Origin of the sequence: Alkalibacillus flavidus (assembly GCF_040545925.1) — a bacterium.
Taxonomy (GTDB): Bacteria; Bacillota; Bacilli; order Bacillales; family Alkalibacillaceae; genus Alkalibacillus; species Alkalibacillus flavidus.
The window spans coordinates 114,509-154,936 of record NZ_JBEPMX010000006.1; the positions used below are offsets into that span (position 1 = coordinate 114,509).

The 40,428-nt window shown below is 41.3% G+C and carries 41 protein-coding genes and 1 pseudogene (1 of these 42 running past the window's edge); 15 read left to right on the plus strand and 27 right to left on the minus strand.

The features are described from left to right. Positions 1-677: the 5' portion of a BsuPI-related putative proteinase inhibitor gene (locus ABID56_RS07345; RefSeq protein WP_354219976.1), read on the minus strand. 259 nt of this gene lie to the left of the window's left edge; 677 of the gene's 936 nt are visible here — the first part of the coding sequence; its start codon is at positions 675-677; the stop codon falls past the left edge of the window. 53 nt (positions 678-730) lie between these two features. Continuing rightward, entirely contained in the window at positions 731-1,585 is an 855-nt protein-coding gene (locus ABID56_RS07350) for a YitT family protein (RefSeq protein WP_354219977.1), read from the minus strand. A 90-nt stretch (positions 1,586-1,675) separates the two neighbouring features. Here ABID56_RS07350 and ABID56_RS07355 point away from each other — a divergent pair, with 90 nt between their 5' ends. Then, positions 1,676-2,539 (plus strand): DegV family protein, encoded by an 864-nt coding sequence (locus ABID56_RS07355; protein ID WP_354219978.1) that lies wholly within the window; start codon positions 1,676-1,678, stop codon positions 2,537-2,539. Positions 2,540-2,778: 239 nt separating this feature from the next. Here the strand turns inward: ABID56_RS07355 and ABID56_RS07360 are convergent, their stop codons facing one another. Next, the gene (locus tag ABID56_RS07360) at positions 2,779-4,203 is read right to left on the minus strand and encodes an alpha-amylase family glycosyl hydrolase (protein ID WP_354219979.1); all 1,425 of its coding nucleotides are present in this window, start codon (positions 4,201-4,203) and stop codon (positions 2,779-2,781) included. Positions 4,204-4,268: 65 nt separating this feature from the next. Further along, a complete protein-coding gene (locus ABID56_RS07365) occupies positions 4,269-4,661 on the minus strand; it encodes a YisL family protein (protein WP_354219980.1) in 393 nt (130 codons plus the stop codon). A 176-nt stretch (positions 4,662-4,837) separates the two neighbouring features. Here ABID56_RS07365 and ABID56_RS07370 point away from each other — a divergent pair, with 176 nt between their 5' ends. Next, positions 4,838-6,028 carry an ornithine--oxo-acid transaminase gene (locus ABID56_RS07370; protein ID WP_354219981.1) on the plus strand — a complete coding sequence of 397 codons (1,191 nt, stop codon included), beginning with the start codon at positions 4,838-4,840 and terminating at the stop codon, positions 6,026-6,028. Between the two features lie 237 nt (positions 6,029-6,265). Here ABID56_RS07370 and ABID56_RS07375 read toward each other — a convergent pair whose 3' ends face one another. The 4 genes from ABID56_RS07375 to ABID56_RS07390 are packed head-to-tail and all read right to left on the minus strand — an operon-like array spanning position 6,266 to position 9,956. Continuing rightward, positions 6,266-7,081 carry a hypothetical protein gene (locus ABID56_RS07375; protein ID WP_354219982.1) on the minus strand — a complete coding sequence of 272 codons (816 nt, stop codon included), beginning with the start codon at positions 7,079-7,081 and terminating at the stop codon, positions 6,266-6,268. Beyond that, the gene (locus ABID56_RS07380; RefSeq protein WP_354219983.1) at positions 7,053-7,886 is read right to left on the minus strand and encodes an ABC transporter ATP-binding protein; all 834 of its coding nucleotides are present in this window, start codon (positions 7,884-7,886) and stop codon (positions 7,053-7,055) included. The genes ABID56_RS07375 and ABID56_RS07380 overlap by 29 nt, the downstream gene beginning before the upstream one ends. A gap of 26 nt (positions 7,887-7,912) precedes the next feature. Then, the gene (locus ABID56_RS07385) at positions 7,913-8,965 is read right to left on the minus strand and encodes a FecCD family ABC transporter permease (RefSeq protein ID WP_354219984.1); all 1,053 of its coding nucleotides are present in this window, start codon (positions 8,963-8,965) and stop codon (positions 7,913-7,915) included. After that, positions 8,958-9,956 (minus strand): FecCD family ABC transporter permease, encoded by a 999-nt coding sequence (locus tag ABID56_RS07390; protein ID WP_354219985.1) that lies wholly within the window; start codon positions 9,954-9,956, stop codon positions 8,958-8,960. Before ABID56_RS07390 ends, ABID56_RS07385 begins: the two co-directional genes overlap by 8 nt. 186 nt (positions 9,957-10,142) lie before the next feature. Between ABID56_RS07390 and ABID56_RS07395 the strand changes: the two genes are divergently transcribed. Continuing rightward, positions 10,143-11,168: an ABC transporter substrate-binding protein gene (locus ABID56_RS07395; RefSeq protein WP_354219986.1), complete on the plus strand. Its 1,026-nt coding sequence runs from the start codon at positions 10,143-10,145 to the stop codon at positions 11,166-11,168. 239 nt (positions 11,169-11,407) lie between these two features. On the opposite strand, the gene ABID56_RS07400 is transcribed toward ABID56_RS07395, so the two are convergent. From ABID56_RS07400 to ABID56_RS07415, 4 genes are all read right to left on the minus strand, one after another. Next, entirely contained in the window at positions 11,408-11,653 is a 246-nt protein-coding gene (locus ABID56_RS07400) for a hypothetical protein (RefSeq protein WP_354219987.1), read from the minus strand. Between the two features lie 13 nt (positions 11,654-11,666). Beyond that, positions 11,667-11,945, minus strand: a complete 279-nt coding sequence (locus tag ABID56_RS07405; protein WP_354219988.1) for a hypothetical protein — start codon at positions 11,943-11,945, stop codon at positions 11,667-11,669. Positions 11,946-12,019: 74 nt separating this feature from the next. Beyond that, positions 12,020-13,174: a DUF418 domain-containing protein gene (locus ABID56_RS07410; protein WP_354219989.1), complete on the minus strand. Its 1,155-nt coding sequence runs from the start codon at positions 13,172-13,174 to the stop codon at positions 12,020-12,022. Between the two features lie 244 nt (positions 13,175-13,418). Continuing rightward, the gene (locus ABID56_RS07415; RefSeq protein ID WP_354219990.1) at positions 13,419-15,290 is read right to left on the minus strand and encodes a heavy metal translocating P-type ATPase; all 1,872 of its coding nucleotides are present in this window, start codon (positions 15,288-15,290) and stop codon (positions 13,419-13,421) included. 146 nt (positions 15,291-15,436) lie between these two features. Between ABID56_RS07415 and ABID56_RS07420 the strand changes: the two genes are divergently transcribed. Beyond that, a complete protein-coding gene (locus ABID56_RS07420; protein ID WP_354219991.1) occupies positions 15,437-15,637 on the plus strand; it encodes a hypothetical protein in 201 nt (66 codons plus the stop codon). 429 nt (positions 15,638-16,066) lie between these two features. Further along, positions 16,067-16,588 carry a hypothetical protein gene (locus ABID56_RS07425; RefSeq protein WP_354219992.1) on the plus strand — a complete coding sequence of 174 codons (522 nt, stop codon included), beginning with the start codon at positions 16,067-16,069 and terminating at the stop codon, positions 16,586-16,588. Between the two features lie 546 nt (positions 16,589-17,134). On the opposite strand, the gene addA is transcribed toward ABID56_RS07425, so the two are convergent. Genes addA through ABID56_RS07440 form a run of 3 tightly spaced genes read right to left on the minus strand, consistent with a single transcriptional unit; the run spans position 17,135 to position 25,030 of the window. Then, positions 17,135-20,872, minus strand: a complete 3,738-nt coding sequence (gene addA, locus ABID56_RS07430) for a helicase-exonuclease AddAB subunit AddA (protein WP_354219993.1) — start codon at positions 20,870-20,872, stop codon at positions 17,135-17,137. Further along, positions 20,873-24,367 carry a helicase-exonuclease AddAB subunit AddB gene (addB, locus tag ABID56_RS07435; RefSeq protein WP_354219994.1) on the minus strand — a complete coding sequence of 1,165 codons (3,495 nt, stop codon included), beginning with the start codon at positions 24,365-24,367 and terminating at the stop codon, positions 20,873-20,875. A gap of 15 nt (positions 24,368-24,382) precedes the next feature. Further along, the gene (locus tag ABID56_RS07440; RefSeq protein ID WP_354219995.1) at positions 24,383-25,030 is read right to left on the minus strand and encodes a TVP38/TMEM64 family protein; all 648 of its coding nucleotides are present in this window, start codon (positions 25,028-25,030) and stop codon (positions 24,383-24,385) included. A gap of 154 nt (positions 25,031-25,184) precedes the next feature. Between ABID56_RS07440 and ABID56_RS07445 the strand changes: the two genes are divergently transcribed. From ABID56_RS07445 to ABID56_RS07460, 4 genes are all read left to right on the plus strand, one after another. Beyond that, positions 25,185-25,574: a YhjD family protein gene (locus ABID56_RS07445; RefSeq protein ID WP_354219996.1), complete on the plus strand. Its 390-nt coding sequence runs from the start codon at positions 25,185-25,187 to the stop codon at positions 25,572-25,574. Positions 25,575-25,749: 175 nt separating this feature from the next. Continuing rightward, the gene (darT, locus tag ABID56_RS07450) at positions 25,750-26,379 is read left to right on the plus strand and encodes a type II toxin-antitoxin system toxin DNA ADP-ribosyl transferase DarT (RefSeq protein WP_354219997.1); all 630 of its coding nucleotides are present in this window, start codon (positions 25,750-25,752) and stop codon (positions 26,377-26,379) included. A 15-nt stretch (positions 26,380-26,394) separates the two neighbouring features. Next, a complete protein-coding gene (gene darG, locus ABID56_RS07455) occupies positions 26,395-27,414 on the plus strand; it encodes a type II toxin-antitoxin system antitoxin DNA ADP-ribosyl glycohydrolase DarG (protein ID WP_354219998.1) in 1,020 nt (339 codons plus the stop codon). 190 nt (positions 27,415-27,604) lie between these two features. Then, positions 27,605-27,814 (plus strand): hypothetical protein, encoded by a 210-nt coding sequence (locus tag ABID56_RS07460; protein WP_354219999.1) that lies wholly within the window; start codon positions 27,605-27,607, stop codon positions 27,812-27,814. 9 nt (positions 27,815-27,823) lie between these two features. Here the strand turns inward: ABID56_RS07460 and ABID56_RS07465 are convergent, their stop codons facing one another. From ABID56_RS07465 to ABID56_RS07495, 7 genes are all read right to left on the minus strand, one after another. Beyond that, positions 27,824-27,994, minus strand: coding sequence for a hypothetical protein (locus ABID56_RS07465; protein WP_354220000.1), 171 nt, complete (start codon positions 27,992-27,994; stop codon positions 27,824-27,826). 281 nt (positions 27,995-28,275) lie between these two features. Beyond that, entirely contained in the window at positions 28,276-28,977 is a 702-nt protein-coding gene (locus ABID56_RS07470; RefSeq protein WP_354220001.1) for a hypothetical protein, read from the minus strand. Positions 28,978-29,270: 293 nt separating this feature from the next. Next, a complete protein-coding gene (locus ABID56_RS07475; protein WP_354220002.1) occupies positions 29,271-29,720 on the minus strand; it encodes a hypothetical protein in 450 nt (149 codons plus the stop codon). A gap of 286 nt (positions 29,721-30,006) precedes the next feature. Continuing rightward, positions 30,007-30,294 carry a TIGR04104 family putative zinc finger protein gene (locus tag ABID56_RS07480; RefSeq protein ID WP_354220003.1) on the minus strand — a complete coding sequence of 96 codons (288 nt, stop codon included), beginning with the start codon at positions 30,292-30,294 and terminating at the stop codon, positions 30,007-30,009. A gap of 11 nt (positions 30,295-30,305) precedes the next feature. After that, the gene (locus ABID56_RS07485) at positions 30,306-30,608 is read right to left on the minus strand and encodes a hypothetical protein (RefSeq protein ID WP_354220004.1); all 303 of its coding nucleotides are present in this window, start codon (positions 30,606-30,608) and stop codon (positions 30,306-30,308) included. 87 nt (positions 30,609-30,695) lie between these two features. Then, entirely contained in the window at positions 30,696-31,295 is a 600-nt protein-coding gene (locus ABID56_RS07490; protein ID WP_354220005.1) for a hypothetical protein, read from the minus strand. A 321-nt stretch (positions 31,296-31,616) separates the two neighbouring features. Then, a complete protein-coding gene (locus ABID56_RS07495) occupies positions 31,617-32,492 on the minus strand; it encodes a tetratricopeptide repeat protein (protein WP_354220006.1) in 876 nt (291 codons plus the stop codon). 361 nt (positions 32,493-32,853) lie between these two features. Between ABID56_RS07495 and ABID56_RS07500 the strand changes: the two genes are divergently transcribed. The 4 genes from ABID56_RS07500 to ABID56_RS07515 all read left to right on the plus strand — a co-directional run bounded on the left by ABID56_RS07500 (position 32,854) and on the right by ABID56_RS07515 (position 36,700). After that, entirely contained in the window at positions 32,854-33,528 is a 675-nt protein-coding gene (locus tag ABID56_RS07500; protein WP_354220007.1) for a response regulator, read from the plus strand. Next, positions 33,528-34,901, plus strand: coding sequence for a HAMP domain-containing sensor histidine kinase (locus ABID56_RS07505; protein ID WP_354220008.1), 1,374 nt, complete (start codon positions 33,528-33,530; stop codon positions 34,899-34,901). Before ABID56_RS07500 ends, ABID56_RS07505 begins: the two co-directional genes overlap by 1 nt. A gap of 84 nt (positions 34,902-34,985) precedes the next feature. Then, the gene (locus ABID56_RS07510) at positions 34,986-36,014 is read left to right on the plus strand and encodes an ABC transporter permease (RefSeq protein ID WP_354220009.1); all 1,029 of its coding nucleotides are present in this window, start codon (positions 34,986-34,988) and stop codon (positions 36,012-36,014) included. Positions 36,015-36,016: 2 nt separating this feature from the next. Beyond that, the gene (locus ABID56_RS07515) at positions 36,017-36,700 is read left to right on the plus strand and encodes an ABC transporter ATP-binding protein (RefSeq protein WP_354220010.1); all 684 of its coding nucleotides are present in this window, start codon (positions 36,017-36,019) and stop codon (positions 36,698-36,700) included. A 153-nt stretch (positions 36,701-36,853) separates the two neighbouring features. Here ABID56_RS07515 and ABID56_RS07520 read toward each other — a convergent pair. From ABID56_RS07520 to ABID56_RS07540, 5 genes and pseudogenes are all read right to left on the minus strand, one after another. Continuing rightward, a pseudogene (locus tag ABID56_RS07520) lies at positions 36,854-37,102 on the minus strand (IS3 family transposase); the annotation flags it as partial. Positions 37,103-37,126: 24 nt separating this feature from the next. After that, positions 37,127-37,363: a hypothetical protein gene (locus tag ABID56_RS07525; protein ID WP_354220011.1), complete on the minus strand. Its 237-nt coding sequence runs from the start codon at positions 37,361-37,363 to the stop codon at positions 37,127-37,129. Between the two features lie 83 nt (positions 37,364-37,446). Further along, positions 37,447-38,046 carry a hypothetical protein gene (locus tag ABID56_RS07530; protein ID WP_354220012.1) on the minus strand — a complete coding sequence of 200 codons (600 nt, stop codon included), beginning with the start codon at positions 38,044-38,046 and terminating at the stop codon, positions 37,447-37,449. A gap of 55 nt (positions 38,047-38,101) precedes the next feature. Further along, complete coding sequence (locus ABID56_RS07535; protein WP_354220013.1) at positions 38,102-38,440, minus strand: hypothetical protein; 339 nt, start codon at positions 38,438-38,440, stop codon at positions 38,102-38,104. A gap of 59 nt (positions 38,441-38,499) precedes the next feature. Beyond that, positions 38,500-38,880, minus strand: a complete 381-nt coding sequence (locus ABID56_RS07540; RefSeq protein WP_354220014.1) for a DUF3221 domain-containing protein — start codon at positions 38,878-38,880, stop codon at positions 38,500-38,502. Between the two features lie 279 nt (positions 38,881-39,159). Between ABID56_RS07540 and ABID56_RS07545 the strand changes: the two genes are divergently transcribed. Further along, complete coding sequence (locus ABID56_RS07545; RefSeq protein ID WP_354220015.1) at positions 39,160-39,354, plus strand: hypothetical protein; 195 nt, start codon at positions 39,160-39,162, stop codon at positions 39,352-39,354. 491 nt (positions 39,355-39,845) lie between these two features. Beyond that, positions 39,846-40,310 (plus strand): hypothetical protein, encoded by a 465-nt coding sequence (locus ABID56_RS07550; RefSeq protein ID WP_354220016.1) that lies wholly within the window; start codon positions 39,846-39,848, stop codon positions 40,308-40,310. The last annotated feature ends 118 nt before the right edge of the window (positions 40,311-40,428 follow it).

The window sequence follows — 40,428 nt, forward strand, 5'->3', positions numbered from 1 at the left end:
CCTTCAACGTTAAAATGTCTCACGAAGCTGTCTGTCTCGCCTGTTGTTTGCTCATCACTCGCACCTGAATTCTCATTATCCTCAGATTCAAGTGGGTTCTCATCCGCTTCAACATTGGCACTTGTTAAATCAAACTGAACCGTTTGGCTAAGCGGAGTCCCGTCCAATTCCATGTCATTCACATGCGTCGGCACCAATTCGATAGTCGCCTCATACGTCCCATCCGACACTTGACTCGCGCTTTCACTCACGAGCCACGTATCTGAGAACTCTACTGTTTCGCCCGCTTCAATCGTCATCGTTTCAATAGCTTCTGTGAACATTTGGCTTGCCGAATAACGATAAACGCCTTCATTCGTTTCAGGGTTCGTCACGACGACTTCGAATTTTTGCCCAGACGAGAAGGTTAAATCCAGCGCCTCGTCCCCGTCATTTGATAAGGCCATTTCAAACTTAACACGTCCACCATCAACTGACGCACTCGCATCAAACGTCAATTGGTCTAACAACGCGTCGATATCAGCGTCACTACCGTCTTGCTCTTCTTCAGACGGTTCCTGATGATCCTCATTAGCCCCGGACGTATCATCACCTTGCGATGCCTCATTTCCACCATTACACGCAGCTAACATTAGAAACAATCCAAGCATCACCCATGTCACCATCCATTTTGTCATTGCTGTCACCTCATGTTCTTTTTAAAGATCAGACGCTCACATGATAGCTCATGTTACACTTTTTCATCTTCGCGTCTAAAGAAACCGAAAATACCAGTCGTCTGTACAATATTCGTAAACGAGTTCGGATCCGCTTCACGCACGATATTTTCTAAGTCATATAATTCATAGCGCGTGACAACAATCATGAGCATCTCGCGGTCTTCATCCGTAAACGCTCCTCGCGCTGGCAAACGCGTAATCCCGCGCACCATATTGGCATGAATCGCTTTTGTCACTTCTTGTCCCTTCGCTGTTACAATCATCGCCGTTAATTTCTCGTGACGTGTATGAATCGCATCAATCACACGTGTTGTCACATAAAGCGTCACAAGCGTATACAACGCCTTCTCAGGGTCATACACCATACCCGCTAACACAATGATCGCCCCGTTTAACGTTAAAAAGTAAATCCCAATCGGACGATCCTTCATTCGGGAGAGCACCATCGCGACGATATCCATACCGCCAGTCGACGCACCCCATTTCAACGTGATACCAACACCAAAACCGCCAAAGATACCACCAAAAACGGCATTTAGTAAAATATTATCCGATAATCCTTGAATCGGAATCGTTTCTAAAAAGATTGTCATAAAAATAACTGACAAAATACTATAAATCGTAAAACCACGACCGACTTTAATCCAGCCTAAAATCGCAACCGGAATATTGAGTAAGAATAAGAGGACACCTGTACTAATATCAATGTCGAAAAAATCCGTTGCAATACTTGCGGAAATTTGAGCGACACCTGTAAAGCCACTGGCGAATACGTTCGCTTGTTCTAAGAAAAAGTTTAGTGAAATGGCATTAAAAATCGCGCCAATAATCACAATAATGAATCGTTTTGCTTCAAATATAAACATAATAGCCTCCTGACTGACATTGACGTTTGCTCGCCGTCCTATTAAACTTAAATATAATAATGATCGTTTAGTTGAACGAGGAGGAAACCTATGAGTATGAAATTAATTGTTGATTCAGGTTCCGATCTACCCCAAAACATTTTAGAGGAATACGATATTGACCTCGTCTCGCTGACTGTACATCTTGATGGACAAGATTACTATGACCGAGACACGATTAGCTCTCAAGATGTCTATAACGCGATGCGTAGCGGTTCAGCACCTAAGACAGCGCAAGTGACACCAGATGCATTTTATGAACGATTTAAAACTTACACCGACGAAGGACGCCCGGTTATTTATTTAGCGTTTTCATCTGAATTGTCCGGAACATTTCAAAGCGCCATGATTGCCAAACAGCAGATCGATGACCAAAACCCCGATGCCGAAATTTACGTCATTGATACGAGAGCCGCTTCGATGGGACATGGCTTAATTGCGTACTATACTGCGAAAGCCATTGCTGATGGACAAAGTGTACAAGACGTGTTAGATACTGCACATTATTATGTAAATCACATCGTTCATATCTTTACCGTTGATGATTTAGAATATTTACAACGCGGTGGACGGGTCAGTAAAGCACAAGCGTTTGTCGGTGGGATGTTAAAAATTAAACCGCTTCTCCACGTTGAAGACGGGAAACTCGTGCCACTAGAAAAAATTCGTGGCGCCAAAAAAGTCATCGGTCGCATGGCTGATGTCGTGCAAGAGCGCGGACAACATTTCCATGATCAAACGATCGCCATCACACATGGTGACGATGAAAAACGCGCCCAAGAACTGGCAAACCAAATCCGCGATAAATACCAACCGAAAGAAATTATTATTTATCCGATCGGCTCAGCAATCGGAGCACACGCAGGACCAGGCACCATCGCACTCTTCTTTTTAGATGACGCGCCCAAGAGTTAATGGAGATAGTTATGTCATACCCGTTTTCGACGGTCGTTAACCGTCCGAATCGGGTATTTATTTTTATCTTAACACGCTTAACCCACACTTGCACATCTACTTTTTAAATAACTCGCTCTAGTTTTGAAATAAGTCGCCATATTTTTGAGATAACTCTAGCTAGTTATGAGATAAATATAGCGAATTATCTCATAAATCGGGCGAAAGGCAAAAAAATAACCTTCCTTAATCAAGGAAGGTTAAGCTTTCCGACGTTCTTTCGCATTTTTCATGTAAATAACAATCGCAAACACGACGAACAGTCCCATTACACCACCGAAAATCGACACGAGCAACCAATTGACGCCTTGGCTCGCTTGTACGTTATACACATTCGTCGATTCACGTTCTAAACTAACCGTATAGGTTCCATCATCGTTTTCACGAACTAAGTCATTCAAAATCAAACCACGCAGTTCCAGCCCACTATCTAAATGATCTAAATCTGCTTTTCGAAACTCAGCGCTATTATTAATCGTCACGATCACTCGGTCATCGTCTAACACGCGTTCAAACACGAGGAAATTATCATCTTGGTGTAAAACATTCATTTCACCATCGCGGACCGCCGCGAAGTTCTCATTAATATTCGCCAATTTTTCAATATGCTTCGTCACTTGATCGTCACCAGCTAAGAAATTCATCATATCATGCGTCGAGCCGTCTTCAATCTGGCCCGTCGCTGTATGCTCAGCGCCTTGATACAACCACGGCTCATTCGGCGTCATATACAAATAAGTCAGCGCCATCTTCCAACGCGTAATCGGATGAAGGCCACTTTCTTCCATCGCATTCGTAAATCGGTCTGTCGAATAGGAATCCATATAATGCACAACATCTTCACGACTACGAAGTGGATCATCTAACAATAACGACATATCCGTATTAATATCATAAAAATAATCTTTTGCATCATCGTCAAAATCACGATTCACAATGCGATCCATGCCAGCATTCATCAACCCATCTGCATCATCTGCCGACAATTCACCTGCTTCACCGATCCAAAATAAATCATCACTCGCACCAGTCACCGTCTCTAAAAACGATGTCGGCACATCCGCAACATCCTCTACATAAAAACCATCCACATTAAACTCAGACTGCCACGTCGTCACTAATTCGGAAAAATAATCCGCTGCTGAACCGCTTGTCAAATCAAGCTCGCCATCATCACTAACCCAATCTTCACTCATGAGCGGACTCGAGTCACTCACCGCATCCAATGGTAGATGAACGATAACATTCAGCCCTTCATCATGAAACGCTTCAACAGTATCTGACACATCTTCACGCGTGCCAAACGTCGCCTGAATTTGCTCGTAATTTAATACCGGCGCCCCCGTATAATTATGACTCGCAAAGAGTGGCGAGACGACGACATCCGTGATCCCTAAATCAACAAAATGATCGACTCGCTCCTGCAATCCACGCAAGTCACCACCATGAAACGCGTCCGGATCATCGCGGTCGACACCCTCTTCAGTCACTTCAGTTGAGTTTTGAAAACGGTCAACTAACACATAATAATATTGCCGGCGCTCGTCCTCATCAGCCTGTCCAACTATCGGAAAAATACTTAACATGACGATGACGAACACAGCACTTGTGATCAGTCGTTTCATCGTTGCTCCCTCTCTTCAATCAAAAATTACCTCACATAAGAAAAGCCCCAAAACGGGACTTTGTCTTACGGTAAAAATCCGAATGGCAGTCGTGCAAACCCTAAAACTAATACAAGAATAAGGGCCACGACTAATTGTAACCAACCGGAAAATTCTTTTTTGCCTTTCTTCGCTTTCGCTAACGTCATCTCAATTGCGGCAATCACCCAAATACCAGCGACCATTTTAATAATGTATTCGCTAAACTGCGTATCTTCTACATTCATTCCATAATGATTGAAAAATAAATCCGCACCCGTTGCGATAATCAGTAAATAAAAGACGCGTAAAACCATTTGTGTGATTTTAATCGGCTTCTCCGCTTTACCTTGTTTAATCATTGTGTAAGCGACGAAGAATAGAATTAATCCAACGCTCCATGAAACAATATGTATAAGTGCCATTTGTGTTGCGTCCATCACATATACCTCCTTCATAATCTGTTTCCATCTTATCATGATTTGAAATTTATGGCGATAATTTTGTTGACAACTTTGAAACAATCACAGCAAACAGGTATAATAACAGTTAGTGTAAGCCTTATCATATCCGCGGAGACGAACATCTCCCGCGTTATTTTTCTAGGAGGGATTTCATGACACGAAGCAGTGAAGAGATTATTCAACAAACCGACCATTTCGGAGCAAACAACTACAAGCCACTCCCGATCGTCGTATCGAAAGCAGAAGGGATTTGGGTGGAAGACCCAGAAGGTAATCGTTACCTTGATATGTTAAGTGCCTACTCAGCGGTTAACCAAGGCCACCGCCACCCGAAAATCATTCAGGCGTTAAAAGATCAAGCCGACCGCGTTACATTAACATCGCGCGCATTCCATAACGACCAACTCGGCCCTTGGTACGAAAAGATTTGTAAACTAACCAACAAAGACATGGCGCTTCCGATGAACACAGGCGCAGAAGCTGTGGAAACGGCCATTAAAGCGATGCGTCGCTGGGCATATGATGTGAAAGGCGTTGAAGAAGATAAAGCCGAAATCATCGCCTGCGTCGGCAACTTCCACGGCCGTACGATGTCAGCTGTATCACTATCATCTGAAGCTGACAACCAGCGCGGATTCGGCCCACTCATGCCAGGCATCAAGCTTGTCCCTTATGGTGATACGGATGCTTTACGCGAGGCCATTACAGAAAACACAGCCGGCTTTTTACTCGAACCGATCCAAGGTGAAGCAGGCATCATCATGCCACCAGAAGGTTTCCTAAAAGAAGCTTACGACATTTGCCACGACAACAACGTCTTATTTGTTGCGGACGAAATCCAAGCAGGCCTAGCCCGTACTGGTAAAATGTTCGCGTGTGACTGGGAAGATGTCGAACCAGACATTCTCATTCTCGGTAAAGCATTAGGCGGCGGCGTATTCCCGATTTCATGCGTTGTGGCGAACGAAGATATTTTAGGCGTATTCAACCCAGGCTCACACGGCTCAACATTCGGCGGTAACCCACTCGCAAGCGCCGTATCTGTCGCATCGCTTGACGTATTAGAAGAAGAAAAACTTGCCGAACGCTCACTCGAACTCGGCCAATACATGCTAGACGAGCTACGTTCAATCGATAACCCGATTATCAAAGAAGTCCGCGGTAAAGGGCTATTCATCGGCGTCGAACTAAACGAACCCGCTCGCAAATACTGTGAACAGCTCAAAGAAAAAGGCTTATTATGTAAAGAAACGCACGACAATGTCATCCGATTCGCCCCACCTCTCATTATCGAGAAAGACGACCTACGCTGGGCGATCGACAAAATCAAAGAAGTTTTATAATCATGAGAAAAACTCAATGCCAAACAGTCGGCATTGAGTTTTTTATCGTCCAAAATCACATTTCACCGTATTTTGGCTAGATTTCGCCGTATATTGTCGCAAAATCGCCGTATACGAACGCTTTTTCGCCGTATCCTTTTGAAATTTCGCCGTATCAACGCAAAATTTCGCCGTATCCCCCCTCAATCCACCTTCTAAAAAACAAAAAACTCGCTTCCATAGAAACGAGTTAGTCCATTACGTTGAGTAACTATTCGATTGTTGCCGCATCGTTTCGCGTGTTGCTCGGCATGCTTCCTTATTGACTTCTAATTTCGGACAGCCTTTGCAATACTTGCCTTCACTCGACGCTTCGTAATTAAAACAACACGTCGTACGCACGCGGCGAAAGGTTTGCTCGGGTTCAATATAATGATAGCCATTGTAAAAACGTTTAATCGGGTTAAATCGTTCGCCAAACACGTCTGGCGATAACTGGTGAATTAACACATTAAAATCATCATGGAATTGATTCACGGTCGCTTCATCATGATGCCAATTGACAACCGTTTCATACATCCAATACACATAAACCATGACGTTTTCCCACAAAATCGGTCGCGGCACGTTCGACACATTCGACACTGCCTGAACTAACGAAGCTAACTGCCGGAATAACTGATCAAAAAACGGCTCGCGACTAGCGGCTAAATCCTCTGCACAATCATAACCAACATCGTCAGCCACATATAGTTCCGGGAGCCACAGCTCGCCATTCATTTTCGAAACGAGAGCGACACGTGACCAATCAAGCGGCATCGCCACCCGCTCAGTCGAAAAAGAATACAAAGCTGGCACAATCAGCAAATAGCCGAGACGCTTCATCAGTTGCGAGCCAACGACAAAGTCGCGATCTGTCGCAAAACTCGGCTTAATCTCCGCGATTACATCCGAAAGATACGCTTCGTCTAGCAAATCATTCACAACATGTTGGCCGTCAACCGGCTCTGTCACGACACGAAAATGGTCGCGTAAAAACGCTAGATCAATTGGCTTGAACTTGTTGTGTGGCATAGCGATTGGCACCTTTCATTTGCCGTTGCTTACTGTATGGAATGCACATCGGCGCTCCACAAATCGGATCACACGTCACTTGGCATTGCAGACCAAACACCGAATGAATCAATTGTGGTGTAATAATCTCATCAGGGTCGCCTTGTTCAAAGACACTCTTGCCTTCAATTGCGACAATGTGGTCCGCATAACGACACGCTAAATTCAAATCGTGCAAGACCATCACAATCGTGCGACCTTCTTGTTCATTCAAATCACTTAACAAATCTAAAATATCAATTTGGTGAGTCAAATCTAAAAACGTCGTCGGCTCATCGAGTAAAATAATATCCGTATCTTGTGCCAACGTCATCGCAATCCACGCGCGCTGACGCTGACCGCCAGATAATGAATCAACCGTGCGATCTTCAAACTCTTTAATGCCTGTCACCTCGAGCGCATACTGAACCGCTTCTTCGTCTTTTTCCGACCATTGTCTATACCAACTCTGATACGGATAACGCCCTTGTTTCACGAGTTGCAGTACCGTTAAGCCTTCAGGAGCCGTCGGAGACTGCGGCATAATCGCGAGTTGACGCGCAATGTCTTTCGTTGATGTTTTATCGATATCTTTTCCGTCTAATTCAACCGATCCGTCTTTCGGTTTTAACAAACGCGCAAGCGACTTCAATAACGTCGACTTCCCACACCCGTTACTCCCGATGAAAACGGTAATCTCACCTTTTGGAATCGTTAAATCCAACTCCTCAATGATCAATTCATCTTTATACCCGAGTGACAGCTGTTCTGTTTGAATGGCTTTCATAAAACAAACCCCTCTCAGCAAACCAATTATTTTCGACTTTTGAACAATAAGTAAATAAAATACGGTGCCCCGATTATCGAGGTGAACACCCCGACTGGCACTTCAAGCGGCATAAACAACATCCGCGCTAAAATATCAGCTATGACGACAATCATGCCACCCACTAATGCTGACACCGGAATCAATGCGCCAAAAGCCGAACCGATAATCTTCCGTGCAATATGTGGCGCCATCAAGCCTACGAATCCAATTCCACCCGCAAACGCAACTGCACCACCTGCAAGCGATGTACTCAATAATAACAATGTAAACCGATCGCGTTGAACTAACTGCCCAGCGTTTTTCGCTAAATCTTCACCGAGCTCTTGCATGTTCAACCGTCGTGTATAGATAAATAATATAAACGTAATCCCAAACACCCACGGGGCGAGTGTGATTACTTCATTCCAATTCGTCCCGTTCACACTACCTGTCAGCCAAATCGTCGCTTTAGACGCGGAGTGAATCGGCCCTAAAATCATTAACAATGACGTTAAGGCATCTGCCGCAGCGGCAATCCCGACACCGATCAACACGAGTCGAAACGGCGTTATTCGTCCGTTTTTCCGTGCTAGAAAATAGACGAGAAATCCGATTGATACCGCGCCAACAAACGACGCGAGGGGCATCCAATGAATGCTCAGCGTGAGCGTATTACTTCGGTCTGTATAAATCGCTAAAAACATGACCGTCGTTAACGCTGCACCGCCCGTAATCCCGATAATGTCAGGTGACGCGAGTGGGTTTCGAATCAACCCTTGCAAAATCGCACCCGACATCGCAAGTGCCGCACCCGCTAACATCGACAGTAAAATACGGGGCATCCGGAACGAATTGACGACTAAGTTTTGCATGTCAGTACCTTGACCTAAAATCGCACGAATGACGTCGACCGGTGAAATAAACAACTGGCCGATGCCTAAACTAATAACCATCGTCACGATAGCCAAGACTGTTAACAAGGATATGATATAAAATGATTTTTTATCAAATAAAAAGGATACTTTTCCAAATCGAAACGGAAACTGTTGGTTATTCATTGATCCCCCTCCTTGCTATATAAATAAAGAAGGGAGCCCCAACTAACGCGATCATCACGCCAACTGGTGCTTCTTGCGGATAAATGACATAACGCGCCGCAATGTCTGCCATCAGCAGTAACATCGCACCGAGTAACGCGCTAAACGGTATGACCCAGCTGTAACTAATGCCAGCAAACCATCTCGCAATATGCGGAATGACAATACCGATAAATCCAATCGGTCCCGCAATCGCAACCGCACCACCTGCGAGTAAGACGACAACGAGCGCGCCAGCTAATTTCACTAAATATGTTTTTTGCCCTAATCCTTTCGCCATTTCCTCGCCCATCGCTAACACATTTAAATGTTTTCCTATAAATAACGCGATCAGCCAGCCGACTATTAAATAAGGCAGGACTGACATCAGAATGTCTAAGCTACGCCCTTGCACGGACCCTGTCAGCCAAAACAGCACTTGTTCAAGCGCCGTCTCATTCATCGCAAGCATCCCTTGCGTCATCGATGAGAAAAGCGCTGCAATCGCAGCCCCTGCTAGCGTGATTTTAATCGGTGTTAAGCCGTCACTGCCGAGCGATCCTAAAAAATAAACCGTGACAGCCGCAACAGCTGCACCCGCAAATGCAAACCATGCGAATGATTGAAGCGATGTGATACCGATAAATGTCACACCAAATACAACAAAGAAACTGGCACCCGCATTCACTCCGAATATCGTCGGTGACGCAAGCGGGTTATTCGTGAGTCCTTGCATAATCGCACCGGCAATGGCCAAACTAGCCCCAACAGCCGCTGCGATCAGTGAACGTGGTATTCGGTTGTCTTGAATAATATAATGTTCATTCGATTCATCGAAATTTATAAACGAGTCAATGATCATCTGTGTCGTAATATCAGTATAACCGTACAAGACACTCGCCCACATTAAGATGAGCACCATGATCAATCCAACTACAATTCCTAGCCCTTTAAGTGCGTTGTTTTTTAACATCGTTGAGATAGACCTTTCATAAACCTTCTCGTTCACCACCCATATTACGCTAATTGATAATGAATGTCAATTTAATTGAAATTCATTATCAATTATTTATTGACATTATCATTAAGTCCGTATATGATAATAACCGTAAATGATAATCATTATCATCAAAACAAACAAGATAAAGGGGTAGGATTCATGAAGAAATTATGGATTTTAGTCGCGTTCGTCGCCTTCACCCTCTTCTTAGCTGCTTGCGGTAGCGATAATAATGAAGAGACAACAGGCAATGACGGAAGCGAAGACACATCAGAAGAACAAAACAACGAATCATCTGAGGATTCATCCAACGATTCAGAAGAAAACAGCTCATACGTCGTGGAACACGCAATGGGTGAAACCGAAATCGAAGGGCAACCTGAAGATATCGTGATTTTAACGAACCACGGAACAGAAGCACTTCTATCATTAGGCATCACACCAGTTGGAGCTGTTCAATCATGGACAGGTGACCCTTGGTACGACCATATTGAAGACGACATGGAAGGCGTTAACGTTGTCGGTTTAGAAAACGACATCTCACTTGAAAGCATCGCCGAATTAGACCCAGATTTAATTATCGGTAACAAAATGCGTCAAGAAGATCAGTACGAACAGCTAAGCGCGATTGCTCCAACTGTTTTTGAAGAAACATTACGTGGTGACTGGAAAGTGAACTTCGAATTAATCGCTGAAGCAGTTGGCATGCCAGAGAAAGGCCAAGAAGTGTTAGACGAATACAACAATCGTGTTGATCAACTAGCGAGCGATCTTGAAGAGAACGGCAAACTTGACACGAAAGTCTCAATCGTCCGTTTCATGGCAGGCGATGTGCGTATTTACCATAAAGACTCATTCTCCGGCATTATTTTAGAAGAAATCGGACTTGAACGCCCAGAAGCACAAGATAAAGACGACTTCGCAGCGAAAAACGTCACGAAAGAACGTATCGACGAAATGGATGGCGACGTCATTTTCTACTTCACGTATGAAACAGGCGACGGCGAAGCATCCACAGTCGAAGAAGAATGGATTAACGACCCACTTTGGAACAACTTAAGCGCTGTTGAAGCTGGTAACGTCCACGAAGTAAGCGACACAATCTGGAATACAGCAGGTGGCGTCAGAGCTGCCAACCTCATGCTCGACGACTTAGAGCAATATTTACTAAACAGTGATTCATAATTGATATATTAGCCGTAAAAAGCCTTGAATCAGACCCCCGATTCAAGGCTTTTTTATATGATTTAGCGATTTCGCCGTATATTTAAGGATTTTCGCCGTATAATTTATGAATACCGCCGTATTAAAGCAAAATTTCGCCGTATCAACCCGCATTTCCGCCGTATAGCCGCAATATTTCGCCGTATCCCCACAAAAAAAGCGCTCAAGCTCTACCACTCAAGCGCTAAACACATTCCATTTTATACAAATTCCAATATCGCACTGAAAAACACAAACAATGCTAATACCCCGATGAACGCGGCAAGACCTTTTTTCCCATCAACAAAGCGTCGCGCCGACATTAAGCCGAGCATAACACTTCCTGTGATCAAAGCCGTTGTCATATAAGCTGAATTATTTAATACAAAATTCAAAACGATTAAAAACATCGTCCCGAATGAAAATATAATTTCTGCAATCAATAATTTTCGTCCTGTTTCGCTCATTCTTGCCTCTCCTTTATCCGATCAATAAATACGTAAAATAACTTAACATCGTGACACTACCGACAATTTGAATCGGCAGACTAAAACGAATTTTATCAACCAATTCGCCGATATACATCGCCATATACATCGTGCCACATAACAATAATAAAATAATCGTAAACTCCGTGATTTGACCAACCATGAGCGGATGAAAAACGTCTCCGTTCATGTTAAGCATCACTAATATCATCACACCCACCAATAATGTGAACAAGCGTGATAACACGTCCTTTATCGTTACTTCGTTCATAATCCACCTCTACCTTTTTTCGATCATTCCGTCCTATATTGTATCTAAATTTAGCCTAAAACACCATCAAAAACTTATGACGATTTCGACCGACGTATTGGTTGTTTCTGACCGTAAGTGAGCGTTCGATACACCCATTCAAACGGACCATATCGAAACTGCGCAACGTACAGATTGCTAAACAAGACTTGCAAACTATAAACAACCAAAACATACACCATTAATTGCGCCAATTGCAGATCACCATAAAACCCAAATCCAACCCCATAAAAGAACAGAAACGCGATCAACGATTGGGTTAAATAATTCGTTAGCGACAATTTCCCGACAGCCGCAAGCCACGCCACGTTCAACTTAGGCAATACAAACATGCCGACTAAAAAGTAAAAGAAACTCGAGAACGAACCGCCGATACTCTGCTTCGTAAAATCAAACCAAGCCGGATTGCCCACAAAATGCGGGGCTATTTTAAAGAGGAAGAAAATCACTGCAGATACGATGAGCCATTTCGTCATCACCTGCGCATGACGTTTCGGTTCATCTACCCAGCCCGCTTTCACGACAATTACACCGAGCAAAAACATCGGCATAATCGTAAGCACCATGATCAAGATTTGCACCGGATTAAACATCACTTGCCAATCTATCACATTACGCGACAAAATATCTGCATAACTACCATCATAAAGATTCATCGACTGCTGGATCGCGGCCGTGTCACGATACGAACTCAAATAATCACGCATGCCGTAATTCATAAGCGTCATCAACACCGTCACGCTACCTAACATCGACACCGCCCACGTCACCAGCGTCCGAATCGATTTATGTATGAGTGGGATCGTCAGCAACCCAACAATACTATATGTTAACAAAATATCGCCGTACCAAATCAGCAACCCATGCAACAACCCGAACAACCCGAGCGCTAACATCCGCCGCCTAAGCACTCGCTTCATATCTTCAGGTTCCCGCTCCTGCAGTCGCCTCGCCATCAACGCCAGCCCGAGCCCGAACAACATCGCAAACAACGGATAAAAACTCGCCTGGAAAAACATATCAATCATTGCCATCAGCCAGCCACTACCCGCTCCATCATAAAACGCATCCGACCCGCCGTACATAAAATGCGGCGAATGAAACGACAGCACGTTCACGACTAAAATGCCAAACAACGCAAACCCACGGATCGCATCAACCGCTTGATTTCTCTCCCTCGTTCCTTCCATTTGCTCAACCCCTTTACCTTATATTATAAGCGATATCCATACGAAGACAAACCAAAATCACGTCCAGCTGAGTTTCGCCGTATAATCGCTAGATTTCGCCGTATTTTTCCGAAATTTCGCCGTATCGCCTTAAATTTTCGCCGTATCAAAACAAAATTTCGCTGTATCCGCCCATATTTTCGCCGTATCACCATCTCTATGCAACGAAAAAACGCTAGACTTCTATAAGCCTAGCGCCGCTCCATTATTCTTTCAACAAACGTAATCCGTTCAATATCACTAAAATCGTACTGCCTTCATGCGCGACAACGCCGTATGGTAAGGTTAAGTTTTGCGAAAAGTTCGCGACAATGAGTAACAAAATAACCGCAACAGAGAATACGAGGTTTTGTTTCACAATGCGATTTAAACGCGTCGATAAATTAAAGGTCATTGAAATATTTTTCAACTCATTATTCATTAACACGATATCCGACGTTTCGATCGCGACGTCCGTACCAGAGCCCATCGCAATGCCGACGTCTGCTTTCGCCATCGCCGGTGCATCGTTCACCCCGTCACCGACCATGGCGATCGAGCCGTATGTCTCTCGCAACCGTTCGACTTCATGGACTTTCTGTTCAGGCAAGCAATCGCTCACCCATTCTCGAATGCCCGCTTCTTCGCTAATTGCTTGCGCTGTTTGATCATTATCGCCTGTGATCATCACCGTTTCCACACCACGGTCATTCAAGGTGTCGATTAAACGCTTAGCTTCTGCTCTGATCTCATCCTTCACCGCAATCATACCTGCAATCGCCGTCTCATTGGCGATAAACATAACCGTCTTACCTTCTTGTTGCCAAGCACTCTTCTTCTCAAGAAAACGACCTTTTTCAAGACCTAAACTTTCCATTAGCGCTTCATTCCCAACATACCACGTCGCATCATCCACGCCAGCTTGAATACCGTGACCCGTGATACTTTCCATATAGCTAACCTCTAGATCAGCACGAATCCCTTGCGCATCACCATAACGCACAATCGCTTCAGCAAGCGGATGACTCGATTGATGTTCAACTGCGACGATATGGCGCAACACATCAGCATCATCGTAGTCATCAGCCGTCATAAAATCCGTCACAACAGGTTCACCTTTCGTGATTGTCCCTGTTTTATCAAGTGCGACAACCGCCATTTTCGACAATTGTTCAAGATAAACGCCACCTTTCGTCAACACGCCTTTGCGCGCGCCCGTACTCACTGCTGACAATAATGACGGCATAATCGAGGCGACAACGGCACATGGCGAGGCGACGACGAGTAACACCATCGCGCGGTAAAACACGTCTTCAAAATTAAAACCGAACACAAACGGTGACAGCAACATTAAGCCAACGACCACAAGCACCGTCACAACATAAGGCCCTTCAATCTTCTCAATCAATTGTTGCGTCGGCGGTCGGTTTTCTTTCGCTTCTTCAACAAGACGAATCATCTTCTGGAATAGCGAATCCTTATTCGGTTTCGTCATTTCAACGACAACAGAACCCGCACCGTTCATCGTACCGTTGTAGACATCATCCCCGGCCGCTTTATCGACAGGCATCGATTCACCCGTTATCGGCGATTCGTCAACCGACGTTTGCCCACTCAAAATCACACCATCGACCGGAACCCGTTCACCATCTTTTACAAGTACACGATCGCCGACATGCAACTCATCCAACGCGACGACCGTTACCGAGTCATCATCGTTCAGTCGGTTCGCTTCATCCGGCGCCATTTCGACTAAGGACGATAAGTCGCGCTCACTCTTTTGGTTCGCATAGGTTTCCATCGCGCCACTAACTGAAAAGATAAAAATCAAAATAGCCCCTTCATGCCAGTGACCGATCGACGCCGCCCCGAGCGCGGCAATAATCATCAAAATTTCGACGTTCAACGATTTATTATAAATTAAATCTATAATACCTTCTTTCGCTTTATAAAAACCACCAATTGCAAACGTTAATAAATATAGAATTGCCGTCAGTGCTGGACTCCCCCACGACTCCGACAAAAACGCGACGACAAGCAACAGACCACCAAGTAATGCCATGATTATTTCACGATGCTGCGAAATTTTTTGTGCCACCTTATCACCTCTGTTTAAAATTTATATTAATTTAGAATTATTGTAAATAATAATATCATAGACCATACCAAAAGCCAACTAATCGATTTGTCACACAACCGAAGACGCGATATACTTTAACCAAATCAATTCAAAGGATGATAGCTGTGAAACCTAATTTAATCGAATTCCTACTCATCGCAGGTGGCATCTTACACGGTGTTGCGATGAATTACTTCGGCGCCCAACCATGGATCCCTGCTTTATACGACAACAGCATCGCCCCATTTATTACATACGGCATGATCGTGATCGGCTTACTACTCGGGATTATCAATGCGCTTACGCCAAAACCGAAACAAAAATAATTTTTGTCCAAACTCGAGTGGTATCAAATGACATAAAAGACCTCTACCTAGATGAATCATATCATGTTTATATAAAGAACGTTGTGACTTTACGCACAACATGACAAACGCGAATAGAGATCTATACTAAATAAAAAGAGATGCAGATCCCGCCTTAAGAAGTTAAGAATATAGGCACTAGAGAATGGGTTTGAACAGAAGAAAAATAGAAAAACTTTAGATTATCATTACCTTGAAGAGAAATTGCAGTTTAAGCATTTGATATGAAAGACATCGTATTTATCCATTAATCTTTTTGTAACTTACATCTTAAAAATACAAATATTTGGTAGTACATAATTATCATTAGATTTAAAATCTTGTTTATATTCGGTTATAGCTTTTTTCAACTCACGGGGGAGTTTAGTTGAAGAAGCTTAGGAGGTATCTATGAAACCATTGAAAATGATATCAATCTTATTACTTTGTATGTTTTTTTTGTCTGCTTGTAATCAGAATGAAGAACATCTATATTCTGAAAGCATAGAAGGCATTGATGAATTTCCATATGAGTTTAAACTGCCGACACATATGCCGTATGAGGTAGAACGAGTAAAGGTAGTCCATTATGACCAAAGAACGGAAGAGTTACCTGAAACAATAAGTGAATTAGAACCAATGGATTTTAATCTAGAAATTTCACTTCGCGGTACGTCAGAAGAAATAATTCTTACTCGTATAGAGCCAGAGTCTGGAAGTAAAACGGGTTCGAACGAACAACAATTAGAATTGAGTAATGGCAAAGAAGCAAAATATTTCTATAACGGCAGTTCCCAAGTTGTAACTTGGAATGATTCAGGTTTAAGTTACGACATTATCGTTCATCTTCCTAAACAAAATAATGAACTATATTCTATAGAAGAACTAATTGAAATTGCTGATTCTTTTGCCCCATTTTATAAACCTGATTAACTTCTTCAACAAACTGTGGTGTTAGTTTAAAAAGGAAGCTAATTTCATAATTAGAATTCAAGTAAACATTAAATTACAAAGAGGCTGGGACAGAAAGGTATTAAATTGTGCAAAAGGCGAATGTTTGGATATCATAACAGGTAAGCAATGATGAAGCGGAATCAAAACACGTAGACGCCTGCGGGAACAGCACGCGTCTCGAGACCCCGCAAGCCCCGCTTTTGGGCTGAGGAGGCTCGAGCCGTGCCCGCGGCAAGCGAAGTGTTTTGATGGAGCGTCATTCAAGCAGAAAACCCGGACGATTTATTTTTTATAATTAAATCGTCCGGGTTTTACTTTACTGAATTAGGTTTTGTCCCAGGCTCTTTGTATTATTATTGATTGAAATTTTTGTAGTGAAATTGAAAATAAGAAAAAATGTGATTTTGGTTGTGATCCCAACTTTCCTCCAAAATAACGGAACCCCTTAGCAATTAACACCTCTTTTTAAATTTCAATTTTTTTAAAACGACACACCTCATTCACTTGCCGACAGAATCCCTGCCTCTAAGTCATATCCACCACAAACGCTCGGTCGAAGAAATATAAATACACGCCTGCAAGCTCAATCTGCCATATTGACTCGACCGCTCGGCGATACAAATCGACTTGCACAGCGTAGCGACTGGCTAACTGGTCGCGCACTTGTTCATCAACTTCACCGTTCACGGTATCAGTTTTATAATCTAGCAAGTACCACTGCCCGTCAACTTCAAACAAGCAGTCGATCACACCTTGGATCAACACGCTTTCATCCGTCGGGTCATCCCAATCTGGATAAACGTCCTGTGCAGACAACTCCATCGTAAACGGCAGTTCGCGACGAATGTCTGCCGACTGTTGTAACCACTCGCCGATCTCCGTCGCCATCAACTGTAAGATCGCGTCATAATCAATCGCGTCAGCTTCTTCTTCCGTCAATATATCTCGAAAGACTAACCCTGACACGAATTCCTCTAATGACGCCTTATCCCAGCCCGATTCAAACGGTAAATGTTGCATGACGGTGTGCATCGCGCTACCGATCTCGGCTTTCGTCAATGTCTTGGCTTCTTCTTTCATAAACCGCGGCCGCTCAAGCGACGACGCGCCACCGCTTCCGGATCCATGGCGACGCCGAATGAAATCGGTCGCACTGTAAGCATCCGCTTCTTGCCGAATTCGCTTCAACTCCGTCACACTCTGCTTCGCTCGGCGTGACACACTGCCCGCGTACGGATACGCATACGTCAGTCGTTCATCCACTTCCGTATACGACTCAGACGGCGCCTCAATCATTTCAGGTTCCCAATCCGTAATCGCACGCTCTAACGTATCATTTCGCTCAGCTGTCACCCATTCCGGATCTTCATACGCCGACGCATGCTCAACGACCACACGCCACGACGAATCATCCGCCTTAATCTCATTCGGCACGCGGTTAGACACAGGACCTTCACGCAAGTCTTCCGCCGCCTCATGACGAACGAGCGCCATGCCGACCCAGTTCATATAATTCGCCTGATCCGCTCGCATATGCGCAGGCAACACCCAGTTCGGATGCTCACTCACTTCACGCCATTTCTCAAACCGTTTCGACACGTCGCCAACCGTGCCAACGACGACCAACTTTTCTTTCGCACGCGTCAACGCCACATACAAAATCCGCATCTCTTCAGCCAACATCTCGCGCTTCATCGCCACGGACATCGCTTCAAACGGAAACGTCTTATACATAATACGCTGATCCAAATCTAAATATTTTGCACCCAAACCTAAATCTTTATGCAATAAATAGCGTTTCTTATAATCTTGCGTATTAAATTGCTTATCGGCCGCGCCTAAAATGACAACCGGAAACTCTAAACCTTTACTCGTATGAATCGACATGAGGCGAACGACATCTTCCTGCTCACCTAACGCACGCGCTGCGCCTAAATCTTCGCCGCGCTCTTCCATCTTTTCAATAAAACGCAAGAAACGGAACAACCCGCGATAAGCCGATTTCTCATAACTACGCGCCCGGTCGTATAACGCGCGTAAATTCGCCTGTCGTTGCTTGCCTCCTGGTGTGCCCCCGACAAATTCATAATAACCCGTCTCACGGTACACACGCCAAATCAGTTGCGACAAGGCACCATAAGTCGCTTCCTCGCGCCAAGCCTCAAACAGTCCAAAAAAGCGTTCCAATCGCTTCACTAAATCACGATTCTCGCCCGCTCTCATGTACTGCTTCACCGCTTCATAAAAACTCACTTTACGGCCGTGCAACCGAATTTGTGCCAGTTCATCCTCATTCAACCCAACAATCGGCGACTTCAAAACACTCGCAAGCGGAATATCTTGCTTCGGATTGTCAATCGCCTTAAGCACATTAAGCATCACTTGCACTTCAATCGCTTCCAAATACCCCGACGACAAATCGGCATAAACCGGAATCCCAAGCTGTTTTAACTCCTCAACCACGGTCCCGAACCACGCCTTAGACCGCATCAAAATAACAATATCCGAATACCGAACAGGACGCGGTTTCTCCGTTTCTTTATCGATCACGTGCATCGGCTCACTACCGTCTGTGCCAAGCCACGACTGAATTTTCTTCGCATACGCCCGTGCTTCGATCTGCGCTTTGTCCAAATACTGCCACTCGTCATCCGGGTCCGTCTCATCATCCGCTTCACGCGACAACACATGCAACTCCGTATCGACATCCGTGTCCGTGAGCTTCTCATACACGCGATTACTATAAATTAGCTCCGCTTCCGTCTCATAATCCATCTCCCCGACTTGCGGATCTAACAATTGCCGGAAAATAAAATTCGTCCCCGCTAACACTTCATGCCGACTCCGGAAGTTTTGCGCCAAATCAATACGCATTTCATCACCATCATTCGCCTGAAACGCGCGGTATTTCTCCATGAACAACGTCGGCTCCGCATGACGGAAACCATAAATACTTTGCTTCACATCGCCAACCATGAATAAATGATTCGACTCAGCACCCGTTAACAACTGTAAAATCGTCTCTTGCACTTGGTTCGTATCTTGATACTCATCGATCAACACTTCGCGGTATTGCGCTTGATACTGCTTCGCGACATCTGACGGTTCAAGCGCATCCATCGTCGAACCATCAGCCATCAACACCTCTAAACAATAATGTTCTAAATCGGAAAACTCAAGCACAGCCTGCGTTCTCTTCTCTGCATCAAGTGAAGCATGAAAGTCTTTCACTAGCTCAACTAATTGCTCTAGATGAGGCTTTAACTGACGTAAATCATTGATCAATGATTCTGGCTTCCGTTCAAACCAACGACTAATCATCGCAGCCACTTTATCTTTATACCGCTTACGAATATCCTTCACGCGTTCTTTTAAATCTTCATCACACTCAAATTTCTTCCGTGATAACGTCGCAAATTTCTGCCGCTCTAAGACGACATTCCGCAATACCTCCCAAGGCGCATCCACGTATTCTAACATCGCATTGACTTGTTCCAAATCGCTCTCAAGCGTCTCCAGATAATGCTCCGGGCCGTTTACATCTTGCGCGACATCCATCGCCTGCTTAATATCAAACACGGCTGCTTCAAGCGCTTCACGACTATCAAACCGCGCATACGGCATCCACTTCAACTCATCAAGCGTCGTCTCCTCACTTACATCGACCGCGCCAACAAGCGATTCCAGCCATGCAAACGGCTTCGGATTTTGCAAGGCAAATTCATGCACATGCAACACGAGCGATTCGACCGCTTCATCATTCCGGTCACCCGAAAAATGATCGACAAAGCGGAAAAACGCTTCTTGTGCTTCGCCTTCTTGCCCATACCAACGTTCGAATACATCTTGCAGGACGTCTTGCTTTAACATATCCGCTTCAATCTGGTCCAAAATACGAAAACTCGGGTCCAAATCAAGCTCATAACTATATTTACGCGTCACATCCATGCAAAACGCGTGCAACGTCGAAATATTCGCCCGCTGCAACAACGCAATCTGTTTCTTCAAATGATGCGAGTTCGGATGCTTTTCTAAGGCTTGCTCAAGCGCCTGCCCGACACGCGTCTTCATCTCTTGTGCCGCCGCATTTGTAAACGTCGCGACTAACATCTCATCAATATTGTACGGATCGTCATCACGCACCATCTTTTGAATAATCCGCTCGACTAACACCGCCGTCTTACCCGACCCGGCCGCGGCCGACACGAGAATATCACGCCCGTCTTCATGAATCGCTAACGACTGTTCCTCTGTCCATGCCATTTAAGCATCCTCCTCTCGCGCCATCATACGCTGTAAAATCGCATCGTCTTTTTCATCTTTAATCCGGACAAACTCATTCTCATCAAGCGTCGGGTCGAATTGACAAACCGAACGATACGGACAAAACGTACACGCCGTATAATCCTTCGTCTGTACAGGGTTGAGTGACACATCGCCACGCACGATCTGACTACCCGCCTGTTGCATCAACCCGCGCACGTATTGATTCATATAGCGAAACAACGACTCATCCACCGTTTTCGAACTCGCATTAAACGAGCCATCTTTCTTCACACCGAACGGCGCAATTTTAGACGTCCCCGTTTCAAGCGAACGATCCATCGCTCCGGCTACCTGTTCATCTCCTAACAGCCAACCGTTCATTTTATATTCTTTCAATAACGCATCTTCCACCGCATCATCATCAAACGCCTTCAAATCACCGTCATTCAACGTCGGATTATGCACGTGGAAATACAGTACACCCGCTGGTTCCGCTTGCTGATTCAACCAACGATCCGAATAGGTGAGCACCACATCTAAATACGTCAACATCTGCAGTGCCAAACCATAATACACATCAACGAGTTTCAAATCCTTCGCACTCGATTTATAATCAATCACACGTAAATACAGCTGATTATTGATCTCTGCTTGATCAACTCGGTCGACCCGGCCATTTAACTCCAGTTGATAGCCATTCATTAAATCGAGCTGAAGCGGCGGCAGTTTCTCTTTTCGACCAAAACCAAGCTCAATTCCTGCTGGCTGAAAATCCGACTGCTTCGCTTGCCGTGCTAACACCGTCGTCGCCCGAATAATGACATGCTCTAACTTGCGCAAAATATATTGATAACGATTCGAACTGAACAAAATTTGATGCTGCAATAGCGGCGCTAACTGCTCAACCGCTCGGCGCGCATACTGGATAATATCCTCACTCGACAACTCGAAAAACGCACGCCCTTCCGCATACACCCACTCCGTAATATACCGGAGCGATTCGTGGAACAACTGCCCAATATCAGGCGCCTCCAATTGATAAAGTGGCCGTTCCTCAAGCCCGAGTGTATATTTAGCATAATAATGATACGCACACTGATGATACGTCTCAAGTCGTGACACGCTCGACTTCATCGTCTGATCAAACATCGCACTCGCCGTCTCACTGCCTAATGACGCCGGCTCATTTCGGTAAAATAAACTACTTAAAATTTGCCGCGCAATGCCATCACCCGACTCGTGTTTCATGAACCAATACAGCGCATCCCAATAGACACGGTCAATTGGATAACCACGCAAATACTTCGACAGCTCAGCCGTTAAAATCGCTCTCGTCTTCTCTGGATTTGTCACGAACCGAAGTGGATCCTCATGATCTTCATCATCAAGCCACAACGTCTCGCGCGCTTCTGGATACATCGTCTTCAACTGCTTCACAACCGCAGCTGGCATCTTTTGCTTGCCTTCTTCATCACTCAACGCGAAACTGACGTGAACCCGATCACTCGCAAGCGTAAACGCCAGATACATATAAAAACGGTCATCCAACAGCACACGTTCAGCTGGGTCAGCTAGCAATAGACCCCGCTCTTCTAACCACGCCCGCTCATCATCCGACACGAGCCCTTCTTGTGGCGGCTTCATCGGATAAACACCATCGTTCACCCCAAGCAAAAAGCTCACCTTTACATTCGCAATCCGTGACCGCTCGACATTACCGACAATGACGTGATCAATCGTCGGCGGCACATGGGAAAACTCTAACGTCTCAAGCCCCGCATCTAGCACATCCCGGAATAATGGTAACGACATCTCTTCATCACCGAGCATGTCCGCCATTTCATCAAACAACTGCATCACGGCTTGCCAAGCCTGCTCCTGCTCGCGCGCGGTTTCCACATCACCGTCATCGTCAAATCCGTCACGCAACGCTTCTAACCGCTCAGGCGCACCAATTCGTTCAAGCCACGTATACACCGCTTCTAACGTCGCACCAACCGTTTCTGCCTCGCGCACATCCCGGTCAAAATCTTTAAGCGCATCGACCATTTGCTTGCGGTACGCATTCATTTGCCGTTCGATTTCGCGTTCGTCATCCGTCTGCGAACGCTGGTCTAAACCAAAGATTCGCTGATAACGCCAGTCACGGTCCGAAAGCCACGCATCCCGCGTTCGAATACCATATTCCAGCACATAATTTTCAAGCGAATCTATCGCATCTTGCGTCAGTGGATACGTTTCATCCGTCGCCTGAATGAATCCAGTTTTAAGCAAACGAAAAATTGCATCATATCGCCAATCCCGATCGACCACTTCAAGCCCCGTTCGAATCAACTCAATAAACGGGTGATTGAGCATCGTCTTCTTCTCATCTAAAAAGACCGGCACACCATAATCTTGGAAAATCGTCTCGATCAAATCATGATATGTCGCGTCATCACGAATTAACAACGCCAAATCGCGATAACGATACCCTTCTTCTCGCGTCAACCGCACGATCTCTTGCGCCACACCTTCAACTTCCGCACGCGGGTGCACCGCTTCAGCAATTTGATTCGGCGCTTCCCCTTCATAAACGGGCGCTGGCTGATCGGTAAAATGACGTTCCAAATGATTCATCGCTGGATTGCCTTTAAACCGGCGCTCATCCGGATACAACATGACCGAATCGCGCACCGACACCTCAGCCTGCTCTGCAATCTCCGCAAGCGTCTCATACGTCGTTTTCGTCTGATAAAATAAATCCAGCTCACCTAAACCTTGCCCACGTCCATCGTATGTAAGGGCAATCTTCACATCTTTCGCATGACGCATAAGCGCTTCGATCACGTAATACTCTTGCGGCGTAAACCGGTGAAACCCATCAATATAAATCGTCGCATCGCGTAACACATTCGTCGTCGCGATTTTCTCAACCATAATCTCCAGCTGATCCTCACTGTCGACGTAATGCCCCGCCAACTGCTGATCGAGCTTATCATAAATCAACAACAAATCATCCAGCTTACGTTTTAACGCCGCTTCACTCGGCGTCAAATGCGCACTCTGATTCAATTCCTCAACCATTCGACTCAGCGACTCCGGCGTCACCCGATACCGCTTCAACTCCGTAATCATCGCCTCAAGCTGATCGATGAACCCTTGTTTATCCATCGCCTTTTGAAACGCTTCAAGCGACTGTTCATGCTCTTCTGCAATTTTTCGAAGCAACATTTGAATCCCCGTCGACGTAATAAACGGCTTCGTGCCACCCCCGACAGCCTGAAACACATACCACGCTAGTCGCGAGAAACTAAACACTTGCGCCCGCATCGACCCAGGCAAATCACTCTCACTCAACAACCCATACTCCTGCTGAAACGCCATCTGATCCGGCACGATATACAAAATCGGATCTCCCGCGGGATCATGCTGCAGGGCCTGCTCGATTTCCTCTAAACAATACGAGCCGATGTCAGCACCGGCTCGTCCTAAGATAAATTGTAAGGCCACACGCGTCTCCCCCTTTTAATTCGTCTCACCATCATCACGGTCCGCTTTCGACGTAATCCGTTTTTCGATAAACTTCCCAATTAACCAAAACAACCCAACGACAACCCCAACGACAATCGTCTTCACGGGCTCTGTCGCAAACGACGCCAAACTATCACCGACATACGACACCGAGAAAATCATCACTGCCTTCGCAAGACCAACCGTTAAAATAAACGACTGTAGCGACATTCTCGTAAACGCCGCCACCACATTAATTAATGCTGACGGTGAAAATGGGAAACATAACAACAAGAACATCGGTCCGAATCCGCGTCGGTCGAAAAAATTCGTAATCCGCTGAATATGGCGCTGGTACTTAATTCGTCGCACCCAATTAAACCGCTCACTCTTTCGAATCAGTATAAACACGACAATCGCCCCAACAGACGCGCCAATCCAGGAATACAAAAACCCAAACACAAGCCCGTACACGAGCGAATTCGCCAAAATAAATACTAAATTCGGCAAAATCGGTAAAAACGCTTCGATAAACGGTAATAATATGCCTGGAAGCGGCCCAAAACTACCGTAAAACTCCAGCAAACGTATAATAAAATCACCGATCACATTATCAGCTATTAAATCATCCAATTCATCCAAATTCGTCACATCATCATTCATCGCATTAACTCCTATCTTTATCTCTTACTTCATTTTATAAAAAAATAACCCGTTTGCCTACTTTTTTACCAATTTGTCATCAAGGGTTTGATTTTCAATATGTCATCCATTATAATAGAACAAACGTTCGATAGATGCAACAGGAGGGATTAGGATGCCTTATTTAAATGAAGAAGAAGGACGAATGGCGTCACGCTTTTTGTTTTTATCCATGACGATCGTCGTCTTAGAACAAGATATTCGCTCAATCGAAAACGGCCCATACAAAATCAAAGAACCATACCTAGAACTACTGCGGCGCATGATCCACCAAGCCCGCACCGAACGACGCGAACTCCGCAAAACAATGGACCAGAAAAAAATCGACGTCGTCTTCATCGAAAAAAATGACACGTTTTCGACCTACTTATTCCTAGCCCGCGGTTACGAAGAACAACGGCGCTACTTCAACCCCGCCGTCCGCAAAAAAGTCGAAAACATCCTAAATGAACTCATGTACGACATCACAACAAGCGTCACCAAACCCGCGCCGGATTTTGCATGAAGATGATATGAAACGGATTGACTTCTCAAATTATATTCTTTTGAATATTTAATACTAAAAGATGCGCTCTGTTTATGTTTTAACCTTGCAAAATGTTATAATGAAGGAGGACATTTTAATTAGTTATTAATTTTATACTACAGTATTTATTATTATATAAAGTTGGAGTAGATTTATGGAAAGAAAACTTTTATACCATATTACAAGCTACAAAAACCTTCCTTCAATACTGAAAAGCGGACAAATATTGGCTCATTCCCTTGTGAAAGATGGAGAATTTTCACACTCTGACATTGCCCACAAAAGAATTCAAGACAGACGTTCAACTACATCGGTGAATGCATCTCCTTTCGGAAGATTACACGATTATGTGCCTTTTTATTTTGCTCCTCGTTCACCAATGCTTTATGCTATAAAAAATAATAGAGTTGAAGGGTTTGAAGGTGAACAAAGTGATATCATTTATTTTGTTACTGACACAGAAAAAATAATTCAGGCAAATAAAAAATTTGTTTTCACAAATGGGCACCCTATTATGGCATTAACCGATTTCTATAATGATTTAAATGACCTTGATAAAATCGATTGGGACGTCATGCAAAACACTTATTGGCATGATACAGATGAATTCCCTGACCGCAAATGGCGGCGTCAAGCTGAATTTTTGGTACATCAAACTGTTGAACTCGAATCATTTCTAGGGATCGGGGTATTTAACAGCGACATGAAAAACAGAGTGAATAACATATTACGAGAACACAAAGAAGATATGACCGTACTTATAAAACCAGAATTTTATTTTTAATGGGAGGTGGAAGCAATGATTCAGTATAAAAAAGGAAATTTATTAGAAGATCAATCGGAAGCACTTGTGAACACTGTTAATACAGTTGGAGTAATGGGTAAAGGAATTGCATTACAATTTAAGCAAGCTTTCCCTGAAGTATTTCGTGAATATGAGAAAGCATGCAAAAACCACCAAATCAATATTGGATACATGCATGTAGTACCTACTCACGGAATAATAGGACCGAAATATATTATAAACTTCCCTACCAAAAAGCACTGGAAAGAAAAATCAAAAATTAATTATATAACAGAAGGATTAAATGATCTTGTGAAAATAATTAAAGAATTAAACATACAGTCCATAGCACTTCCTCCCCTCGGGTGTGGTAATGGCGGACTAGAATGGTCAGAAGTAAAACCATTAATAGAAAATGCCTTTCAAGATATACCGATTGAAGTTTATGTCTATGAACCAGCTGGGAGTCCTGCCCCAGAAAATATGAAGATAGGCACTAAGCAACCTAAAATGACAGAAGCCAGAGCACTATTGCTTGCTTCATTAAATAATTATAAAGAACCTGATTATCGTTTGACACTCTTAGAAGCACAAAAGATTGCTTACTTTTTACAAGAAGTCGGCGAACCATTGAATCTAAACTTTGTTAAAGGGAAATATGGACCTTACGCCGAAAATCTAAATTTCGTTTTGCAGAGATTAGAAGGTCATTTCATTCGAGGATATGGTGACCGTAGCAGAGATGCAGAAATTCACCTTATCAATTCAGCTAGCGAACAGGCATATGAATTTTTAGAAAAAAACACTGAGTACACTATGAGACTTGAAAAATTACGTCATATCATAAATGGTTTTGAAAACCCTTATGGAATGGAGTTATTAGCCACAGTTGATTGGATCCATAAAACAGTGACCCCAACGACAACAGAAGCACTCATAACAGAAGTACACAATTGGAACGAACGAAAAAGAAATCTATTTCCTGAGAAGCATATTTTAAAAGCATCAGAACACCTTAGACGGTTGGAAGTATAAAGTTAACTGTGTCATACGCATCACTGATACACCATTAATATTTTACTTTTAGAACGAACAACTTTATAATTCTCTTAAAGGTTTAAAGTCACACATTGCCCCTCTAGTCAGGGGCTAAATCACCCTGCTAAGTTCAATCAGTAGGGATTACTATTTCTTATTGATATGTCAAGGTATAAAGGTGGATTGTATGTTATCCAACATCTTATGGGGCTTATTTCTAATCGCAGCCTTTGCACTCATGATCATTCTAGATAAACGAAAACAGAAAAAGCGCCACACGAAACCGGATCACATGAAAACCCAGCAAGAGAAAGAGAACGAAAAAGAAGTCGAACGGGAAGTTGAAAAAGCGAGGTCACGCCGAAATGGCCCACCAGCAGGAGGCGGAGGGATATAATGCATCACTCTACTTTTCATTATAAATGTCGTCCTCCTCATTATCCCACCAATTATAATTTTCATTTAGTAAAATGACATCTTTGGACATATATTTTTCTTTAATTTTTTCCAAAACTTTTTGTCGATCAGACTCATTCATCATATCAATTTCTTTGATGATTTTATCCGGAATAGACACCAAGAACACCTCCAATATATTTTACTTTTATTATAACTTATACATATGTCATTACCAACGTTAATACTTTTAATCACATTATGAGGATTAGACGACAGACCCTAGCTCATCAACACTTTAAGCGTCAATATAATCGTCTATCGCTTTTCCCTGACTTGAATAATAATCATATTCGTTTTCACTCTCACTTCAAGCTTTTAATAGTCTCAACGACAAAACTTGTAAAAAATAACTTAACGTAATGGATCACAATCTCTCCCATGTTATTAAGTCAAACCGCACTAATTGACGTAAAACTCCTGCTCAATAATCTCATCAATTCGCTCTGAATAGTCACGTTGGCTTTCGTCAGCCTGCTTCGGGTTCTCCGCTCTCATGCGTCGGTTAATCTTAGTTAACAACACACCTTGCGCATAAATATCTCTGTCGAATGAATGGTTCAGCTCTTCAACACTGATCCCTAAAGCATCAGCATAAATCTCCATACTCTCAACAACGTTTGCATCAACATTTTCTTCGATATAATCCGTCACTTCTTCCTGAGTCACTGTCAGCTCATAACGTTCCTCAGCTGTGTTAAACATTTTCTTAACTGACTCAGCTCTCTCCTGAGCCAGATCTTTTACCTCTTGAACGGGTTTTCTCTCGTCGTACAGTTCATTTTCCACTAAATAACGAAACTTAATTTTATCTTCATTGATGGATGCTGCACCAAACACGTCATTTTCGTCATATTGATCCGGATCCTGTACGTCAAATACCTCTTCTACTACCGCTTCGTCTAAAGAATCCCGAACTTCATTAACAGCTTCCTCAAAATCGTCTTCATCATAATCTTGAGGATCAGGTATTTCCATTTCACTCTCGCTCGGTTCAGATTGCGCTTCAGGAGATTCCGTATCAAACCAACCACCCGTGTTCCAGATGATCAACCCAACCACAAGAACAACGACAAAACTACCTACCATGACCCCTTTTTTCACAATGATCATTCCTTTCGCTCAAACATTTAATACATATATGTTCCAAACAGATTCATAACTCCTATTGAAGTAAGTAGTTCCGATACTGTGGAGAAAATCTAAAATGACAGGTGAAATAACATACTAAACACACTAGTTTAACACTATTAAAATCAGTAAACATAACAACAAAAAAGCCTGGACATTAAAATGTTAAAGCTTTTTTATATTGCCTTCTTCAACTAAAGCTCCCTATAGTTGAAGAACTTAAAAATGTAATTATACGAACAATTAACGGTCCAAAACTTCTAATACTATCTATTATTATTTTGAATTCGATTATACCTTTTTTCATTCTCATACCACATTACTATTCCGTTTAAAAAACTAAAAACTATTAGGAATAATAAAAAAAACCAAGTCAATGCACTATTTGACAATTCAGACACAATCCCAAACGGAGTACGACCATTCCCAACTAACTGAGAAAAACATAAAATAACTGTCATGATGAATAATGAACGCCCTCCTTCAAGAATAACATTTATCCAAAACCCCTTATCTCTCGCTTTATCCCATCTCTTATAAAATCTTTGGTCCACTTTTTCTTCTCTAATTAACCGAAAAATCACAATGGGAATTAGTATGACAACCGCTATATAATAAATTGTTAAATAATACAAATCGAAAAACACAGGTAGGAATAATAGACACACTGTTGCTATAATTGAAATTATTAGCTTGTAATTACTTGTTGTTTTCATTATCCCTCTCCCTCTCCTTATTTTTATTGATGTCTTTACTTATACTATTTCTAAATCCAAGTAGTAATCTTCTTTGTTAATTTCAAAGTGCATGTACAAACGTTTTCTTATTAAGCTGTGTATGCAATATTCAACTGAGGTGCTTCTTCATCTTCATATTTCTTCAACTCAATGTGCATATCCCAACATTCAATGAAAACTTCGTAGTTGAATCGACATTATTTAACATTTGATATAGGTTTCAGGTTGAGGTTTTCCGCTAAAGGCTTATAAAAATCACTCCCAATTACAAACAAGCTTTATAAGTAACAAAAAACGGAACCATTAAAGAAACCATTATCATACATACGGCAGCTATCCCGAAAATCAAAGTAACATCATTAGCAGGTGACAGAAATATAAAGGGAATTAAAATCGGAAGAGTTATAAGACAAGCAACAATGGTTCTACTAAGAAATGTTATCTCATGTTTGGTACGGCATTCGTTGCATTTAATAGGACGATAATTAGCCCAAATTGATTTATAAATTTTACTCCAACTAAATGGTCCATGACAACTCTCACATTTTTGCAATACAGTTCACCTCAATACTTATAACTTAGTTCCTCATGATCAAAAACAAAGAATACAGGCAGGTCTTCACCACCAACATCCAAGCCGTCCAGGTCACTGTGAGATTCTGAGAAATAGGTTTGGGATAAATATATGTTGTCATCCGTAAATGATTCTTTAAAAGCAGGCGTTGAAATAGAGTCCTGAACTGACACTATGCTATACTTCCCTTCTTCTTCAGATAAAAAGTGTTCAGGTGCTTCTGCTCCGCCTGTGCACCCTGCTGTGAAAGGTATTACGAACATTAATGTAATAATAAATAGCCGACGCATCATGTTTAAAAACCCCTTTAATTAATATAAATTGCTACGTCTCAAGCTCTCTAAATTCAATTTCCAGAAACTAAACTTCTACTAATGCCATCACCCTGCACTAACCGAAAACCAGTTATCCTCTAATTTATTCACCGCTCGATAATGGCCGTTAAAATCACCCGTCTGAGGTTCTTCATTCGTTGAGGAATACACAATCCCCGCAAAAGAGTCTAAAAATCCACCATCAGATAGAAATAATAAAGAAGTGTGATCTTCTTCTCTCTCAATATAAACTTCTCCATTAACCGACAGATGTTTATATTGATCTGGCAATTCAATAATAGATGCAACATACCCCGAATTTGTAGACGCCAATTCATCATTTAAAACCATATCAACAACGGCAGTTCGTTGTTCTTCAGTCGAGTGATAATCAGCTTCTAACACAACCTGATCAAACGGAATTAGAAAGAACAAGATCACGGCAACCCCTTGAATAGCTAGGTGTTTCCAGTCCTTATGAGCGAATAAAACGACTAACCCTATGGCAGCCACAATTAAAAATGCGCTATAAGCAAACGTCGAGAAGACAAAAAACTGAAATGAACTCAACAACTCATTGATCGTCCAATGGAAAAACTTAAGCATTAAGATCATCAAACTACTCCCAATACTAGCAATCAATAGAAACTTTATACGTATACGCAAATTCGACCCACCTTGCTGTAATCTATCATTATACTGAAATGTTGGCATATCAATCTGATAGCAAACATTTTTATTAACCTATGTCGCATTTACGTTACCACAGAAAGTATACTAATTGTGTTTCCAATGACACGTCGTTTAGAGAATTCAGATAATATTTACTCGCTTTTTCTTTAATTTCCTTAATAAATATAAAAATAGTTATATTTAGCTAGTTTCTACAGACAAATTACCTTTTTGTGTAAAATCCCTTAATAAAACCATCCTGTGTACCAACTCAACCTTGTCAGCGAGCTCATCTTCATCCAAAATAATCATCAATTATGCGTCTTGTAATTTCGCTAACTGCTGGTCCACTTTTGCCACAAATGACTGATGATCAATTAACTCAAATACACGTTTAGCATGCATAAAAGAATCCTCCGCCTTTTCAGCATCACCCAAATGCTTATGACAATGACCTTGTATAAAATACGATTCGCCTAAACCATGAAATGTAAGATTACTTTTACATAACGCAATAGCTTTATCACAGCATGCCAAGCTTTCCTCAGCCTGTTGATTCATCAGAAGCACTCTTGCCAGATTATATAATAAACCGGTTTCAGACTTCGCTTCATAAACAGGCATCTGCCATAGCTTCTGTAATCCCGTTTCATAATACGTAATAGCTAAATGGTAATCACCTTTTTCAGCATAAATACTCCCCATATTCGAGAGGATTTGCACTTCACGTTCAGAAGCTGCCTTAATGCTTGTTTTAGCTAATGTTAGTGCATCTTGAAGTAACAACAACGCTTTATCGAGATCTTTTTCAAGATAACGAACCGCAATCGCCTTATGCCATAGAATAAACTGATGAAAATGCCTCGATCCTAATAATGGCCCATTCTCCTCTGCTTCTATCAAGTTCATTAAACTTCTATAATCTTTCATCTCAACTAATGTCCGAGCCTGCTGCTCAACATCCATTATGTACTCATACCGTTCATGATAAGAAGCGAACAAAATATAATTCACATCAACCCCTAATCGCTCAGATAATTGATACAAAATATCAGATGCTACGTTCTTGTTCCCCGCTTCAACTTGACTAATATAAGCTTGTGTACAAATGTCTTCAGACAATTCTTTCTGCGAGAGTCCATAATACACCCGCAATTCCTTTAACTTCTCACCAATTCGTTGATCGTTCATACTGACTCCTTCTTTGTTTGAAATTAAATTTGATGTATCATCTAAAAATAATTATGATCCTTCGAAATGAAGTTTATATATGTGGCCTTGTCCGCTATTACCTAACCATGTATTACCTCTACAATTACTTTCCATTATAATTATGGAAATCATAACATTTATAAACGATTTTTGGTAAAATTATATCAAATATTTTTTGATATGAAACAATGATTATCGCTATTCATGTTGAAAGTGTAAAATAAAATTGCTTACTATGATATTTCGTTATAGACTTTTAAATTAATCTTCTGTTCACTTTTAGGCTGTAAGATAGTCCAATAGAACCTATATTTAATATGGAATAGAAAGGGTGATCACAATGACTAATATCTTAATTATTGACGACGATCCTTATATACTCAATCTTGTAGAGGTGACTTTAAAAGATTCTGGTTTTTTTACCTACAAAGCAATAGATGGTTTTGAAGCATTGGATATTTTTGAACAAACTCCCATAGACCTTGCGATAGTAGATGTGATGATGCCAAAAATGGACGGGTTCACACTGACTCAAAAAATCAAAAATATGTATCATATTCCTGTCATATTACTCACGGCAAAGGGGGAGTTACACGACAAAGAAAAAGGATACATTTCGGGTACAGATGATTATGTCGTCAAACCATTTGAACCAAAAGAACTCGTATTTCGGATTCAAGCAGTTCTAAGAAGATACAACAACCTCAGTAATGATGTGATCCAAATAAATGATGTAAAAATTGATAAAAGAAACTATGAAGTACAAATTGGCAATCAACGTATGATCATGCCTTTAAAGGAATTTGAGTTATTAGCATTATTAGCTTCACGACCTAACCAAGTATTTAATCGAGATTACTTAATTGAAAATATTTGGGGGCTTGAGTTTGAAGGTGACGAAAGAACTGTAAATGTTCATATAAAAAGAATCAGACAAAGGTTAGAAAAGGTTACATCAACCATAGAAATCATAACGGTTCGTGGGGTTGGGTATAAATTAGAGGTGGCTTCATGATGAAATCTTTATATACTAAATTTTTATTTATCACTCTGCTTATCATGATTGCTAGTTCACTTATAGGATTTTTCATTGCGAATAGTTATTACCAAAATAGCTTAAAGCCTGAGAACGATTCAAAGAACATGGAGATTGTCACTGGTATAGCAAATTACGCTGAGACTCAAGATGATCTTAACCAGTTTTTTACACACACTGCTTCAACTGGTTATCAATTACTAGTCGTGAACCAACAAGGGGACAAAGAATTTTATGGAGGGCAATTTGATGAAAAGAATTTACCAACAAAAGCAATAGAAAAAGTACTCAATGGTGATTCTTATCATGGAATGAGAGATTTTCCTAAAGGCACTTTTGTAACAGGGTTCTTCGCAAACGAATTACAAAACTCTGTAGGAGTACCTTTTCGTCATAATGGTACACAATACGCACTTTTCTTGAGACCCAACATTAAACTTTTATTCAATGAACTTCACATTTTGTTAGGTTGGATGGCTTTTGCTATATTTATACTTAGCTTGATAGCTGTTTTAATTTGGGCAGCTATTCTTATACGTCCTGTGCGTCAATTATCTCATGCAACAAATGAAATAGGCGAAAATGGATTTAATGTTAACCTAGATATTCATAGAAATGATGAGATTGGCCAATTAGCACAAAACTTCAAGGACATGACTTCACGACTCGAAGACTTAGATGAAGTTAGAAAATCATTTGTATCCAATGTTTCACATGATATTCAAACCCCATTATTAAACATTCAAGGATACAGTCGTCTCTTGAAAAATAGTACATTGTCTGATGAGGAGAAAAACTCATATTTAGAAGTGATTCAAGAGGAAACAGAGAGAATGTCCATATTATCTAAACAGTTATTGACATTATCATCACTCGAACCAAACAGTCAATCGTATTCTATAAAGGAGATTAATATTTCTGAACAAATACAAAGTCTTCTTCATAAATACTATTGGCTTATAAATGAGAATGAATTGTCCTTGACCTACTCTCTTGAAGATATAACAGTAAAAGGAAATCCTGATCTGTTATATACGGTTTGGGAAAACTTATTGACTAATGCCATCAAATATAATGAACCTGGTGGATCTATTGAAATTAAGGCGGAAAAAACAAACAATCAGTTAGCAATTGAATTTACTGATTCAGGAGTAGGGATTAAGTCAAATGAGCAAAGTCAAATCTTTGACCGTTTCTACCGTGGTGACTCAGCCAGAACTAGGACAAACCAAGGTACTGGATTAGGTTTATCCATAGTTAAAGAAGTTATCGAACTACATGAAGGGAACATCTATATTTATAGTCAATTAGAGAAAGGCACAACATTTAAAATCATCTTTCCACGATTGTAATATTTTATTAACCTTTTGTTCACTTAGCTGATTTATCATAATCAGTAAGTAAAACAAAAGGTTTTTTTGAGAGGGATGATCATAGTGATTTTAGCTTGGAAAGAAATAAAGAACAATAAAGCGAAGTTTTCTATAGTAGGGTCTATTATATTACTTATTAGTTTATTGACATTTATCATATCAGGTTTAGCGAATGGGCTATCTCAGGATAACATGTCTTTGATAAAAAATTTCCCGGATGGAACGTTTTATATGGCCGAGGACTCTAATAATTCCTACGCACAATCGCGTATAGATGAAAAGAAACAGATGCAGTTGTTAGAAAATGGCGGAGACTCTTTCGCATTTTCGCTTCAAATGGGAAATTTAAAGATTGATTCAAATAAACAAAAAAACGTCTCACTCATGACTTATACTGATAACAAGTATTATCAAAATATAGATAATGGAGAGATTGTTCTCGACCATTCATTAAAAAAGGAAGGGATAAAGGCTGGAGACCAGTTATCCTTCCGACAGTCTGAAAACAGTTTTGAAGTCGCCGGTTTTGTAGATGATGCGAGATTTAATCATTCGCCAGTCGTATTAATCAACCAAAAAGATTTTAATAACCTGTTTAGAACCCAAGCATTTCAGATCGTCTTTAGTCCTATCTCTAATAAAGACATTGATGGTTTAAATGCATACAGTAATAGTGAATTTTTAAACACTATACCGAGCTACCAAGCAGAGCAAATGACTCTTAATATGATTGTATGGTTTTTAATAATTATTAGTGGCATGTTATTTGCTATATTCTTTTATATGATGAATGTCCAGAAATTGGGGATGTATGGAATTCTTAAAGCCTTAGGTATTCGCACAAATACTCTATATACCATGATATGGACTCAGATGGGGATAATTACAGTAAGTGCACTTATTAGTTCTGCATTATTGAGCCAAGTATTTCAATCCATAGCACCTACTTCTATGCCATATAGTTTACCACTAACTTCAACTATACAACTATCAATCTTATTCATTGTCGTAGGATTTATGGGAGCGACTCTATCAGGAATTCAAATTAAAAGAATTGATCCATTACAAGCAATACAACAAGGGGAGGCTTAACTATGAGTCAATTACAATTAGAACAAGTGAGAAAATCATTTATGAACGGGGAAGTAGAAGAAGAAGTATTAAAAGGAGTTAACTTAACACTCAACAAAGGAGAAGTAACGGCACTGATAGGTTCTTCTGGCTCAGGAAAAAGTACAATCCTTTCAATAGCAGCAAGCCTTCAACCCTTATCGAAAGGACGCATCATATTCGACCATCAAAACTTAGTAGAATTAAAGCCTGAACAAATAAGAAAAATTAGAGCTCAGCAATACGGTTTTGTTTTTCAACAATCTCATCTCGTTCCTTTTTTAACCGTCGAAGAACAACTTTCTTTGATGTTAGATATAGCTGAAGTAAAAGGAAGTAAATACGATAAACAAAACGAAATAAAAAATGTATTAGAAAAAGTTGAAATGACTCATCGTCAAAGCGCCTACCCTGCTTCACTATCAGGTGGTGAGAAACAACGAATAGCTGTGGCTCGCGCCATCATTCATAGACCAAAAGTACTTTTTGCGGATGAGCCGACTGCAAGTCTAGATTCCAAAAAATCAAACGATATCATGCAGTTAATTCAAGAATTAACACACTCTTTAGAGATGATGACATTAATCGTTACACATGAAGAAGAGATGTTAGAGTATACAGACAGAGTGGTGAAAATGAGCGATGGAGAAATAATAATGGTTAACTAATTAAACAATTTTTGATTATTTTCATCGTGACGATTAGAATTATTAATTTGACTTAACATATCGTCCAACAATAAACCTTTTTTCATCGACTCTATGACATTGCCAGTTTCAACAGTGAACTGTACCCTTAAAAGTGGACAATTTAATAAAAAACTAGGCGGCTAAAAGGTGACCTCGATATTGACTCGGGGTCATCTTTTTTAGTGTCCATTGGTATCTTGATGAATTGTAATAGGCTATATAGTCATGAATCATTATTTTAACCTCCTCCATCGTGTGACAAGCTTTGATGTCTATGTCATCTTTCAAATGACCGAAGAAAGATTCCATTGGGGCGTTATCCCAACAGTTGCCTTTGCGTGACATCGATTGGGTGAATCTCATGTCTTTAAGCTGTTGTTGAATTTTGCATTACACACTAACCCTTCAAACAAAACGAACTTTCTCTTGGATATAATCGATTTCTCGGTATTCTTCAATATCTTTTTCAAGCTCTGTATTATCTTCTTGTAATTTAGATATTTGCTTTTCTTTTTTTTCGATTTCATTTTGAGCATTTTCTAGATTGCTTTCCAATGATTCAATTTTTTCACTTTGTTCATCATCATTAGAACATCCGAATAACCCAACAACAAGCAAAGAAATAATTATAAATTTCTTCAAAAAATCACTCCTCTCCTTATTATATATCTTGATTTTAAAAAAGGATAAATATCACAAACAATTATTAAGTTACAGCACTGTGCTTAAGGATTGTATCCCTCAGTCTCTTCCTTTACATCGAGAATAAATGACACCCACTCTTGTTCCGCTACCATATTTTCATGATCTGAGAAGAATGTCTGGCCTGCACCTTCAGAGCTGATTGATGGATAATAGTCATTCACATGTTTGGCCCATTGTTTATGTAAAGCTAAATATTTTTCAATCATTGTGACATCATCTTCATTCAAATGACCTTCACGTTCTTCCGAAATGAATTGTGCTTCATCTGCTAACCTACTAACGAGTTCGGTGGAAGATGGTTCAGGTGAATGATCAAAGTCGGAAGGTTTATAGTTAAACATTTCAACCGTGAAATCTTGCAATGTCTTCAACCTGTAAATATATTGAGCATTCCTTTCTAACAACTGAGCATCCTCAGTTGTGATCTCATGAGCCACAACAACGTCCGAGAGCACTTCCTCATTTGACAAAATCCCCTGACTTACTGCCCCTAAATCATTATTCAAGTCATCCGATATCCAGCGTTGGTACTGATTGACACTCATATATTGATTTACTGAGATAATGACCAGCATAACAACCATTGTTACAGCGACACCTATAGTAACTTTTAACTTCATGTTAATCACCCTTGTCTTGATCAAGTCAGTCATAATCCATTTAATAAACAATTCCCTAAGACCTCAAAACCTCAACCACTTCCGCTTCACGGTCCGTTTTCAAAACCAATTCTTCATGATCGAACACGAAAAATACAGGCAGATCTTCACTAGAAATGTCTAAATCGTCCAAATCGCTGTGTGACGTCGAAAAGAACGTTTGTGATACATATAAATTCTCCGCAGTGAATGCCTCACTAAAACTAGGCATTGGAGCTTCTGGTTCAATTACTGAGACAATGCTATATTTCCCTTCCTCCTTAGACAAAAAGTGCTCAGGCGCTTCAGCTTCACCTGTGCAACCAGCCAGAATTGATATTAGGAAAATGAATACAATCATGAAATTTGTCCGCATCATAATAAAATCCTTTCTTTAATAAATATAATTCTAGAAACATACTAAATTTGGTGTCTTTAATCAGTTATAACTTTAATGTCTTCTGCAACAAATTGCGGCGGTTTTGATTCCAGCACCCCATTCGAATTAAACTGTATGCTAACTTGATCACCTTTAGTTATGGAGGCGTATGTGCTTGAATCGATTGAATACCAAGCACCGTCATTTCGAGAAGCCATTCTTGTCAGTTCATCATCACTTTTTTCACCTATAGTCTCTTTCTTTATATTCGGAGTGACAAGAATCTGATGAGTTTCCGTTTCCCGTTTGTCTACGATAATCCCTTGGGCTTCTTCTAAGTTCATATTGTCTTGGTTACTTTCCGAAGAACAAGCAACAGAAATCAACATAACAAGAATTAAAAGCATGATTAATAGAAAACGTTTACGTAAATACATCATCCACCCCTACCTATGACGACATAGCCTGTTTGAGTTCAAATTTTCAACACGCAGCCTTTTCTTTGACTTTCCAACCATACATCAACGTCATGAGTTAAACCACACTTCAATATCCTATTGTTCTCCAGAAAAGGTATTATCCAAATATTCATACATTTACACTCATCATATCATAGTAATACACACCTATGGTAAAAATAGGATAAAAAATCGCTTACAATCTATTCAATAGGACGATTTATTAGTATAATAATTCATAAATAAAAGGGGGATACGATGAAACCGTTAGATCAATTCCTTTATATTATTAAAGTGTTACTATTGATTTTATTTGCTTTTATTATATTAGGTAGCAGTAGTTCAGATTTATCACTGGGCAATAGGGGTCATTTAATCCTTGCAGGTATAGCTATACTTGAAGTTGTCATTATCATTCGGAAGTTGGATCATAACAAAAACCAAGATGTTTGATTTGCTAATATCACTCGCCAAACCGCATCATAAGGAGTTGTCATGACAATTGAAGATTTCCAACTTACTCAAAATAAATTTGAAACCGTTCATTTATCACGTCTGTTTAGTACTGTTAGGAACAGGTATCATTGGCGCCAATTGGAATAGCGCTAGAAATGAAGCTGTCCTGATAACATTTATCCTTATGGTACTGTTACATTTTGCAGTCGGCTTTTTATTAACCAACCAACATACTTGGTATGACAATCTACTATCTGTTTCAGTAATCCTTATTTTTAACGGGGTACTATATATGTACAATAAAGTTGACCAAACTGGTTTCCAATCTTTAATGGATGGCATCGTCATTGTTTTTAAATTCCCGTTTCTATATATTTTAGGGTGGCATGGCCCTAATTATCCGTTGCTTGTGATCTTCCTTCCATCATTACTCTTATGGTTCGGACTTGAATGTAAATCTCAATTTTATAAACTAAAGAGGTGATATCATGAAAAATGGCTTGATAACATCAATTATAATTACAGCAACCCTCATCACAGGATGTTCGAATGAAGACGAGACTGAACCGAAAGAAGTGACAAACTACGAACATACATACACTGGCGAAAGTAGTCATTGGATAGCTGAATTGACGTATGAAGGAGCAGAAATTATCACTGATGAAGATGGAGTCGAACAACAATCTAATGATGCAGAGTATGAATTGCAACTCGTATATAGAGGGGCAGTAGAAGACATCCGCCCTTTAAACCAATTATCGTTTTCTTTTGATACAGGACGCTTCGGGCGTAGTATAGGCCGTGAATTTGATAGACCACCGCAAGATCTAACATTTTCACTTAGTGGTCACGATAAAGGGATTTCAAAGATAAACGAAAACGCAACGATTGAAGTCAATGTCGAATGGAATGACCATGAAGAGTCATTTGAGTTGAAAAGTCATAACAACTAAATAATAGCCCAAACCTCTACCTATGTAAACGCTAAACTAAAGTAGACAGTTTTTGCTCGATAAAAATGAACACTTTTCAATCAAAAATAACTCTCTGTAGTATGATAGATTTAGCATC

What these genes read in the sequence shown, in the direction of transcription:
- ABID56_RS07350 (WP_354219977.1), bottom strand. Translation starts at nt 1,585, where the DNA reads ATGTTTATATTTGAAGCAAAACGATTCATTATTGTGATTATTGGCGCG.
- ABID56_RS07355 (WP_354219978.1), top strand. Translation starts at nt 1,676, where the DNA reads ATGAGTATGAAATTAATTGTTGATTCAGGTTCCGATCTACCCCAAAAC.
- ABID56_RS07360 (WP_354219979.1), bottom strand. Translation starts at nt 4,203, where the DNA reads ATGAAACGACTGATCACAAGTGCTGTGTTCGTCATCGTCATGTTAAGT.
- ABID56_RS07365 (WP_354219980.1), bottom strand. Translation starts at nt 4,661, where the DNA reads ATGGACGCAACACAAATGGCACTTATACATATTGTTTCATGGAGCGTT.
- ABID56_RS07370 (WP_354219981.1), top strand. Translation starts at nt 4,838, where the DNA reads ATGACACGAAGCAGTGAAGAGATTATTCAACAAACCGACCATTTCGGA.
- ABID56_RS07375 (WP_354219982.1), bottom strand. Translation starts at nt 7,081, where the DNA reads ATGCCACACAACAAGTTCAAGCCAATTGATCTAGCGTTTTTACGCGAC.
- ABID56_RS07380 (WP_354219983.1), bottom strand. Translation starts at nt 7,886, where the DNA reads ATGAAAGCCATTCAAACAGAACAGCTGTCACTCGGGTATAAAGATGAA.
- ABID56_RS07385 (WP_354219984.1), bottom strand. Translation starts at nt 8,965, where the DNA reads ATGAATAACCAACAGTTTCCGTTTCGATTTGGAAAAGTATCCTTTTTA.
- ABID56_RS07390 (WP_354219985.1), bottom strand. Translation starts at nt 9,956, where the DNA reads ATGTTAAAAAACAACGCACTTAAAGGGCTAGGAATTGTAGTTGGATTG.
- ABID56_RS07395 (WP_354219986.1), top strand. Translation starts at nt 10,143, where the DNA reads ATGAAGAAATTATGGATTTTAGTCGCGTTCGTCGCCTTCACCCTCTTC.
- ABID56_RS07400 (WP_354219987.1), bottom strand. Translation starts at nt 11,653, where the DNA reads ATGAGCGAAACAGGACGAAAATTATTGATTGCAGAAATTATATTTTCA.
- ABID56_RS07405 (WP_354219988.1), bottom strand. Translation starts at nt 11,945, where the DNA reads ATGAACGAAGTAACGATAAAGGACGTGTTATCACGCTTGTTCACATTA.
- ABID56_RS07410 (WP_354219989.1), bottom strand. Translation starts at nt 13,174, where the DNA reads ATGGAAGGAACGAGGGAGAGAAATCAAGCGGTTGATGCGATCCGTGGG.
- ABID56_RS07425 (WP_354219992.1), top strand. Translation starts at nt 16,067, where the DNA reads ATGAAACCATTGAAAATGATATCAATCTTATTACTTTGTATGTTTTTT.
- addA (WP_354219993.1), bottom strand. Translation starts at nt 20,872, where the DNA reads ATGGCATGGACAGAGGAACAGTCGTTAGCGATTCATGAAGACGGGCGT.
- ABID56_RS07440 (WP_354219995.1), bottom strand. Translation starts at nt 25,030, where the DNA reads ATGAATGATGATGTGACGAATTTGGATGAATTGGATGATTTAATAGCT.
- ABID56_RS07445 (WP_354219996.1), top strand. Translation starts at nt 25,185, where the DNA reads ATGCCTTATTTAAATGAAGAAGAAGGACGAATGGCGTCACGCTTTTTG.
- darT (WP_354219997.1), top strand. Translation starts at nt 25,750, where the DNA reads ATGGAAAGAAAACTTTTATACCATATTACAAGCTACAAAAACCTTCCT.
- darG (WP_354219998.1), top strand. Translation starts at nt 26,395, where the DNA reads ATGATTCAGTATAAAAAAGGAAATTTATTAGAAGATCAATCGGAAGCA.
- ABID56_RS07460 (WP_354219999.1), top strand. Translation starts at nt 27,605, where the DNA reads ATGTTATCCAACATCTTATGGGGCTTATTTCTAATCGCAGCCTTTGCA.
- ABID56_RS07475 (WP_354220002.1), bottom strand. Translation starts at nt 29,720, where the DNA reads ATGAAAACAACAAGTAATTACAAGCTAATAATTTCAATTATAGCAACA.
- ABID56_RS07485 (WP_354220004.1), bottom strand. Translation starts at nt 30,608, where the DNA reads ATGATGCGTCGGCTATTTATTATTACATTAATGTTCGTAATACCTTTC.
- ABID56_RS07495 (WP_354220006.1), bottom strand. Translation starts at nt 32,492, where the DNA reads ATGAACGATCAACGAATTGGTGAGAAGTTAAAGGAATTGCGGGTGTAT.
- ABID56_RS07500 (WP_354220007.1), top strand. Translation starts at nt 32,854, where the DNA reads ATGACTAATATCTTAATTATTGACGACGATCCTTATATACTCAATCTT.
- ABID56_RS07505 (WP_354220008.1), top strand. Translation starts at nt 33,528, where the DNA reads ATGAAATCTTTATATACTAAATTTTTATTTATCACTCTGCTTATCATG.
- ABID56_RS07515 (WP_354220010.1), top strand. Translation starts at nt 36,017, where the DNA reads ATGAGTCAATTACAATTAGAACAAGTGAGAAAATCATTTATGAACGGG.
- ABID56_RS07530 (WP_354220012.1), bottom strand. Translation starts at nt 38,046, where the DNA reads ATGAAGTTAAAAGTTACTATAGGTGTCGCTGTAACAATGGTTGTTATG.
- ABID56_RS07535 (WP_354220013.1), bottom strand. Translation starts at nt 38,440, where the DNA reads ATGCGGACAAATTTCATGATTGTATTCATTTTCCTAATATCAATTCTG.
- ABID56_RS07540 (WP_354220014.1), bottom strand. Translation starts at nt 38,880, where the DNA reads ATGTATTTACGTAAACGTTTTCTATTAATCATGCTTTTAATTCTTGTT.
- ABID56_RS07545 (WP_354220015.1), top strand. Translation starts at nt 39,160, where the DNA reads ATGAAACCGTTAGATCAATTCCTTTATATTATTAAAGTGTTACTATTG.
- ABID56_RS07550 (WP_354220016.1), top strand. Translation starts at nt 39,846, where the DNA reads ATGAAAAATGGCTTGATAACATCAATTATAATTACAGCAACCCTCATC.